Source organism: Nocardia sp. NPDC004168 (assembly GCF_040610355.1).
Classification (GTDB): Bacteria; Actinomycetota; Actinomycetes; order Mycobacteriales; family Mycobacteriaceae; genus Nocardia; species Nocardia sichangensis.
The window spans coordinates 134,587-192,257 of record NZ_JBEXME010000011.1 but is presented as its reverse complement, the minus strand read 5'-3'; the positions used below and the strand labels follow the sequence as shown (position 1 = coordinate 192,257).

Here is a 57,671-nt window from a genome sequence, read left to right as displayed (position 1 = left end):
GATGCGGGCACGGTCCGCCGACGATTACTGCACGGAGCCGTTGACCGGCGTGAGCGGAGAATCGTCGGTGCCCTCGTTGTCGTCGTCCGGAAAGCTCACCGGCTCCCCCTTGACCGCCGCGCGCGAGGGGCGCACGGCCTTGTAGCCGACATTGCGCACCGTGCCGATCAGCGACTCGTATTCGGTGCCGAGCTTGGCGCGCAACCGTCGCACGTGTACGTCCACGGTGCGCGTGCCGCCGAAGAAGTCGTAGCCCCAGACCTCTTGCAGCAGCTGCGCGCGGGTGAACACCCGGCCCGCGTGCTGCGCCAGATACTTCAGCAGCTCGAACTCCTTGTAGGTGAGATCGAGCGGGCGGCCACGCAGACGCGCCGTATAAGTGCCCTCGTCGATCACCAGCTCACCGAGGGTGATCTTGCCGGTGTTCTCCGGGCTGGCCACGCCGCCGTTGCGGCCGACCAGCAGCCGCAGCCTGGCGTCGAGCTCGGCGGGGCCGGTGCCGGGCAGCAGGATGTCGTCGAGTCCCCAGTCCGCGTTCACGGCGACCAGGCCGCCCTCGGTGAGCACCGCGACGACCGGCACCGATGACCCGGTGCTGCCGAGCAAGCGGCACAGACCGCGGGCGGCGGCCAGGTCCGTCCTGGCGTCCACCAGCGCGACATCCGCCGTGCCTGCCTCGAGCAGCGAGGCCACCTCAGTGGGCGCAGGGCGCACGTTGTGCGCGAGCAACGCGAGCGAGGGCAACACCGACTCGGGGTTGGGGTCGGAGGTAAGCAGGAGCAGCTCCACGGGCCCTCCTCCCATCTCGTAGCCACGTGGATGCGGCAGCACCGCCGCGGCCACGTCGCTAATCACAGGTAATCGGATGCAAGATTAGCGCGTAACAAGGCATGACCACGCATTCCGGGGTCGGCGAGCGCACCGGAGGACACTCGGGAGCCCCGCCCGGGCCAACCGATATGGTGCGTACATGGGTTACGTATCGGGCATGCCCGCCGTCGGCGAGGCCCCCGAGGCGGTAGCCGAACGCGCGCCGCGCGGCTCCCGGCCGCCGCGGCCCGAGACCCGGAGAGACGGGGGAGCATGCGCAAGCTGATCATCGGCCTGCTGTGTCTGGCTGGGTTCGCCGTCGTCGTCGACTTCAGTACCGCGGCCTATTCGGAGTATCGCGTGTCCCGAGCGCTGCGCGACGGCGCCGATCTCACCGCCGATCCCGAAGTGACGATCCACGGTTTCCCCTTCCTCGGCCAGGCCTGGGACAGCCGCTACGACCACGTGGAGATCCGGGCCCGCGCGAAGCGACTGGACATCCCGGGGGAGATCGCGCTCGAGGCGACGCTGACCGGGGTGCGGCTGCCGGTCGGCGAACTCGTCGACGGCAGCCTGCGCGGCGTCCCGGTGGAGCGCGTGGACAGCCGGTTGCGCGTGGAGCCGACCGAACTCGGCAGGCTGTTCGCCATTCCCGATCTGCAGGTGCACTCGCGGCCTGCCGACAAGTCCGACGGGACCGGCGGATCGGGCGGTTCCGGCATGACCACCACGGGCGCACTGGTGCTCACCGGAACCATGCCGGAGACGCCCGGCGCGCAGTACGGCGGTGAAAAAGTCAGCGTGCAGGCCGATCTGCTCCTCGACGGCGATCAGGTGAAAATCGTGGCGACCGGGTTCTACCGCGGCCCGCCCGGCACCGAGACCATGCCTGTGGCGGTGATCACCGAGGCCGATCGCCCGGCGGTCCTCGCCCGCTTCACCCGTACCATCGACACCAAGGAGTTGCCGTTCGGTGTCCGGCCTACCAAGGTCTCCGCTCAGGGCGGTCAGATCGTCGTGGAGGGCAAGGGCGTGAACGTCACGATCGACCTCGACCGATTGCAGCGACCATGATCCAAGTCACCATCCTCGCAGTAGTACTGCTCACCGCGCTGGCGGTGGGCGTCCTGCTGCGCCGGCGCGACGGCAAGATCCGCGCGGCCGACGGCATCGACCTGTCCCACACCGCCCGCGCGGAACTGCTGGCGTCCGTCGGCGTGACCGGCGCCGGTCCCGCGGTACTGCATTTCTCCGCCGAGTGGTGCGGACCGTGCTCCGCTGTTCGCCGGGTGGTTGCCAACGTCACAGGCCAGCTCGCGGGCTCACCGCAGCCGCCGCAGGACATCGAGGTGGACATCGACGCCGAGCCTGCGCTCGCCCGGGAGCTGAACGTGCTCTCGCTGCCCACCACGTTCGTCTTCGACATCGCGGGCAGGGAACGGTTCCGCATCTCCGGCGTGCCCAAGGCCACGGATCTGCACTCCGCGCTCGAGCCGCTGACCGCGGCGGCCTGAGCTGCGACGACAAGCCCCCTGGACGGAAGTGATCCACCCCGGGTCCATATTCTCCCGCCGAATTGGGTAAACTGCTGACGTGCTTACCAACCACGAGCTGATGCTCACCCGACGCCGCACAGTGGATCTGTGTCGGCTCGGTGGTTGTTGCTGCCTGTGCCGCTGAGCGGTCGGCTTTTCCGGATTTCCTGACGCCGACCCCTGTCCGCCGCGCGAGCGATCTCACGATCCCCCGGCGAATTGGCAAATTTTCAGTCATCGGACTTATCCAGCGCAGGAGTACGCACAATGTCCACCGAGATCCGTAATAGTTCCGAAGCGATCCCCGTTTCTTCCGACCGGGTCGACGTGCGCGGACCACGATTCGCCGCATGGGTGACCACCGGCGTCCTCGTCGTGGTGCTGCTCGCCGCCGCGTTCTCGCCGGTCGCCGCGGGGGTGTTGATCGCCCTGCAAGCAGTCGTCTTCGCGGTCGGCGCCGCCCTCGGCCCGCGCCGCCACCCCTACGGCCGGATCTACGCGGCCGTCGTCGCGCCGCGTCTCGCGCCGACCACCGAGACCGAGCCGACGGCCCCGCTGCGGTTCGCGCAGTTGCTCGGTTTCGTGTTCGCGGCCGTCAGCCTGCTGGGCTTCGCGCTCGGCTCCACGATCGTCGGCGCGGTGTTCGCCGGCTTCGCCTTGTTCGCGGCGTTCCTGAACGCGGCGTTCGGGCTCTGCCTGGGTTGCCGGATCTATCCGCTGGTAGCCCGCCTCCGCCGGACCCCGTCACCGGCATCGAACTGACCCTGCACGTCATCTCTGAAAGGAAAACAATGGCTCGCTCCGATGTCCTGGTCTCCGTTGACTGGGCCGAAGAGAACCTCAACGCCCCCGGCGTCGTGTTCGTCGAGGTCGACGAGGACACCTCCGCCTACGACGGTGGTCACATCGAGGGTGCCGTCCGGCTCGACTGGAAGAAGGACCTGCAGGATCAGGTTCGTCGCGACTTCGTGAACCAGGAGCAGTTCTCCGACCTGCTCTCGGCGCGCGGCATCTCGAACGACGACGAGGTCATCCTGTACGGCGGCAACAACAACTGGTTCGCCGCGTACGCCTACTGGTACTTCAAGCTGTACGGCCACAACAACGTCAAGCTGCTCGACGGCGGTCGCAAGAAGTGGGAACTCGACGGCCGTCCGCTGTCGACCGAGCCGGTGAACCGGCCCGCCACCCAGTACAAGGCGTCGGCGCCCGACCTGAACATCCGCGCCTTCCGTGACGAGGTCATCGCGGCCATCGGCACCAAGAACCTGGTCGACGTGCGTTCGCCCGACGAGTTCAGCGGCAAGATCCTGGCGCCCGCCCACCTCCCGCAGGAGCAGAGCCAGCGTCCCGGCCACATCCCCGGCGCCATCAACGTGCCGTGGAGCAAGGCCGCGAACGAGGACGGCACCTTCAAGTCCGACGCCGAGCTGACCGAGATCTACCAGGAAGCCGGCCTGGACGGCGAGAAGGAGACCATCGCGTACTGCCGGATCGGCGAGCGTTCCTCGCACACCTGGTTCGTGCTGCAGGAACTGCTGGGCCACCAGAACGTCAAGAACTACGACGGCAGCTGGACCGAGTACGGCTCGCTCGTCGGCGCTCCGATCGAGTTGGGAGAGTAATCCATATGTGTGCAGCACCTACCCAGGGCCAGGCAATCCCGGCCGGTGTCGACGTGGAGAAGGAAACGGTCATCACCGGCCGTGTCCTGAGCACCGACGGCCAGCCGGTGGGCGGGGCGTTCGTGCGCCTGCTCGACGGCAACGGTGATTTCACCGCCGAGGTCGTCGCGTCGGGCACCGGTGACTTCCGGTTCTTCGCGGCTCCCGGCTCGTGGACCGTCCGCGCGCTGTCCTCGGCGGGCAACGGCTCCGCCGAGGTGCGCCCCGAAGGCGCGGGCATCCACGCGGTGGACGTCGCGGTCGCCAAGTAAGACCTCGCAGTCGTCGAACGGCCCCGGTCGCTTTCCGCTCCGCGGAAGCACCGGGGCCGTTTGCGCGCCGCGAAAGCGAGGTCGTTAGACTCGAAACGTGGTCCTCTTCTTCGAGATTCTGCTGGTGGCCGTGGCCGTCCTGATCGGCTGGTTCGGCCTCTACGTCTTCTACCGGCTGTTCACCGAATCATGAGCGAACTCGCGAGCGAAGGTTCCAATCCGGCCGAGCGAGCGAGTGAACAACTGAACGGCAACGCTCCGGCTGATTCCGCCGGTCGCCGCAGCGGCGACCAGGCCGTAGCCGAGGCTGCCGAACGGGCGAAATCGACCGGTGCCCGCAACATCCCGGTCCTACCGGATCTTCCGCTGCCCGAGGACACGGCCAACTTGCGCCTCGGCCCGGACCTCAGCGCCTCGATGCTCGCGCTGCTCCCGCTGGTGGGCGTGTGGCGCGGCGAGGGGGAGGGCAACGATCCCGAGCGCGGGGACTACCACTTCGGCCAGCAGATCGTCGTCTCACACGACGGCGGCGACTATCTCGCCTGGGAATCCCGGTCCTGGGTCATCGAGGCCGACGGCGCCTACGGCGGCCCCGACTTGCGCGAGAGCGGCTTCTGGCGAGTCGGCATCGACGGCAACGACGAGGTCATCGAACTGCTGCTGTCACACAGCGGCGGCATCGTGGAGCTGTTCTACGGGCAAGCGCTGTCCCAGTCGTCCTGGGAACTGGCCACCGACGTGGTGATCCGCAGCCAGTCCGGCATCGTCGTGGGCGGCGCCAAACGCCTCTACGGCATCGTCGAGGGCGGCGACCTGGCCTACGTCGAAGAACGCGTGGTAGCCGACGGCCCCCTCCAACCCCGCCTCTCGGCCCGCCTCCAGCGCTACATCGGCTGAGAATTTCTCCTCGCCCAGCACGGCACCCCGCCGCGCTCGGCGCTGCCCAACGCAATCGCAGGCTAGCCGCAGCGGAACGCAGTACGTGGTCTGCTGCAACCCCTGACCGACTCCACCCCAACGCAACACCTGATCTCGCGAGCACATGGGTAACTCACCGGGAACGCCCAAAACCCACCCACATCCCCAACGCAGGCCCTGTGACCAACCCACACCCCACCCCACTGGTACGGCCTGAATACCCGGAGAGGCGGAACAGAACAGCCCCCGAGCCATACCGGTGCGATTGTGGTCGCACGGGTCCGGTCGGACGGACCGGGGCTCGGGGGCCGGGTGACTGCCTGGAATTCGCTAGCGCTCGCGCGGGCGAAATCCACCTGCAGCGGTGGCGCTAGCGGACAGCCACCTCACGTGTCCTATGAATAATCATTCTTCGAACCACCTCCTTCCTGTGTACGAACGAATCTAGCGATGCGTCAGTAGCTCGGCAACGGATTTTCTCGGTGGGCTGAATCGGCGCTGCCACATGGCGTTCCGTGCCCCGCGAAGTCCGTCGTGACCTGCCCTGAGGCGGATACTCGCAGCACCGCGTCGGCCCGATGGTCTTCCGGGAGCTGATGCGTGACGACGACCACGATCCGATCCGGTTCCACGAGACCGTTGTCGGCGTCCAACAGGTCGCGCAGCAGCTTCGCCCCGGCTTCGGCTTCCAAGTGCTCGGTCGGTTCGTCGAGCAGCAATACTCGCGCCGGTGACACCAGGGCGCGCGCGAGCAGGATCCGGCGACGCTGGCCACCCGACACGGCGGCCGCTCCCCCGACGAGATCGGTGTGCACACCCTGCGGAAGCCCGTCCAGCCAGTTCCCGAGACCGACCGTTCGCAAAGCTTCTTCGGCTTCTTCCGCGGTCAGATCACCGCGGGCGACCCGCAGATTCTCCAGCACGGAGGTGCCGAACAGGTGCGCGTCTTCGGCGAAGAAGGTGACGCCGGGGCGCGGCGTGTCGAACAACCCGGCCCACTTCATGAGCAGAGTCGTCTTGCCCGCGCCGCTGGGGCCGACCACCGCGATCCGCCGTCCGCAGGGCAGTTCCGGCACATGGGCGTCGATGGGAAGAGTCCGAGCGACGTTCGCCGCGTCCTTTGCATGTGGAGGGCGGGTGGTCTGCCGCGCCGACGGGCCGACCGACGCACTCGGGGGCGAATCGGGGTCGAGTCCATCCAGGCGATGCAGGGCCGCGCGGGCCGTGGTCAGCGTCTGCGCCGCCGTGGGCAGCGGGCCGACCGCTTCGAAGGCCGACAAGGGCAAGAGGACCAGGACGACGAGCGCCATGGGCGTCATCGCGCCTGGCGAGCCGCCGTCCGGGCCGTAGAGGGTGATGCCGATCAGCAGCGCGCCGAGGACAGCCGCGCCGATGGACAGGGGCGTGGCAGCGGCCGACCAGGCGCTGCGCGCGGCCGCCCGATCTTCCGCGGCGACCGTACGGCGCGACGCTTGCCCGGCCGCGGCGAGGGCGGCATCCAGGCGACCGGCTACGCGTAGTTCCGCGGCGTGGTCGAGCACGGTGAGGGCCTGAGCGGTGAACTCCGCCCGGTCGGCCCGCACGGCGCGTTCCGCCTCGGACGCCGCCTTGGCCGACAACCACGGTGCGACGATGCCCGACAGGACCAGCGCACCCGCCAGGATCGCGGCGGCGGCGGGCGAGATCGTGGCCAGCAGAGCGACGGCGGCGAGTGAGAGCACGAGGGCGACCGCGACCGGCACGAACGCGCGGACCACCACGGCACCCAAGTCGTCGATGTCGCTGCCGATCCGGACCAGGAGATCTCCGCGGCGCAGCGGCTTGCCCGACCGATCGCCGCCACTCGGCGACACCTCGGGTCGGCACAGCCAGAAATCCGAACGAGCCAGCGTCCGGTACACCGTGGTTCGCGCTGTTGTCATAGCGCGCAGTGCGACGTCGTGCGTGGCGAGACGTTCCAGGTACCGGCACAAGCCACGGGAGATGCCGAACGCGCGCACCGCCACCACGGCGATGCTCAGATCGAGCACCGGCGGCATCTGCCAGGCGCGCGCGATCAGCCAGGCCGCCAACGCGGCGAGCCCGAGCCCGCTGCCGAGCGCCAGCACGCCCCATCCGATCGCCACCGCGACCCGCCAACGGGACAATTCGAGCAGCGCCCACATTCGGCGCAGATCACCGGGCACCGTGGAACCGGTGGCACGCGGAACGGCACGCGTCGCGCGTCCGCCGGTGTTCATCCCGGCACCTCCTCTCGCGAGGTGCGCAGGTCCGCGCGCACCTGCACGACATGGTCGGCGGCGGCCAGCACGGTCGGGCGGTGGCCGACGACGACGACCGTCGCGCCCATACGGACCCTGGCTTGGAGTGCGGCCAGCACGGTGGCTTCGGCGGCGGCGTCGAGGTGCGCGGTCGGCTCGTCCAGCAGCAGGATCGGGCGATCGGTGGCCAGCACCCTGGTCAGCGCGAGGCGCTGGCGTTGACCGAGCGACAGGCCGACGCCGCCGGGGCCGACCACCGTGTTCCAGCGCTCGGGCAGTTCATCGAGCACGGCGTCGAAACCAGTTGCCAGACAAGCGACTTCGAGATCATCGAGGACGCGCGCCGGGCCGTGTGCGGCGTGGTCCACCGTCCGCGCGCCGAGCAATTCGAGGTTGTCGCGCAATGTGCCGGGAACCAGCACCGGCCGCTGCGGCAGCCAAGCCACACGCGCCCACCATTGGTCCTGGTCCAGTTCGCGGACGTCCACCCCGTCGACGGTCACGGCACCTCGGTCGGGTGTGATCAGGCCCAGAATCGCCTGTACCGCGGTAGATTTACCGCTTCCGTTGGGACCGGCGAGCACCGTGAGGGCACCGGGCCGCAAGATCGCCGACAGGCCCGCGGGAGCGAACCCGTCCCGCGCCCGGACCGACAGGTCGCGGAGTTCGACCGTGCCGGGCCACTCGGAGCTGCTGCGGCGAGCCGTCACCCCGGCTTCCTCCGGCAAGGCACAGCGGCCGCATGCACCGGCGCGCGTCGACTCGTCCCGCACCGCATCGACGCGCGCCACCCCCTGCACGCCCCGGCTGGACAGCGACTCGACCGGCTCGTGGTCAGGCGCCGTCGCCGCGCCGGAGTCCTGGGGACTGCCGCGGCGAGCCGTCACCCCGGCTTCCTCCGGCAAGGCACAGCGGCCGCATGCACCGGCGCGCGTCGACTCGTCCCGCACCGCATCGACGCGCGCCAGCCCCTGCACGTCCCGGCTGGGCAGCGACTCGACCGGCTCGTGGTCAGGCGCCGTCGCCGTGCCGGAGTCCTGGGGACTGCCGCGGCGAGCCGTCACCACGGCCTTCTCCGGCTCGGTGCGTCGACAGTCGCATGTACCCGCGTGGGCCGACTCGTCCGGTGCGCCCACACCGGCGTGCGCCGCCGCTCGCCGCGCGCCGTGGCCGGGTAGCCGCTCGGTCGGCTCGGCGGGCGTGGACTCGAGGATCGCGAACGCTCGGTCCGCGGCCGCCATACCGTCCTGGGCGGCGTGGAAACGTTCGCCCACCATGCGCAGCGGCAGATACACCTCCGGGGCGAGCACCAGCACCACCAAGCCCGCGTAAAGACTCATCTCACCGAAGACCAGTCGCAGCCCGATGGAGACCGCGATCAGTGCCACGCTCAGCGTGGCGAGCAACTCCAGCACCATGGAAGACAGAAAGGCGATGCGGAGCGCGCCCATGGTGCGCCGGCGCAGCGCGTCGCCGAGATCGCGAACACGGTGCCGCATGGTGTGCGCGTGTGCGGTCGAACCGCCCGTCCCGGTGTCGTTCCGCTGGCCCCGCGCAGTGGGCTCGGGTTCCGCGTCGCCGGTCTCCCGGCCGAGCGCACGCAATGTCGGCATGCCCGCGAACAGATCGAGCATTTGGTCCGACAGCCGGGTGGTGGCCGCGAGCGTGGCTTCCGCCCGCCCCTGGGTCAGCAGCCCGATGAGGATCATGAAGATCGGGATGAGCGGCAAGGTGATCACCACGATCACACCGGAAGTCGCATCGTGGGCCGCGATCACCGCGAGCACGATCGGCGGAACCAGCACCGCCAGCAGCAGAGCGGGCAGGTAGCCGACAAGATATCCGCGCAGCCCGGACAGGCCCGTGCCGACGACCACGGCCAATTCCGTTCGACGCGCGTCGAGTTCGCGAGGCGACAGCCGTGCGCCCGCATCGAGCACCGCGCCTTCCAGCTCCGCCACCACGCTCGCGCCCGCTCGGTGCGCCAGCCGGGACTGCGCCCACGTGGCGAGCACCCGGGCCGCGATCGCGACCGCGAGCACGACGAGTTCGACCGTCCACGCGCCGAGCGTGCGCGCACTCGGATCGGTGACCACCCCGGCGAGCACCCGCCCGATCAGCACCGCCGCGACCACGATCGCGCCGGTCACGACCAGCGACAGCGCCACGCTCAGCGCGAGATAGCTGCGCGCCGAGCGGGCATAACGCCACAGGCGCGGATCGATCGGCGGGCGGGCCATGGCGTCAATCCTGCGCGACCCGCAGGGGCAGGCCGACCGGGGGCGGGATCTGCTCGACGGTGATGCGCTTGCGGAACACCCAGTACGTCCAGCCCTGGTACACCAGCACGACCGGCGTGACCAGCGCGGCGGCCCAGCTCATCACCTTCAGCGTGTACGGCGTGGAGGACGCGTTGTAAACCGTCAGGTCGAACGCCGCATCGATCGTCGAGGGAAGCACCGCGGGGAACAGCGAACCGAACAGCAGCGCGGTCGCCGCCGCGACGGTCACCGTGGTGCCGGTGAACGCCCACCCGTCGCGCTGCGCGAGATCGGCCGCCGCCGCCACGACCAGACCGAGCACGGCCAGCCCCAATGGGATCCAGGTCCAGTCGTTCCCGTAGGCCAGCTGTGTCCACAATCCGAATCCGCCGACGACGACCACGGTCGGGACGAGCAGCAGCCGAGCGGTGCGTCGTGCGTCGTCGCGGACCTCGCCCGCGGTCTTGAGCACCAGGAACATCGCTCCGTGCAGCGCGAACAGCAGTCCGGTCGCCAGCCCGCCGAGCAGGGCGTAGGGCCCGAACAAGTCGGCGACCGAGCCCGCGAACTGCTTCTTCTCGTTCAGCGGGACACCGTGCACCACATTGGCGAACACCCAGCCCCACGCCAGCGCCGGAACCCAGGAGCCGATGCCGATGCCGATGTCGCAGCGGGCCCGCCAGCGCGGATCATCGATCTTGCCGCGGTACTCGATGGCGCAGATCCGCAGGATCAGCGCGACGAGCACCAGCAGCAACGCCAGGTAGAAGCCGGAGAACAGGCTCGCGTACCACTCCGGGAACGCCGCGAACATCGCGGCGCCCGCGGTGATCAACCAGACTTCGTTGGCGTCCCACACCGGCCCGATCGTGTTGAGCACCGCGCGCCTGCGCCGGTCGGACCCCTTGCCGAGGATCGGCATGAGCATGCCGACGCCGAAATCGAAGCCCTCCAGCACGAAGTAGCCGGTGAACAGCACACCGATCAGGACGAACCAGAACTCTTGCAGACTCATCGCCGGCTCCTAGTAGGCGAACGAAAGTTGTTCGACGGCGGGCTCTTCGGGGCGGCGTTCGCCCGAAGTCGTATCCGTGTCGTGCGGCTCGGCGGCGGGCGCCGCCGGATCCGGTCCGTGGATCACGTACCGGCGCATCAGGAAGAACCACACGAACGCGAGCGCGCCGTACAGCAGCGTGAAGGTGATCAGCGAGAACAGCACGACGCCTGGCGAGTGATCGGAGACGCCCTGCTGAACGGTGAGGCGCAGATTCGGGTCGCCGGTTGGGTTGGGCGCGACCACCCAGGGCTGCCGCCCCATCTCGGTGAACACCCACCCGGCGCTGTTGGCCAAAAACGGGGTGGGGATGGCCAGCAGGCTCAGCCAGGCGAACCAGCGCTGGTCCGGCACTCGTCCGCGGCGGGTCAGCCAGAGCCCGGCCAGCGCGAGCAGCACCGAACCCGCCGACAGCCCGATCATGGCACGGAACGACCAGTAGGTGACGAACAGGTTGGGCCGGTAGTCACCGACACCGAACTTCTCGTTGTAGGTCTTCTGCAGGTCGACGACGCCGTCCAGCGTCACACCGGTGAACTCCCCCTTCGCCAGCCAGGGCAGCACATAGGGCACTTCGAGCACGTGCGTCACGCTGTCGCAGTTGTTGTGCGTGCCGACGGTCAGCACGGAGAAATCGGGGTCGAGGGCGGTGTGGCACAGCGATTCCGCCGAGGCCATCTTCATCGGCTGCTGCTCGAACATCAGCTTGCCCTGCACGTCGCCGGTGTAGACCAGAGCGGCCATCGCCGCGATCACCACGACGATGCCCGCACGCGCGGCGGGCCGCCACATCTCGCGCGCGTCAGCCGACTTCGCCTCGTCGCCACTGCGCGCGTTGCGCACCATCCACCAGCCGGCGATGCCGACGACGAAGGTGCCCGCCGTGAGGAAGGATCCGGCCACCACGTGCGGGAAAGCCGCCAGCAAGGTGTTGTTGGTGAGCACCTTCACGATGCTCTCCAGCTCCGCGCGACCGGTTTCCGGGTTGTAGCGGGCGCCGACCGGATGCTGCATGAACGAGTTGGCCGCGACGATGAAATACGCCGAGGCGTTCACGCCGATCGCGACCATCCAAATCGCGCCGAGGTGCAGCAGTTTCGGCAACCGGGTCCAGCCGAAGATCCACAGTCCGAGGAAGGTCGACTCCATGAAGAAGGCGATCAGCCCTTCCAGCGCGAGCGGGGCGCCGAACACGTCACCGACGAAGCGGGAGTACTCGCTCCAGTTCATGCCGAACTGGAACTCCTGCACGATGCCGGTCGCGACGCCGAGCGCGAAGTTGATCAGGAACAGCTTGCCGAAGAACTTCGTCAGTCGCAGCCAGTGCTGCTTGCCGGTGACGACCCATGCCGTCTGCATGGCAGCGACCAGCGGCGCGAGACCGATGGTCAGCGGCACCAGCAGGAAGTGGTAAACGGTTGTGATGCCGAACTGCCATCGGGAGATGTCCAAGGCGTTCAAGCCGGCCTCCTGCGTGTCTACGACATGTCGTAGTAAAGCCTACGCCGGAGCAGACCTCGAAAAATGAGTCCTAGGCCACGCCACCAGGGCTGATACTGCCTGTTCGGCCTGTTTTCCGTGCTCATCACCGCCCCGTGCCCGCCCGAGTAGGACGGAGATCACGGAGCGGCGCACACTCACCAGTCGCCGATGGCTCCCGCCCGCTCGATACCGCGATCGACCAGCCCGATGATCTCTTCGGCGTTGTCCGGCGCGGACATCCGCAGCCCGTCCAGCGAATTCACCCGCGCCGCAAGCGAAATGCTCGACAGCATCCAGATGCTGTCGCAGGTGAGCAGGTCGGCGGTGAACAGCGAGTCGTAGCGGCATTGCCAGCCGGCCTTCTCGGCTTCGGCGAACAGCGCGCGCTGAGTGACGCCGGGCAGCACACCGTTCTTCGCGGGCGGCGTGATCAGCTGCTTGTCGCGGGCGATCACCACGGTGGATCGCGGCCCCTCCAGCACCCGGTTCTCCGTGCTGGTGAAGATCACGTCCTCCGCGCCCATCCGCGCGGCGAACCGCAGGGCGGCCATATTGGTGGCATAGGACAGCGTCTTGGCACCGAGCAGTTGCCATGGCGCCGCTTGCGCGAGGTCGACCGAGATGCCCCGCGACAGGCTCACCACGGCGACGCCCTCGGCGCGGGCCTTCTCGACGCGCTCGGGCACCGGCACCACGAGCACGAAAGCGGTCGGCACGGGCACGGCGGCGGCGAGGTCACCGGTCTTGACCTTGTCGGGCGTTGCGGCCAACTCGGAGTCGCGCCCGCGGGTGAGCACCAGCCGCATCACGCCTTCGCGCTCGCTGCCCCACTCCTTGGCGGCGGTCTCCACCGCCTCGCGCCATTTGCCCAGTTCCGGCTCGGGCAGATCGAGCGCCTGGGCGGAGCGGCGCAATCTGCCTAGATGAAATTCGATCGCACACGCGACGCCCGCGCGCACGAGCACCGTTTCGAAGACACCATCGCCACGCAATACGCCAATATCGTCCGCAAACAACAACGGCGCATCCGCATCCCGGACCGCGCCATCGAGAGTTACCAGAACTCGATCCACCATGCGACGAGCGTAGGCGGTGTGAGCGGACAATGCCTATGTCACGGCCGCTTTTGCCAGACCTTTTGTGCAGCCGCCCCACGCGGCCCGCTGTAATGCTCGGACAATGCCGATCGGCTATGCCGTTCTCCGGCGCCCTGGCCCGGTTCGCGCACCGCCGGGCGGGCCCGCCTAGAGTGGGAGAGGTGTCCGTGGTCGTTGCGCCCAGCCCCATCCTCAGTGTGTCGGGAGCCGTCGCGGGAGCGGCGGGTTCGCCCGACGCCGCCGTCGCGTGGCATTACGGCGATCCGTTCGGCGAGCAGCGCGCCGCGGTGCAGCGCGCCGCGATCGTCGACCGGTCACACCGATTCGTGCTTCGCATCACCGGCGCGGAGCGGCTCTCCTGGTTGCACACCATCTCCAGTCAGCATGTCGCCACCCTCGGCGACGGGCAGTCCGCCGAGAACCTCGACCTGGATTTGAACGGCCGGGTCCAGCATCACTTCGTGCTCACCGAACTGGACGGCGCCGTCTGGATCGATACCGAAGCCGAGCGCGGACCCGACCTGCTCGCGTTCCTGCAGAAGATGGTCTTCTGGGCCGATGCCAAACCCGAAGCCGCCGACCACGCGGTACTCAGCCTGCTCGGCCCCGGAGTGGCAGACCTGGCCGAAACACTCGGCATCACCGCCCTTCCCGGCGTGTACGAGGCGACGCCGCTGCCCGGCGGCGGATTCTTGCGCCGGATGCCGTGGCCGACGGCCGACTCCTTCGACTTGGTCGTCCCGCGCGATCAGCTGACCGGCCTGTGGGACCGGCTCACCGCGGCAGGCGCCGTTCCCGCCGGAATGTGGGCGTTCGAGGCATTGCGCGTCGCGGCCGTCCGGCCGCGGATCGGATCGGACACCGACGAGCGGACCATCCCGCACGAGGCCCGCTGGATCGGCGGCGTCGCCGAACACGGAGCCGTCCACCTGGACAAGGGCTGCTACCGCGGCCAGGAGACGGTGGCCAGGGTGCACAACCTCGGCAAGCCGCCGCGGCACCTGTTGCTGCTGCACCTGGACGGCTCGGCGGACGAGCGCCCGGTCATCGGCGACGACGTCACCGCCGGCGGCCGCGCGGTCGGCAGGCTCGGCACGGTCGTCGACCACTTCGAACTCGGCCCGATCGCCCTCGCGCTGGTCAAGCGCGCGGTTCCGGCCGACACCGCGCTGGTCGCCGGCCCGGTCGCGGCGTCCATCGATCCCGATTCGATGCCCTCCGACGACGAACCGCAAGCGGGCCGGCTCGCGGTCGACCGGCTGCGTGGGCGCTGACCTGTTGACCGGCCACCGGCAAGCGGGACGTTTTCCTCAGCCGACATCCGCACTCTTGCTCAGCGCCGAGTTCCCCATTCGTGACGAGAGGAGCGCCGTTCATGCGCGTCGGTGATTCCGGAGAGGTGCTCGCGGCGTGCGTGGTGCACGCCGATATCGAGGTACCGGGAAGGGTCGGTCGCAGCGCCATCGACAAGCGCCCGGCGGCGGGACGAGTCGCCGTACGCGCCCTCGGCTTGGACGGCGATCACGTCTGCAACACCAAGCATCACGGCGGCGTGCACCAGGCCGTCTACGCCTACGCCGACGAGGACGCCCGCCGCTGGGGCACGGAGCTCGGCCGGGAACTGCCCGCGGGCTGGTTCGGCGAAAACCTGCGCGTGCGTGGCCTTCCGGTCAGCGACTCGGTGATCGGCGCGCGCTGGACGGTCGGTGACACCGTGCTGGAGGTGAGCGCTCCGCGCGTGCCATGCGCCACGTTCCAGCACTGGAGCGGCGAGCAGCAGTGGGTCAAACGGTTCACCCTGCGCAGCGATACCGGCGCCTATCTGCGGGTGCTCACCGAGGGCACGATCGCGGCGGGCGACCGGATCTCGGTGGTACACGTCCCCGAGCACGGCATCACGGTCCGCGATCTGTTCACCGGCGCCGATCCGGATCTGCTGGCGATCCTGCTCGCCGACGAGCCGACCATCTCCGACGACGTGCGCATGCAAGTGGAACGGCACGCGCGCAGGCATGGCAACGCCGTGCGCGCCACCGCGCACCGGCACGCGACGACGAGCACCGACGACATCGGCACGGGAGCGAAATCGTGAGTGTGGAACTGGTCGAAGTGGTCCGCTCGGGCTTCCGTGAATGCGTGCACCGCGGCTCGGTGGTGGTGCTCGACGCCGCGGGCGAGCCCACCCTCGAACTCGGCGAAGTGCACCTGCCGATCTTCCCGCGCTCGACGAACAAGCCGATGCAGGCGATCACCCTGCTGCGCAACGGTTTCCAGCCGGTCGATGACGCCGAACTGGCGATCGCCACCGCCTCGCACTACGGCGAACCCGACCATGTCGCGCTGGTGCGCAGGCTGCTGGACCGGTTCGGCCTGCCCGAATCCGCCCTGGCCTGCCCGGCCGATCTGCCGTACGACGAGGGCGCCCGCACCGCGCTGCTGTCCGGCGGAGGACAACCCCGCCCCATCTACATGAACTGCTCGGGCAAACACGCGGCGATGCTCGCGACCTGCGCGATCAACGGCTGGCCGACCGAGGGCTACCAGGACCGGGCGCATCCGCTGCAGCGCGCGGTGATCGCGACCGTGGCCGACCTGACCGGCGAGCCGGAAGCCGATCTGGGCATCGACGGCTGCGGATTGCCGATCATCCCGGTCTCACTCGTCAACCTCGCGCGGGTTTTCTCGACCATCGCGACGGCCGAGCCGGGGAGCCCGGAACGCCGGGTCGCCGACGCGGTGCGCGCGCATCCGCGAGTGATTTCCGGCACGAACGCGCCCGATCTGCTGACCATGCTGGCCACTCCCGGGCTGGTGTGCAAGATCGGCGCGGATGGTGTGCACGCGGGCGCGCTGCCGGACGGATCGGCTTTCGCGTACAAGATCGAAGACGGCCACGATCGCGCGCGAATGCCGCTGACGCTGGCGATTCTGCACCGAATGGGAATCGAGTGGACCGATGCGCACGCGGAGCTGGCGGCCCCCGCGGTGCTGGGCGGGGGTATCCGAGTCGGTGTGATTCGTGCTATACCCGGGGTCGTCTAGCTATTCCACGGCAGGGCGACAAGCGGGCAAACGGCACTGGTTCCGGAGTTCTTCACCCACTCCTGGAAGCGAGACCGCCGGACACACGCTAAAGTGTCTGTCAGGAAGAGTATTAATTCGAACGGGGCCGCCACCAAACCCCAGGCCGCCCCGCTGTGACGCGAGGGGGTCAGCCATGGGCCGTGGCCGGGCTAAGGCAAAGCAGACCAAGGTCGCACGCGAGCTGAAGTACAGCTCGCCCACGACCGACTTCGCGAGCCTTCAGCGCGAGCTTTCGGGAAGCCCCAACTCCCAGCGGAGTGGTGGTGTGCTGTCCGATGAGCACGACGCGGACGACTCCTTGTCCCGCTGGGACGAGGACGACGACTACGACGACTGGCGCCGCTGACTCGGATTTACGTCTGAAGGGGGAGGCCGACGGGCCTCCCCCTTCGATCGTTGTCGCGGGTTGACGTCTCTGGCGCCGAAAAGGCTTGCAACACACCGGAGTCCCGCATCGTACATAGATGCGGGACTCTCACGTGTCTTCACCGCGAATCAGAACCGCGGATGCTCACCGACCAGCACGGCGCGCGCGGCGTCGGCGTCCTTGGCCTTCTTGACCGTGCCCAGCGTCCAGCACTCGATGTGCCGTGCGGTCAGCACCGCCAGCGCCCGGTCCACATCCTCGGGAGCGACGACGGCGACCATGCCGACGCCCATGTTGAACGTCTTCTCCATCTCGGGCCGCTCGACCCGGCCGCGCTGGGCGATCATCTTGAACACCGGCGCCGGGTTCCAGGTGCCTCGATCCAGCTCGGCCACAATGCCCGCGGGCAGCACCCGGGCGAGATTGGCCGCCAAGCCACCGCCGGTGACGTGGGCGAACGTGCGCACATCGGTTTCGGCGATCAGCGCGAGGCAGTCCTTGGCGTAGATCCTGGTCGGCTCGAGCAGTTCCTCGCCCAGGGTGCGGCCGAACTCCTCGACGTGGCCGGTGAGCGACATGCGATCGATCTCGAGCAGCACCTTGCGGGCCAGACTGTAGCCGTTGGAGTGCAGTCCGGAGGACCCCATGGCGATCACCACGTCGCCGGGACGGACCCGGTCGGGTCCGAGCACCGCGTCGGCTTCGACCACGCCGATGCCGGTGGCGGACAGGTCGTAGTCGTCCGGATCCATCAGCCCGGGATGCTCGGCGGTCTCGCCGCCGAGCAGCGCGCACCCGGCGCGCACACAGCCCTCGGCGATGCCGGAGACGAGTTCGGCGACCTTCTCCGGGACGACCTTGCCGATGGCGATGTAGTCCTGGAGGAACAGCGGCTCCGCGCCGCAGACCACGAGATCGTCCACCACCATGGCCACCAGGTCGAGGCCGACGGTGTCGTGTTTGTCCATCGCCTGCGCCACCGCGATCTTGGTGCCGACGCCGTCGGTGGAGGCCGCCAGCAACGGTTCCCGGTAGCCGCCCTTCAGCGCGAACAGCCCGGCGAAGCCGCCGAGGCCGCCTTGGACCTCGGGCCGGGTCGCCTTCTTCGCCAATGGCCCGAACAACTCGACTGCGCGATCACCTGCCTCGATGTCCACGCCTGCCGCGGCGTACGAAGCACCACCACTGGGGGTCTGTTCAGTCATTTTCGGGGAAAGCTCCAAACCGAATCGGCGGATAGATGCCTGCTCACGCTACCGGAGCCGGATAACGACCCCGCACCGGTGTTGGCTCGCCCTCTTGACAATAGGGCAGAGCCAACCGTAAAGCGGACGATCAGTCCGTCTCGTCGCCATCGAACCCCGCGGCCTGTGCCCGGCGGTGGCGTTGCCGCACCGGATCCGGTACCGGCACCGCGGCGACCAAGCGGCGGGTGTACTCCTCCCGTGGGGCGCGCAGGATGCGATTCCGATCGCCCGCTTCCACCACCGCACCGTCGCGCAGCACCACGATCCGGTCGGCGAGCTGGTCGACCACGGCCAAGTCGTGGCTGATGAACAGGCAGGCCCAGCCGCACTCGCGCTGTAGCTGACCGAACAGCTCCAGCACCGCGGCCTGCACCGAGACGTCCAGCGCGCTGGTCGGCTCGTCGGCGACCAGCAGGTCCGGGTCGAGCACCAGCGCGCGGGCGAGGCTGGCACGCTGACGCTGCCCGCCGGACAACTCGTGCGGGTACCGGCGTTCGACGCCCGCGGGCAACCGCACGTCGTCGAGTAGCAGGCGCACCCTGGCGCGAATCTCCGCCGAGCTGCCCGCCTTGTGCACGAGCAGCGGTTCGGACACGCACTCGCCCACGGTGAGCCGGGGATTCAGCGAACTGGCCGGGTCCTGGAAGACGAATCCGAAGCGCCGCCGAATCGGTCGCAGCTCGCGCTGTGACAACCCCACGATGTCCTGCCCGCGCACTCGCACCGTTCCGGAGGTGGGCCGTTGCAGTGCCGCGACGCAGCGGCCGATGGTCGACTTGCCCGAGCCGGACTCACCGACCAGGCCGAGCGTCTCGCCGGGACCGATGCGCAGACTCACGCCGTCGACAGCGCGGAAACGCGGCCTGCCGAACGGGCCGGGAAATTCGACCACCAGATCACGGACCTCGAGTACCGGATCGCCCTCGGTCTCGGCACTGTCGGGCGGGCCGTGCTCGATCTGCTCGGTACCCAGGTGCGGGACCGCGGCAAGCAGGGCGCGGGTGTAGTCCGCCCTGGGACGCGCGAACAGTTCATCCACCGGCGCCTGCTCGACCACCGCTCCGTCGCGCATCACCACCACGCGGTCGGCGATGTCGGCGACCACGCCCATGTTGTGGGTGATCAGCACGATCGCGCTGCCGATCCGGTCGCGCAGGCCCCGCAGCAGGGCGAGGATCTCGGCCTGCACCGTGACGTCCAGCGCCGTGGTCGGCTCGTCGGCGATGATCACCTTCGGCTCGCAGGCGATGGCGATGGCGATCACCACGCGTTGTTTCTGCCCGCCGGAGAGCTGATGCGGGTAGTAGTCCACCCGGTGCTCCGGATCGGGCAACCCGACCAGGCGCAGGAGTTCCACCGCCCGCGCCTTGGCCGCCTTCTTGGTCAGGTCGGTGTGGGCGCGCAGCGCCTCGCCGATCTGGAAGCCGACGGTGAACAGCGGGTCCAGGGCCAGGCCTGGTTCCTGGAACACCATCGAGATCGCGCCGCCGCGCAAAGCGCTGAGCTGCCTCTCGTTCATCGTGGTGACCTGCTCGGTCCCCAGGGTGACCAGGCCGCGCACCGTGGCCGTCTCCGGCAGCAAGCCCATCGCGGTGCGTGAGCTCACGGACTTGCCCGAACCGGACTCCCCGACGATGGCCAGCACTTCGCCGGGGTAGACCTCGTAGGAGACGTCGGTGACCGCGTGCACCGGCCCCGCGTCGGTGGCGAAGGTGACCGACAACGATTCGATGGACAGGGCAGGGCGGCCCCGCTCCGTCGCGGAGGACTCAGGCATCGGTCGCGTCCTTTCCGCCGCCGTCCGGTCCGGCCACCGCCGCGGCGCGGCGGGTGCGCAGGACGGGGTTCAGCACTTCGTTGAGGCTTTCCCCTACCAAGGTCATGCCGAGCACGACGAGCACGATGGCGACACCGGGAAAGATGCCCGTCCACCAGATGCCGTTGGACACGTCCGGCAGCGCTTTGTTCAGATCGAAACCCCATTCCGCGGCCTGGGTCGGTTCGATGCCGAAACCGAGGAAGCCGAGGCCGGCCAGGGTGAGGATGGCTTCCGACCCGTTGAGCGTGATGATCACCGGCAGCGATTGAGTGACATTGGCCAGGATGTGCCGGAACAGGATTCGTGTGGTCGACGCGCCGGTTACCCGCGCCGCGTCGACGTACGGCTCCTGCTTCACGGCCACGGTCGCGTTGCGCACCACCCGGAAGTACTGCGGGACGAAGACCGCCGTGATGGCCACCGCCGCGGACAGCGCACCGCCCAGGCTGGTCGAGCGACCGCCCGCGACCACGATGGACACCACGATCGCCAGCAACAGTGTCGGGAACGCGTACATCGCGTCCATGAACAGCACGAGCAACCGGTCCGGCCACCGGCCGACGTAGCCGGACAGCAGTCCGAGCGGTACCCCGATCAGCAGCGAGAGCAGCAGGGAGATCGTGATCACCCACAAGGCTGTCCGCGCGCCATAGATCACCCGGGAGAACACGTCTTCTCCGCGCACCGAGGTGCCGAACCAATGCTCGGCCGACGGTGCTTGCTGGCGAACGAAATCGACGCCGTCGGCGGCACTCTGGGCGAATCCGTACGGTGCGGTCAGCGGAGCGAAGAGCGCGGCGACCACGAAGACACCGACCAGAGCCAGGCCGAGGACCAGCGTCGCACGCTGCAAACCGGAGGTCATCGAGAACAACCGGAGGCCGGGTACACCCCGCCGCGCCGCGGGTGGCGCGACCAGGGTTTCGTTCAGCAGTTCCGGAGCCGTCATCAGAACCTCACCCTCGGATCGATCAGCGCCACCAGGACGTCGACCAGGAAGCTCATCACCGCCACGATGAGCGCGATGAATGCGACGATGCCCTGCACGGCGATGAAGTCGCGCGCCGAGAGGTATTGCGCGAATTGATAGCCGAGGCCTTTCCACTCGAACGTGGTCTCGGTGAGCACCGAGGCGCCGAGCATCATGGCGATCTGCATGCCCATCACCGTGACGATCGGGATCAGCGCGTTGCGGAAGGCATGCCGCCCGGTCACCACGCGGCGGGACAAGCCACGGGCCCGTGCCGCGTCCACGTAGTCGGCGCGGAGGGTCTGGATCAGGTTGATCCGCACCAGCCGCAAGAAGATGCCCGCGGTGAGCAAGCCGAGCGCGATGGCGGGCAGCACGGCGTGTTTCAGCACGTCGAGCAGGTATCCGGCGTCGCCGTAGAGGATCGCGTCGATCACCATGATGTTGGTCTTCGGCGAGACGTGTTGCAGCCGCAGTTCCACGTTGGTGCTCGCCCGGCCCGCCACCGGCAGCCAGCCGAGTCGCACCGCGAACACCAGCTTCAGCAGCAGGCCGACGAAGAACACCGGCGCGGCGTAGAACAAGATGGCCAGCAACCGCAACGTGGTGTCGGCGGCCGAATCCCGCCGGGTGGCGGCGTACCTGCCCAGCGGGACGCCGATCGCGAACGCGACCACGAGTGCCCAGCACACCAGTTCCAGCGAGGCGGCGCCGTAGGTGACCACCACCTCGCTGATCTCCCGGTTGTCCTGGGAGCGACCGAGATCCCCGTGCAGAAGCCCGGACAGATAGTCCCAGTACTGGGTCAGGATCGGCCGGTTCAGCCCGGCCGCCTCCTTGCGCGCCTCGATCTGTTCCTGGGTCATGCGTCCGCCCATCGCCGCGCTGATCGGGTCGCCGACCACGCGCATCAGGAAGAACACGACCGTGACCAGGATCCACGCGGTCACCGGAATCAGCAGCAGGCGGACGCCGAGGTAGCGCAGCAACGCGCCGTGGCGAGAATCGTCGCCGCCCTTGCCGGTTCGCCGCAGGGCGAAGGGCCGGGCCCGGACGGGTGTCGGCGCGATGTCCGCCGATGTGGTCGCCCCGGGCCCGGCCGGACCGCCGGAACTCACTTGCTCAGCACCGTATAGCGGAACTTGAACGATGCGTCGAGCGTCTGTTCCACACCCCGCACCCCGGTGGCGGAGACCGCGATCTGCTTGCCGGACAGCAGCGGAACGATCGGCAGGAAGTTCTGCGCGAGATCACGCTGCACCTGCTGGATCTGCGCGAGCCGCTTGTCCTTGTCGGGCTGGGTCGCCTGGGCGATCAGCTGGGCGGAGATGCCGGGGTCTTCGAAATGCGACTGCAGGAAGTTGTTCGGCCCGAAGAACGGGGAAAGGTAGTTGTCCGGGTCCGGGAAGTCCGGGAACCAGCCGAATTGGAAGAGCGGGTAGGCATCACGGGCGCGTTCTCGCTGGTAGGTCACCCATTCGGTGGATTGGAGATCGACCTTGAACAAACCCGTTGCCTCCAGTTGCGACTTGATCGCCGCGTACTCCTCGGAGCTGCTGGAGCCGTAGTGGTCGGGGTTGTACTGGAGATTCAGCTCGACCGGCGTCGCGACCCCCGCGTCGGCGAGGAACTTCGCCGCCTGGTCCTTGTTCGGCCGGGAGCCGTAGATTTCCTTGAACGGCTCGGCCGCGCCCGGCATGCCCTGCGGCACGGACGAATACGCGGGCAGGTAGGTCTTCTTGTAGACGCCGTCGGCGAGCGCGGCACGGTCGACGGTGGCCGCGACGGCCTTGCGCACGGCCAGTTTCTGCGCGGGCGTGCCACCCGGCATGGTGTTCAGATTGAACACGATGTACCGCAGTTCCCCGCCGGGGCCCTCGTGCACGGCGACCTTGCCGTCGTTGCGCAGCGACTCGATGTCGGTGGGCGTGAACGACCGATATCCGACGTCGAGCGAACCGTTCTGCAGGTCGAGCTTCATGTTGTCGGTGGTGGCGTAGTACTTGGTGGACACCGTCTCGGTCTTCGGCTTGCCGAGGATGCCGTTGTAATCGGCGAACGCCTGGTACTCGACGAGTTTGTTCTTGTCGTAACTGGCGATGACGTACGGGCCGGAGTAGCCCTTGGCCTTCACCACATCCTCGTCCGGCATCACCTTGTCCGGCGCGTATACCTTCTCGTCGACGATCGGCCCGGCCTGGGTGGGCAGGATCGCGGGGAAGGTCTGGTCGTCGGCCACCTTCAACGTGAACGCGACGGTGCGCGGGTCCACTACGTCGGTCTTCTCCAGGTTGCCGAGCAGCGAGGCGGGACCGTTCGGGTCGTTGATCCGCAGCATCCGGTCGAAGGAGAACTTCACGCTGGTCGCGGTCAGCGGGTTGCCGTTGGCGAACTTCAGGCCGTCTTTCAACGTGCAGGTATACACCGTGGGCGTGGTGAACTCGCACTTCTGGGCCGCGTCCGGCTTCGGCGTCGCGTCACCGGGTGCGAAGTTGAGCAGGTACTGATAGATCTGCGTCTCGGCGACCAGCGACCCGTTGTCGTAGGCGGCCGCGGGATCGAGCGAGAAGATCTTGTCGGTGGTGCCCGCCACCAAGCCGCCGCTGTCACCGCCCTCCCCGGTTCGCCCGGAACCGCATCCCGCCAGCACCGAACCCGCCAATGCCAGCAAGCCGACGGCCGCGATGGTTCGCGTCCCGATCTGTCGCCCCAACCTCGAATTCCTCATCACGGCCCCACTTCTCGAGCGCCGCACGCGTTGCCCTGGATCGCAGGCCCGGTGCGGACACGGGTGAACTTCCGATATGATCGGCACCGTACCTACGAAGCATTTTCGGCACGTTACGTTTTCGAAGAAAATCCGCGGCGCTCTCAGCAGGTGTTATGCGCGGCGACTACGACCGGCCCGAAAAACCGGTCGTACGTCCAGAATCGCCGGACGGTGCACGGCGTGATGTCTCGAGCAGGCCACATCACCGCGCGAGACAGCGAACAGCATCAGCAGCGCATCGCGTTCGCGCCCAGCAGCGCGACTGGCCCGAACCTCAGCGGTGGTTCGTGATCGTCAACGACGTGCGGGGTCACGGCACACTGACTCCCAACTGCCCTATTGGCGCCACCATCGCACGTGTCCTCGGACACGACCACACCGCCACCCCGCCGCTCACGCCCGCCGCCAGCGGATGAGTGTTCGGATGTCTCGGGCACACCGGCCACACCGGTGACTCGCCCGCCGTCCACAACGCCTCTACCGCCCACTCGTGCGCCTTGTCGGCGAGATACGCCACCTGCTCCGCGTAGTCGTCGCCGACCAGCGGTCCGATCCCGGCGCCGCTACCGTCCGGCTCGTAGAACATCACCCAGTCCATGCCCTGATGCGTCTCCTCGACCACGATGGGCTGGACAGCGCAGGTAGCGGCCAGATCCCGACGCACGGGCTCCAGCGCGGCGGCGTACTTCGCATCCATGCGCTCATTGTGCGGCACGCGGTGAGCGAGTTCGGCTACGCGGATCCCGAGCGACGTCCCGCGTCACGGACGGCTCAGCGCGCTCGCATTCGCGTTGTCGCCCAGCAGCTCGGCCTCGGTCTGACCGGTGAGCATGCCCTCGAGCACGTTCTTCCCGATCGCGGCCTCGGTGGGCAGCGGGATCGGATAGTTGCCGTCGAAGCACGCGGCGCACAGCCGCGAGCGCGGCTGTTCGGTGGCGGCGATCATGCCGTCGAGCGAGATGTAGCCGAGGGTATCGGCGCCGATCGACCGGCGCACGCCCTCGACCATGTCCGCGACGTCGCCCTCGGTGCCCGCTCCGTTGGCGATCAGTTCCGCCCGCGAGGCGAAATCGATGCCGTAGAAACAGGGCCACTTCACCGGCGGCGAGGCGATCCGCACGTGGATCTCCAACGCGCCCGCCTCGCGCAACATCCGGATCAGCGCGCGCTGGGTGTTGCCACGCACGATCGAGTCGTCCACGACGATCAGGCGCTTGCCGCGGATGACCTCGCGCAGCGGATTGAGCTTGAGCCGGATGCCGAGCTGACGGATGGTCTGGCTGGGCTGGATGAACGTGCGGCCGACGTAGGCGTTCTTCATCAGGCCCTGGCCGTAGGGCACGCCCGACCCCTGCGCGTAACCGACGGCGGCCGGTGTGCCGGATTCGGGAACCGGGATCACCAGATCGGCGTCGACCGGGTGCTCCTTCGCCAGGCGACGGCCGATCTCCACCCGGGTGGCGTGCACCGACCGGCCCGCGATGGTGCTGTCCGGCCGCGCCAGGTACACGTATTCGAAGACGCAGCCCTTGGGCTCGGGGTTGGCGAAGCGCATCGAGCGCACGCCGTCGGCATCGATCGCCAGCAATTCGCCGGGTTCGATCTCGCGGACGAAGGCGGCCCCGACGATGTCCAGCGCGGCGGTCTCACTGGCAACGACCCAGCCACGCTCCAGCCTGCCCAGGCACAGCGGGCGCACGCCGTGCGGGTCGCGCGCGGCGTAGAGGGTGTGCTCGTCCATGAAGGTCAGGCAGAACGCGCCCTTCAGGGTGGGCAGCAGTTCCATCGCGGCCCGCTCGATGCTGGAGTCGGCGGCGGCGTGCGCGAGCAGCGCGGTGACCACGTCGGAGTCGGAGGTCGCCGCGGCGGGCTGCGGGCGCCCGCCCCGGACGGAGGCGAGCAGGCCGAGTTCCCGTGCACGGCCGGCCAATTCGGCGGTGTTGACCAGATTGCCGTTGTGCCCCAGGGCAAGTCCGGAGCCCACCGCGGTGGTGCGGAAGATGGGCTGAGCGTTCTCCCAGGTCACCCCGCCCGTTGTGGAGTAGCGACAGTGACCGACGGCGATGTGACCCGGCATGGCCGCCAGCGTCTGCTCGTCGAACACCTGGCTGACCAGTCCGAGATCCTTGAACACGAGGATCTGCGAGCCGTCCGACACCGCGATGCCCGCCGCCTCCTGGCCACGGTGTTGCAGAGCATAAAGCCCGTAATACGTGAGTTTCGCCACTTCTTCGCTCGGCGCCCAGACTCCGAAGACTCCGCACTCCTCGCGCGGCTCGTTCTCGTCGACGTCCGGGGTGGGACACGAGGCGGCGGAAATGCTCTGGACCGGCAGTTCGGCGTTGGTCACCGTTTGCTCCCTGTTCGGGCGGGCTGGGGGCAGATTTCATTCTACGGATGCCGCGGCGATGCCCGCGCACCGCCGCCGCATCCGAGCAGCAATTCCAGGTGACCGAAGCGGGGTCGCCGCGACGCCTTCGGCTGTTACGGTGCGGACCGTGACGACTACGGACGACGCGGGCACGACGGGGCCGGTGCGCAGGCCATGGCCTCGGATGGTGCTGTTTCCCATCGCGGTGTTGAGCCTGCTCACCGCGCTGCTGGGCATCATGTACCTCGACTATGTCGTCGATCCGGAGAAGAACCTGCACGACTTCCCGATCGCCCTGGTGAACCAGGATGTCGGCGACACCATCGGCAGCGGGAGCGCCGAGCAGAAGGTCAATTTCGGCGATCAGATCACCAAGGCGCTGGCCGCCGGAGTGCCGTCGGACAAGGTCGACCTGCGCGTGCTCAGCATCAACGAGTCCGAGCGGCAGATGCAGTCCGGACAGGTCTACGGCGCGATCGTCATCCCGAGCGATTTCAGCAAGCAGCTCGGCAATCTGGGTGTGGGCAGTGTCATACCCGGTGACATCCCGCGCCCGATCATCACGGTGCAGACCAACCCGCGCGCGGGCGCGTTCGGCACGCAGATCGTGCTGCGGGTCGGCAATGAGGCGCTGACCGAGGTGAACAAGCAGGTCGGCAAGCAGTTGCTCGACCAGGTGAACGCGCAGCTGGCCCCGCGTCCTGGCGGTCCGCCCGCACCCGAACTGACCGGCGCGACCAGGGTGGCTCTTGCGTCGCCGATCGAGGTGGTGCAGCAGCAGTACCACCCGCTGCCGCACGGTAGCGGCCAGGGCCTGACCGCGTTCTTCTACGCCCTGTTGCTGCTGCTGGCCGGCGTGGTCGGCGCGATGGTCATCCACACCATGATCGATGCGCAGCTCGGTTTCGTGCCCACCGAGTACGGCCCGTGGTACGTGCACTACCCGCCCACGCCGATCTCGCGGTTCAAGACGCTGCTGATCAAGTGGGGCGTGTTCGTGCTGGCGGCGAACATCGTCGCCGGAGTGTTCCTCGTCGTGGGCGAACTGCTGGACATGCCGATCGGCAATCCGCTGGCCCTGTACCTCTACAGCGCGCTCGCCATGATCGCCGTCGGCGTGACCGGGCTGTCCATGCTGGCGGCGATCGGCTCGGCGGGCCTGCTGGTGAACCTCATCCTGTTCGTCATCCTCGGCCTGCCGTCCTCGGGCGGCACCGTGCCGATCGAGGCGACGCCGCGATATTTCGGCTGGCTCGCCTCCTTCGAACCCATGCACCAGGTGTTCCTGGGTGTGCGGTCGATCCTGTACTTCGACGCCGATTTCGAGGCGGGGCTCACGCGTGGCGTGTGGATGGCGGTCCTCGGGCTCGCGATCGGGCTGATCTTCGGCGCGTCGGTCACCCGCTTCTACGACCGCAAGGGGCTGGAGCGCCGCAACATCGTCCGGGCGTGAACTGTCCGCGCCGCAACGATCGGCTCGGTCTCAGTCGACTCGGACGATCGGCAACCAGTGCGTGATCTCGGCCGCGCGGGTGCCGGACGCGCTCACCGCGCCGGAGTCGAGCGCGTCGTCGAACTCGAGCAGTCCGGTGGCCAGTAGCAGCCAGGTACGCGGGTCGGTCTCCACGACGTTCGGCGGTGTACCCCGGGTGTGCCGCGGGCCCTCGACGCACTGCACCGCGACGAACGGCGGCACCCGGACCTCGACCGAGTGGCCGGGCGCGGAGGCCGCCAGCGAGCGCGCCGTGGTACGCACAGCCGCCGCGAGTTCGGCGCGCGCGGGCGCGTCGACCGACTCGTCACGCAACCATTCGCTCACCACCGCCACCGCTGCCCGCGTCTGCGCGGGGTCTACCGTGCCTCGTCCTGCCACCTGCCCGACCCTACTTCGCGCTCCGTACGCCTCGCGCCCGTGATCGACCTCAGCCGTGCTTCGGCGAGGGCGGTCGACACGACGGTGTCGGCGCGGCTTCGGGACGGCGGCGGCGCGGTGCCCGGCGTCGGCCGCCCCGTCAACGGGCTCGCGGTATATCCGAAGCCGGAGTTGCGAATTCATCCACAGTCGTCCCGAGGTCCGAACGTGCCACCCGCATCGCACGCGCGGAACCCGGGAAGTGGCGGGCCAGGCGCGGAGCGATCGCTCCACCCGCGTTCATGGCGAGATGCAGCAGCGCGGGGGCGGCGGTGCCCGCGGTGCGGCGGCGCAGCAAACCGAACACGAGTCCGCCCGCCGTAGTCACCGCCACAGTGGCGGGAACACTGTCGCCCACGGCCCGCGCGGGAGTGATGTGCCAGAGTCCGAAGGTCGTCGCGCCGACCAATGCACCGGCTCGCGGACCGAAAAGGCGGTCCAGCATGGGATCCAGCGTGCCGCGGAAGACGAGTTCCTCGCTGTAGACAGTCCCGAGAGGAATGTGCACAGCCACCCACTCCTGCGTCGACACAGCGGGCCCCCGTTCAGCGAGTTCGGCCAGTTGCCATCGCAGCGACGGAACGGCAAGGGCCGCTGCGTAACCGGCCACGACGACCGACGCGGCGAGCAGTCCGCAGCGCACGCCGCTCTTCGACCACCGGCCAGGTTCGGCGCGCAGCGCGACCGCGTAGGCGGTGGCGAAACCGGCATTGGCGGCGGTTCGTCCGCGGATGCCGAGACGGAGGCGGGGCAGGACCGCGTTGCTCCAGAACAACGGAACGGCAACGGCCGCAATGGTTCGCACGGCCCGTTCCTGGCTCACTTGATCTTCCGCTCGAATTCCTCCGCGGCCTCGACTTCGACCCGGATCCGCTCGGAACGCTCGGCGGTCCAGTCCGGTGGCGCGGCGATGGCGGCCCAGCCGTCCAGGACCAGGCTGCCGTAGCGGTGTCCGTGCCCGTCGGTGACGCCCTGCGCATTGGTCAGATCGGCGGCCACCTGCCAGAAGGTGACGAACGGCCACCAGCGCATCTGGGAGGAGACGTCCGAACCGCGCGGCTCCGACAGCCAATCCGGCCGCGAGAAGATCAGATCCGGCGACCACCAGACGATGGGATCGGACGCGTGCTGCAAATACGCGATGCGCGGCGGCCGCCATTCCGACGACGGGCGCGCCAGGTCACCGCTGTCGGAGGCGAACCGGACCACCAGCCCGTCGGCGTACAGCGGCTCCACCTCACGGGAGCCCGGATCGCGGCGGGCGACGAACTGCTGCCACAGCCGGTTGGAATTGGGCGGGCCGACCCACAGCGCGCCGTCGACCTTGGCGCGCAGATCGGCCAGGCCGTCGAACGCCGCCTCGGAACCCTGCGAACCGAGGCTCTCCCCGTACACCAGCAATTTGGGTCGTGCCTGCGGCGGCCGCGCGGTCCAATGCTGGTACACCGCGTCGAACAGATCCCTGCCGGCCGCGGCGGCCTTGCTCCGGTCGGCCAGGAAGGACAGCACGCTGGGCAGATACGAGTACTGGGTGGCGACGATCGCGGTGTCGCCGTCGTACATGTACTCGAGCGCGGACGCGGCCAGCGAGTTCACCCATCCGGTCCCCGTGGTGGTGACCACCACGAGCGCCTTCCGGTCGAACGCACCGGTTCGCTCGAGCTCGGACACCGCCAGCTCGGCCGGTTCCTGGTTCCCATCCACCGACTCCAGACCGACGTAGGCCCGGACGGGCTCCTTGGCCGGGCGGCCGGTGAGCGAGGTGATGTGGCTCGCGGTGGGTCCGTGCGAGACGAACCAGCGCCCCTCGAATCCGAGGGTCTCCCATTTGGCCAGCGAGGCGGGGCTGCCGGAGCGCTCCGGTTGCTGCGGCTGCACCGCGTTCACCGAGGTGTGGTCGTTGCGCACGCTGAACGCGGAGTTGGCCACCGCGAAGAACGCTTGCGTGGCGACACCGTTGAAGATCGTCACCGCCAGCACCACCAGCACCAGGAATCCGGCGGCCGGAGCGAGTTCGCGGGGCACCTTCACCCACCGGTTGAGCAGGCGGGCCAGGAACAGGATGAACTCGCGCACGGTCCGGTAGACCGCGACCGCCGCGGCGCCGACCGCCATGCTCAGCAGGCCGGTGCGCAGATAGGCGGGCGTGGTGGTGCCCGCCATGCCCATCAACGCCGTGATCTCCCGCTGCCAGCGCGCCGACTGCACCAGCATCAGCGCGGCGCTCAGCGCGGCGGTGAGCAGCACGGCGGACTTGACGGCGTAACGCGCCCACGTCGGCGGCGGCGCGATCTTCAGCCGCGGCCGCACCCACAGCCGGAACAGCCACTCCAGCAAACAGCCGGCGCCGTATCCGATGGCGGCATTGATCCCGCTGATCAGCCCCTGGAACAGCCAGTCGCGCGGCAGCAGCGACGGCGTCACCGACAGCGCGAAGAACACCGTCGCCACCACCAAGCCGACGTAATTGAGGTCGATGACGTCCTCGACGCGCCGGATCACCGCGACCGCGCGCGTGCGCAGTTTCCGCATGGTCCCGGCGGTCTCCAGCATTCGATCAGTATGGCGGTCGCCACCGACGGCCCGGCGCGTCGCCCACCGTGACGCGGGCGCGCACGACGCGGATCACACCCTGCGCGACCCCGTGATCGGACGCCTTCGCGCGGATGGCAACTACCCATTTCGCTCGAGTAGTTGTACACGGGTGCGCGGGTCGCGCCATCCGGAAACTTTGGTCCATGAGCACAACGACCGCGGCGCAGAAAGCCAGCGCCGCTTACGTCGCACAGGCCGCGATCGCCTTCGGCATCAGTTTCGTCGGCATCGGCATCGGGATCTACGCGCTGCCGCTGGACGTCTGGCAGCGCGGATTCCTCGGTATGTCCGTGTTCTTCCTGGTGACCAGCACCTTCACGCTGGCGAAAGTGGTGCGCGACCAGCACGAGGCGGCGACCGTTCACGGTCGCATCGATCAGGCGCGGATGGAGAAGCTGCTCTCCGAGCACGATCCGTTCAATTCCGTCGCCTGAGTACGCGCACCTGGGCGGGCCCGGTAACGAGGGGTTCAGGCCCGCCCAGGTGGGCGTCTCGTCAGACGGTTCCGGCGCCGAACAGCTTCGGCAGCGTGCCCTCGTGCGCGGTCCGCAACTCGTCCATGGTGATCGAGAACTGGCCCTGCACCTCGACCGAATCCGAGCCCTGATCGACCACGCCGATGCGCACCCACGGCAGTTCGCGCGCGGTGCACATGCGGGTGAACCTGGTCTCCTCCGAGCGGGGAACCGCGACCAGCACACGGCCCGCCGACTCGGAGAACAGCGTGACGAACGGATCCGCGTCCTCGGGAAGCAGGATGCGGCAACCGGTCTCACCGGCGAGCGCCGCTTCGACGACAGCTTGAGCGAGACCGCCCTCGGACAGGTCGTGCGCGGCGCTGATCATGCCGTCGCGCGAACCGGCGGTCAGCACCTCGGCGAGCAGTTGTTCGCGGGCGAAGTCGACCTTCGGCGGGACGCCGCCGAGATGGTCGTGCGCAACCTGCGACCAGATCGACCCGCCGAACTCGTCGCGGGTCTCGCCGAGCAGGATCAGCGTCTCGCCCGGCTCCAGGCCGATCCCGGTCGGGATGCGCCGGTGCACGTCGTCGATCACGCCGAGCACGCCGACCACCGGGGTCGGCAGGATCGCCGTCTGGCCGGTCTGGTTGTAGAAGCTGACGTTGCCGCCGGTGACCGGGATGCCGAGCGCCACGCAACCGTCGGCCAGGCCGCGCACCGCCTGCTGGAACTGCCACATCACCCCGGGATCCTCGGGCGAACCGAAGTTCAGGCAGTTGGTGACCGCCTTCGGCGTGGCACCGGTGCTGGCCACGTTGCGGTAGGCCTCGGCCAGCGCGAGCTGCGCACCGGCATAGGGGTCCAGCTTGGTGTAGCGGCCGGACGCGTCGGTGGCCAGCGCGATGCCTCGGCCGGTCTCCTCATCGATCCGGATGACGCCCGCGTCGGCCTGATCGGCCAGCACGGTGTTGCCGCGCACGTAGCGGTCGTACTGCTCGGTGATCCACTTGCGGCTGCACAGCTGCGGGCTGGAGATCATCCGCAGCAGCGTCGCGCGCAGTTCGTCGGCGGTTTTCGGACGGGCGAGCCGGTCCGGGGCGTCGGCGATCAGCGCGTCCTGCTCGTCGGGGCGCGAGACCGGGCGCTCGTACACCGGACCCTCGTGCGCGACGGTGCGCGGCGGCACGTCGACCACCGTCTCGCCGTGCCAGGTGACCACCAGCCGGTCACCGTCGGTGACCTCGCCGATCACCGTGGCCAGCACGTCCCACTTGCGGCACACGGCCATGAAAGCGTCCACGTTCTCGGGAGTGACGACCGCGCACATGCGCTCCTGCGATTCGCTGGAGAGCACTTCGGCGGGCGTCATACCGGTCGCGCGCAGCGGCACCTTGTCCAGCTCGATGTGCATGCCGCCGTCACCGGCCGCCGCGAGTTCGGATGTGGCACAAGACAATCCGGCGCCGCCGAGGTCCTGGATGCCCACCACCAGCTTCGCCGCGTACAGCTCGAGACAGCACTCGATGAGCACCTTCTCGGTGAACGGGTCGCCCACCTGCACCGACGGCAGCTTCTTGCGGCCGGAGCCGGATTCGTCGCCGGAGAAGGTGTCCGAGGCCAGCACCGAGACGCCGCCGATGCCGTCCAGGCCGGTGCGCGCGCCGAACAGCACGATCTTGTTGCCGGTGCCGGAGGCGAAGGCCAAGTGCAGGTCCTCGACTCGCATCACGCCGGCGCACAGCGCGTTCACCAGCGGGTTGCCCTGATAGGAGGCGTCGAACACGGTCTCGCCGCCGACGTTCGGCAGGCCGAGCGAGTTGCCGTAGCCGCCGACGCCACGCACCACGCCGTCCACTACGCGACGGGTGTCGGCCGCGTCCGCCGCGCCGAAGCGCAGCTGGTCCATCACCGCGATCGGGCGCGCGCCCATCGCCATGATGTCGCGCACGATGCCGCCGACGCCGGTGGCCGCGCCCTGGTACGGCTCCACGTAGGAGGGGTGATTGTGGCTCTCCACCTTGAAGGTGACCGCCCAGCCGTCACCCACGTCGACGACGCCCGCGTTCTCGCCGATGCCCGCGAGCATGGATTCGCGCATCTCGTCGGTGGTGGTCTGGCCGAAGTAGCGCAGGTGCACCTTGGAGGACTTGTAGGAGCAGTGTTCGCTCCACATCACCGAGTACATCGCCAGCTCGGCGTCGGTCGGCCTGCGACCGAGGATCTCCTTGATGCGGGCGTACTCGTCGTCTTTGAGGCCGAGTTCTTTGTAGGGTTGCGCCACGTCGGGGTTTGCTGCGGCTGAGCTGACGGTGTCGACCTGCGGAGTCACGGAGTACCAGGGTCCTTTCGGCCGGGCATGGGGGTCGGCAAGCCGGCGGAGCCGGCGGGGTGGGCGAGCTCAGCGAAGCGACGAGCGTTGTCACTGGGCGGCGGCGAGATGCCTACGTGTAAGTCTAGAGGCACTGGGTACCGACCATGCGCACCGGCTACTCTGGGCCCGTGAACGAAGGATCGGGGGTCGCGAATCCGGGTGAGAGATCGGTCACCTCGGATGCCGCGCCGACCGGCAGCGGCGGATCGGGGACCACATCCGGTCACGCGTCGCCGAACCCACTGACCCCGCAAGTACGCTGGCTGATTGCTGCGATCGCGTTGTTCGCGGTGTCGGCGATCGTCTCGCTGCTCGCGCACTGGTGGCACGGCTACATCGACCTCCAGGTGTATCGCAACGGCGCCCGGGTCTGGCTGGACAACGGCGACCTGTACGGCCCGATGCCGCCGGTCGAGGGAATCGGACTGCCGTTCACCTATCCACCCTTGGCCGCGTTGTTCTTCGCGCCGCTGGCCCTGATGCCGCTGGTCGCCGCCGAGGTGCTGGTGGTCGTCACCAATGTAGTCAGCCTTGGCATCTCGCTGTGGCTGGTGCTGACCCGCCTGCGGCCCGAGCTGTCGCGCCCGATCCTGCTCACGCTGGTCATCGGCGCGGTCGCGGTGGCGCAGTTCTTCGAACCCATCCGCCAGACCTTCGGCTTCGGCCAGATCAACCTGGTGCTGATGGCCGCGATCACACTGGACTGCCTGGCGCGCAAGCCTTTCTGGCCGCGCGGCATGCTGATCGGCATCGCGGTGTCGGTGAAGCTGATCCCCGCCGGTTATCTGCTGTACTTCGTGCTGCGCAAGGACTGGAAAGCCGCGGGCACACTGGTGGTCTCCGCGATCGCGGCGGTGGGTCTCGGATTCCTGCTGTTTCCCGGCGATTCCGTGGACTATTGGTTCCACACCCTCGCCGACACCGGCCGGATCGGACCTCCTTACTTCGCGGGCAACCAGTCCATCAAAGGCATGGCCTTCCGCCTCGGCATCGGCGACACGGCGGCCACACTGGTGTGGATCACCTTGTCCGTACTTGCGGTCGCGCTGGCCGCGGTGTGGATGCGCAGGCTGATCGAGGCGGGCGCCACCGTGGCGGCGCTGCTGGTGAACGCCGCGGCGGTGCTGCTGGTCTCGCCGGTGTCGTGGTCGCATCACTGGGTGTGGATCGCGCCCGCACTGGTCGTCGCCGCCGACCTCATGGTGCGCGGTGCGCGCAGCCCGCGGGCGATCGGCGTGGTCACGGTCGCCGCCGCGCTGTTCCTGGTCGGCCCGCACTGGCTGCTGCCGCACTCGCGCGACCGCGAGCTGGACTGGGCCTGGTGGCAGCAGATCATCGGAAGCAATTACGTGCTCGCCACTTTCGCCGTGTTCGTCGTCGCGGTGTTCACCTATCGCCCGGTGGTCTCGGGCGTGAGGAAGGCGGCCAGCGCGGCGGCGTAGGCCGGAACGTCGAACGCGCCCATCAGCTCGCGCGCCGAATGCATCGCCAGCTGCGGCGCACCGACGTCGACGGTCGACATGCCGGTACGCGCCGCGGTCATCGGCCCGATGGTGGAGCCACAGGGCAGGTCGGCGCGATGGACGTAACGCTGCAACGGGACCGCGGCCTGCGCGCAGGCCAGCGCGAACGCGCCCGCGCCGGTGGAGTCCGTGGCATAGCGCAGATTCTGGTTGACCTTCAGCACCGGCCCGCCGTTCACCTCGATCCGGTGCGCGGGCTCGTGCCGCTCCGGATAGTTCGGGTGCGTCGCGTGCGCCATGTCGCCGGACGCGCACACCGAACCGGCCAGTGCGGCGAGATATTCGGCGCGGCCGCCGCCGCGCGCGAGCACGATCCGCTCCAGCACCGCGGGCAGCAGATCGGACTGCGCGCCGCGGTCGGACTGACTGCCGACCTCCTCGTGGTCGAACATGGCCAGCACCGGGACGGCCGCGCCCGGCTCCTCGATCGCGGCCAGGAACGCCTGCAAGCCCGCGAAGCAGGTGCCCTGGTTGTCCAGTCGCGGCGCGCTGACCAAGTCCTGGTCCCGCCCGATCAGCCTGCTCGGCGTCAGGTCGTGGGTCATCAGCTCCCAGCCGAGCACGTCGCCCGGATCGACCTCGGCCCAGTCGGCCACGAAATCGATGAAGGCGGCCGTCTCGTACCCCGCGCCCCACACCGCGTTGACGTGCCGCTGCGGATCCAGCGTCACACCCCTGCGGTCCTCGGACAGATGGATGGCCAGCTGCGGCACCCGCAGGATCGGCTCATCGATGCGAACCAGGCGCTCGCGCATCGTGTTTCCGTCCCGCACGCTCAGCCGACCGGAAACACCCAGCTCCCGGTCGAGCCACGAGTTCAGCCACGCACCACCGTAGGGCTCCAGCCCGACCAGCTGCCAGCCCGCCGAGGTCAGGTCGGGATGCTGCTTGACGCGCAGGTTGGGACTGTCGGTGTGCGCTCCGGCCACGCGGAACCCCGTCGCGGCCGCGGTGTCCCCCGCCGCCCAGGCGACCAGCGACCCACCGCGAATCACGTAATGCCTGCCCGGGCTCTCCGCAGACCAGGTCTGCGACTCGGCGAGCCGGGTGAACCCGCGCGCGTCCAATTCCGCGGCGACCGTGCGGCAGACGTGGAACGGCGACGGGGACGCATCGATGAACGCGCACAGCCCGGCGGCCGTGGCTGCGGTGGTGGAGACGGGCATGCCTGCGATCCTAGGCAAGCGGGGCGCGACCGGCGTGTCCCGGTCGCTGGGCACGCGTGGCGAATACCGTCCGAAACGGTGCGGACTATGCCGTTATAGCCGCACCGAGATCAGCTCGAGGCGCCCGTCGATTCATCCCACAACATAAGGGCAAGAATGGTCCGGCGACCGATCACGAATCGGACGTACGCGGCATTCATCGGACGAATGTCCGGTACGCCGGAGTATTTACTCCGAGGCGATGGAAACCAGGTCGAGCAATCGCATGAGTTCGGTATATCGGCGTGCGCCGATTCGCCCGCGCAACTCCTGCTCGGCGCGCGCCTCCTCCGCGCGCACCTCGCCGACCAAGTCGGCGCCGAGCCTGCTCAGGCCGATCAGGATGCGGCGCCGATCGTCCTGCGCGGCGAGCCGGAAGATCAGGCCGCGCTCGGCCAGATAGTCGGCATGCCTGGTGGCAGAGGACGGCGCGAGCTGCGATTTGGCCGCCAGCTCGGTCATCGTGATACCCGCGTCGCCGCACAGATTCGACAGCATCGACCACTGATCCGGCGAGAGCTGCCTGGCGCACAGCGCCGCGTCCAAATGCCGTACCCAACCGCGCTCCGCGGCACGCAGCGCGCCATGCAGCGTCGAATTTCCGCTTACAATGGACGTCATTATTTCCCGCCTGCCGTGAATTCCGTTCGAACGAGAAGAAGAGTACCGAATGTCGACGCCGATCGAGAGCCCCGACGGCACGATCGAGGTCCTGAACATAGTGCCACGGCAGGGACCTGGCGGTATCGTCGCGCCGTCCTGCGATGCGGCGATATCGCTCGCGGTCGACGAAATCAACCGAGGCGCGGGAATTCTAGGGCGGGAAATTCGTACTACGAATATCGACGGGGGACGGTCGCCGCACGAGGTGGCCGCCGAGGTCTCCGCCCTGCTGGCCACCGGCATGGTGCACGCCATCACCGGCTGGCACACCTCCGCGGTGCGGCGGGCCGTGGCGCGCGCCGGTGCGGGCCGGGTGCCGTACCTGTACGCCACCAGCCACGAGGGACTGACCGACGAGCTACCCGGCGTGCTGATGCTCGGCGAGCACCCGGCCGGACAGACCGTGGCCGCCGTGCACTGGCTCGAACGCGAGTACGGCGTGCGGCGCTGGGCCGTCATCGGCAACGACTACATCTGGCCGCGCCGGTCCGCCAAGGCGATTCGGGAAAGCCTGTCCGACCCGGCCGCGATCGTGCTGGAAAGGTATGTGCCACTGGGATACGCGGATTTCGCGGACTTCCTCGCCCATCCGGCGCTGGACTTGGCCGACGCCGTGGTGATCCTGATGGTCGGCGCCGACGTCGCCCGCTTCAACCGGCAGTACGCGGCCAGTGGCCGCGCCGCGACGCAATTGCGGGTGAGTCCGGCCGCCGACGAGAACGTGCTGTTGGCAGCGGGTGCGGAGGCGAACCACGACTTCTTCGTGGCGTCCAGCTTCTTCCTCGACGACCGTATGTCCGACGGACGCGACCGGATGACCCGCTATCGCGCGCGGCACGGCGCGTTCGCTCCCGCGCTGACCAGCTTCAGCAACGCCACCTACGAAGCCGTCCACACGCTGGGCGCGCTCGCGCGGACGGTCGGATCACTGGAGGTGCCGGAGATCCTCGACGCCCTCGACCACGGCCTGCACCTCGAAACCCCTTCCGGAATCAGGGGTTTCCGAGGCAATCAGGCGATTCAGCACGGCTACATCGCCCGCGCGAACGGCGTCGACTTCGAGATCGTCGACCGGATCAGCTGACCCGACGCCGCGGGACGATCACACCCCGACCAGCGTGTCCAGCACCGAGAGGAACAGGCCGAGCCCGTCGTCGCTGGGGCCGGTCAGCGGCTCGGTGGCATGTTCGGGATGCGGCATCAGGCCGACGACGCGACCGTTGGCCGAGGCGATACCCGCGATACCACGCTGCGAGCCGTTCGGGTTGTCGCTCGCGTAGCGGAAGACCACGCGGCCCTCGCCTTCGAGCTGGTCCAGCACGGCCTCCGACGCCTGATAGCGCCCCTCCCCGGACTTGAGCGGGACGAGGATCTGCGCGCCCGTCTCGAAGCGGGAGGTCCACGCGGTCGACACCGACTCCACGGTGAGCCACTCGTCGCGGCAGATGAAGTGCAGCCCCTCGTTGCGGGTCAGCGCGCCGGGCAGCAGGCCGGCCTCGCACAGCACCTGGAAGCCGTTGCAGATGCCGAGCACCGGCAGCCCGGAGCCCGCCGCTCGCACGACCTCGCCCATCACCGGGGCGAAACGGGCGATGGCGCCCGCACGCAGGTAGTCGCCGTAGGAGAAGCCGCCGGGCACGATCACCGCGTCGACGCCCTTCAGGTCGGCGTCGGCATGCCACAGGTCGACCGCCTCGGCGCCGGCCAGACGCACCGCCCTGGCCGCGTCGATGTCGTCGAGCGTGCCGGGGAACGTGATGACCCCGATGCGCGCGGTCATGAGACGCGAACCACCTTCCACTCCTCGATCACCGTGTTGCACAACAGCGATTCGGCGATCTGCTCGAGCGCCGCGTCGTCGACGCTGTCGTCGACGTCGAGTTCGAATCGCTTGCCCTGCCGCACGTCCGAGATGCCCTCGAATCCCAGACGCGGGAGTGCGCCGACGATGGCCTGCCCCTGCGGATCCAGGATCTCGGCCTTCGGCATCACCTCGACCACGACTCGTGCCACGCGTTGCTCCTCATGTGGTTGGGGGGTTACCTCAGCAGCGTAGTTGTGCTGGTCGCGTGCGTCATCCGCGGGGTCGGCCGAGACCGTGGCACTGTCGTGGAGAACACACCCGGCGTGGTTAGCATGGCGGCATGCGCATAGCCCACTTCGGTCATTCCTGCCTCCTCGTCGAGCTGCACGGCAAGAAGATCCTGTTCGATCCGGGCACCTTCTCGCACGGCTTCGAGGGCCTCACCGGCCTGGACGCGATCGCGGTCACCCATCAGCATCCCGACCACATCGACCCGAACCGGATCGAGGCGCTGATCGACGCGAACCCCGGCGCACGGTTGCTGTCGGACCCGCAGACCGCCGAGCAGCGCGGCGAACGGTGGGAGGCGGTGCACGCGGGCAACGTGCTGGCCCTCGGCGATCTCCGGATCACCGGCGGCGGGGGCAGGCACGCGGTCATCCATCCGGAGATCCCCGTGATCGACAACACCGTCTTCCAGCTGGGCACCGCCGACGACCCGGCCCAGCTCGTCCACCCCGGCGACTCGCTGTGGGTGCCCCCGGTCCCGGTCGGCGTGCTCGCCGCACCGGCCGCCGCGCCCTGGATGCGGATCAGCGAAGCCGTCGATTACCTCCGCGCGGTCGCTCCGCGTGTCGCGCTGCCCATCCACTACGGCATCATCCGGGAGGAGGCGCAGGGCATCTATTTCGGCAGGCTGTCGGAGATGGCCCCGGCCGGAACCGAATTCCGGGTGCTCGAGGCGGAGAAAGACACCGATCTGTAGCGCTACCCGGCGTAGGTGGCGAGGAATATCGCCTCGGCCAGCGCCATGTGTTCGATCTCCTTCGGATCCACGCTCTCGTTGGGCGCGTGGATCAAGGACTTCGGCTCCTCGACACCCATCAGCATGATCTCCGCGTCCGGATAGGTGGTGGCGAAGACGTTGCACAGCGGAATCGAGCCGCCCTGCCCCTGGGTGGTCGCCGGGCGGCCGTAGGACGCGGCCAGCGCCGCTTCCATCGCGGCGCGCGCGGGTCCGCCGGTCGAGGAACGGAACGGCGCTGCGGTGCCTTCCAGCTCGACGGTCAGCCTGGCGCGCCACGGCGTGTTGGCCTCGAGATGCGCGAGCAGCGCCTGGTACGCGTCTTCCGGGTCGGTGCCAGGCGGAATACGCAGGTTGAGGCGGGCCCGCGCGGTCGCGGGGATCGCGGCGGCCGATCCGACCACCGGCGGCGCGTCGATGCCGAGCACGGTCAGCGCCGGTCGCGCCCAGAGCATGTCGGCGACAGTGCCGTCACCGATGAGTTCGACGTCGCGCAGGACGCGCGCGTCGGCGTGGAACTGCTCGCTCGGGTACTGGACCCCCGGCCAGACCTGATCGTTCGACAACCCGTCGACGGTGGTGTTGCCCCGCTCGTCGCGCAGCGAGGCCAGCAAGCGGATCAGCGCGGCCAGCGCGTCCGGGGCGGGGCCGCCGAACATGCCGGAATGCAAAGGGCTGGCGAGCGTTTCGATGGTGACCACCACGTTCACGCCGCCGCGCAACGTCTGGGTCAGGGTCGGCACACCGGCGGCGAAGTTGCCGCAGTCGCCGACCACGATCGCGTCCGCGCGCAGCAGTTCCGGATTGGCCTCGACGAAGCGCTCCAGTCCTCCGGTGCTCTGCTCCTCGGAACCTTCGGCGACGACGGTCACCCCCAACGGCAGATCCGGGCCGAGCGCGCGCAACGCCGTCAGGTGCATGACGATGTTGCCCTTGCAGTCGGCGCTGCCGCGTCCGTACCAGCGCCCGTCGCGCTCGGTCAGTTCCCACGGCGGGGTGCGCCACGCCGCCTCGTCCATCGGGGGCTGAACGTCGTAGTGACAGTAGAGCAACACCGTGGGCGCGCCGTCGGGGGCGGGCCGGGACGCGACGACCGCCTTGGTGCCGTCCGGCGTTTCGTGTAAGCCGACCGTGGTCAGCCCGGCGGCGACGAACGCGTCGGCCACCCACTGGGCCGCCATGTCGCACTCCTCGATCGGATACTGCCGTGGATCGGCCACCGATTGGAACGAAACAAGCTGCGCCAGATCGGTTTTCGCCTGGTCCATCAATCCGGCCACGGCACCGCGCAATTCCGCCACCCGCACATCCTCCGCCATTCCCCCACCCTATCCCCCGTTCCTCGGGCGGAGTTCGCGCCGCCGACCGGGTGTTCGGACGGTCCGCGCGCGGAAGCGGGAAGTGCGCCCGATGGTGGAAAGGGTGTGCCAAGCTGAGCGTCGAGGGCGTTGGCTAACTGTCGGCATCCTCGGCGGGCACACCCGCACACCGTCGAATCGGGAGGCCGTTCTCATGTCCGAAGCAGCCGATGACCTGTTCGCCCTGCCGGGGCTCAGCCGGTCCGCGCCCCGGTCCGGATTCCCCGCGCACGAGATGTTCCCTCAGGTCGCCTACGAGATCGTGCACGACGAACTGATGCTCGACGGCGTCTCCAGGATGAACCTGGCCACGTTCTGCACCACCTGGGTGGACGACCAGGCGCGCAGGCTGATGTCCGAATGCCTGGACAAGAACATCGTCGACAAGGACGAGTATCCGCAGACCGCCGAACTGGAGCGCCGAGCCGTCCGGATGGTCGCCGATCTGTGGCACGCGCCGGATCCGGCCGTCACGCACGGCACCTCGACCACCGGATCCAGCGAGGCGGCCATGCTCGGCGGCTTGGCGGCGAAATTCCGCTGGCGCAAGCGCGGCGGCACGGGGACGCCCAACTTCGTCTCTGGACCGGTCCAGGTGTGCTGGGAGAAATTCGCGCGCTATTTCGATGTCGAGATCCGCCAGATTCCGCTACGTGGCGAGCGGCTCACCATGCACCCCGACGACCTCGCCCGGTACTGCGACGCGAACACCATGATGGTCGTGCCCACCTTCGGGCAGACCTACACCGGCCTGTTCGAGGATGTGGCCGGGATCAGCGCGGCGCTCGATGCCTTGCAGCGCGAGAAGGGCCTGGACATCCCCATTCACGTCGACGCGGCCAGTGGCGGCTTCCTGGCCCCGTTCGCCGCACCGGATCTGGTCTGGGATTTCCGGCTGCCCAGGGTCAAGTCGATCAACGCCTCCGGCCACAAGACCGGGTTGGCCCCACTCGGCGCGGGCTGGGCGATCTGGCGCGAAGCCGACGACCTGCCGCAGGAGTTGATCTTCGACGTCGACTACCTCGGCGGCAGCATGGCCACCTTCAACCTGAACTTCTCCCGGCCCGGCGGGCAGGCGATCACGCAGTACTACCAGTTCATCCGGCTGGGGCGCACCGGCTACGCGCGGGTGCAGTCCGCGATCTACCGCGCGGCGCAGCACTTGGCCGCGGGAGTGCGCGGGCTCGGGGTCTTCGAACTGATCCACGACGGCGACCCGCAACGCGGCATCACGGCGGTGTGCTGGCGCCTGACCGGCGATCCCGGCTTCAACCTCTACGACCTGTCCGACCGGCTGCGTTCCCGAGGCTGGCTGATCGCCGCCTATCCGCTGCCCGCCGACCGGAACGACGAGACGGTGATGCGGGCGGTGCTGCGCCACGGCTTCACCATCGACATGGCCGACCTGCTGCTCGCGGACCTCGACCGCTGCATGCGGCAGCTGCGGCAGCGGCCGTTCTCGACCTCGCTCACGCGCGCCGAGGCGGGCGGCTTCACACACGACGCGGCGCCCGCCGTAGCGAAGCCGTCGATCGCCGCGTCCTGACAGCGCCGCCGCCCGGCTACGCCATTCGCGGGCGGCGGCGCCGATCGGTCGCGCGAAGGCGGTCCCGACCGGCCGCGGGCGATGGAGCCGACCCACCGTCGCCCGCGGCGTCAGTCATGCGGCCCGAGCCGCCGCGAAGGGCTCCCACCGGTAGGTGGCGCCCACCGCACCGTGGAACAGCGCGAGGTCGACGGCGTCGAGCACGGCTTGGCGCGGACCGGACCGCCCCAGCTGTGCGGCGGACACGGCCAGCCGCAGCACCCCGCCGCGACGGGCGGTGCGCGCGGCGCCCATGATCAGGGCGCGGCACCACCACGGTTCCGCGCGGAAACCCTCGCCGATGCCGTACACCCTGGCCTTCTGCGCCGTGTTGCGCTCCAGGTCGACGATCGACGTGAGGCCGAGCGCCAGCCGGAAACCGGCTCCTGGCAGCGCCTCGAGCGCCCCCGTCGAGGCATCCCAGCGGGGAGCGGCGAACAGCCGGGTGCGCAGGTCGACCTGCTCCAGCACCCGGTCCGCGGCGGTCAGCCGCAGCCGCGCCTCGTGTCCGGGCAGCGTGGCGAACTCGGCGCGCCGCCGCTTGGTGGCCGCCTGGTCGTAGCCGTGCAGCACGATCGCGTCGCCGCGAGTCCGCCTGCCGCGCAGCCAGGCCTGCGTCGCGGGATCCTCCAGCAGCCGGTATTTGCCCTTCAGCCGCGGCGCGACCAGCAGCGAGAGCGGCACGCCGCGCCGATCCATCTCTTCGGCGAATTCGATCGCCGTGTCCCGGGTGGTGTCCCTGATCCCGGAAATCGACACGATCAACTCAGCGTTCATGACCCCACGGTGCCAGCCGCACGTGTCCGTGATGTGCAGAGTGTATGACCACGTGGCGAACACTCCGCCACGCCTGTGCCGAGTGGTCGCCCCGCGGTCGGCGCGCCGATGCCACCCGATGGCGGGCGTCGGCGCGCCGGTGCGCTACGCGCCTGCGAGACCGAGCGTGTCCAGAATCCAAGCGTGCTCGAAGGCCACTTCCCGCCATTTCTCGTAGCGCCCGCTGACCCCGCCGTGGCCCGCGCTCATCTCCGTCTTCAGCAACAGCGGCGCATCACCGGTCGCGGTGGCGCGCAGCTTGGCGATCCACTTCGCGGGCTCGACGTAGAGCACGCGGGTGTCGTTCAGGCTGGTGATGGCCAGGATCGCCGGATAGTCCTTGGCTTCGACGTTCTCGTACGGCGAGTAGGACTTCATGTACGCGTAGACGTCCTCGTCGGCGAGCGGATTCCCCCATTCGTCCCACTCGATCACGGTGAGCGGGAGCGACGGATCGAGGATGGAGGTGAGCGGATCGACGAACGGGACGTTCGCCAGAATGCCCGTGAACAGTTCGGGGGCCAGGTTCGCCACCGCGCCGACCAGCAAGCCGCCCGCACTGCCGCCGTCGGCGATCAACCGGTCCGGGGCCGTGACCCCGGTGTCGACGAGATGCCGTGCGGCGGAGACGAAGTCGGTGAAGGTGTTCTTCTTGGTGAGCGTCTTGCCGTGCTCGTACCAGAGCCTGCCCATCTCGCCGCCGCCGCGCACGTGCGCGACCGCGAAGACCATGCCGCGATCCAGCAGCGACAATCGGGCAACCGAGAAGGACGGGTCGATGCTCGCCTCGTAGGAGCCGTAGCCGTACAGCAGCAGCGGCTTCGGCCCCTCGGCCGTCGTCTTCTTCCGCACGAGCGAGATCGGAATCCGGGTGCCGTCCTCGGCCACGGCCCAATCCCGGTGCTGCTCGTACTCGTTCGCGTCGTAGCCGCCGAGCACGGGCTGTTCCTTGCGCAGCAGCAGCTCACCGGTGACCGGGACGTAGTCGAACACCTGCATCGGCGTGATGAACGAGGTCACACCGATGCGCAGGGTCGGCTGCGCCCACTCCGGGTTGGAGCCGACGCCGACCGCGAAGAGTTCCAGATCGAAGTCGAGTTCCCGGCGCTCGCCGTAACCGGAGTCGGTCAGCGGCCACACCGCGATCCGGGTGAGCGCCTCGCGCCGGTAGCTGAGCACCAGGTGGTCGCGGAACGCGTCGATGTCCTCGAGCCGCACGTCCTCGCGATGGCCGATCAGCTGGGTGAGGTTCGACGGGTCGTCCACCGGGGCCTCGGCGAGCACGAAGTTCTCCGCCTTGACGCCGTCGACCACGTCGTTGTGCAGGATCAGGAAGCGGTGCTCGCCGCCGATCACCGCGTGCTCGGCGGAGTACTCGACGCCCTCGCGGCGCGGCAGCAGCACACGGAACTCGCCCTCGGGATCATCGGACTCGAGGACCCAGCCCTCGCTGGTGATCTTGGAGCCGACCCAGATCATCAGGTATTTCTCCGAGCGGCTCGCGCCGATGCTGACCCAATAGCGCTCGTCGGGTTCGTGGAACACTTTGACGTCGGGATCGGTGGCGCCGAGCCGGTGCCGCCACACCGTATCGGGCCGCCACGACTCGTCGACGGTCTGATAGAAGACGTGGCTACCGTCCAGCGACCAGGTCGCGCCCGGAGCGGTGCCCGCGATCTCGTCGCCGAGCAGTTCGCCGGTGCGCAGGTCCTTGAAGCGCAGCACGTACCGCTCGTCACCGACGTTGTCCACCGAGTAGGCGAGCAGCGTGCCGTCATGGCTGATCGAGAACGCGCCGAGCGAGAAGAAATCGTGTCCTTCGGCCAGTTCGTTGCTGTCGAGCAGCACCTCTTCGCCCTGCACCTCGGTCTCGGCGTTCAGCTGCGGCGGAGTCCACGCGTCGATGCCTTCGGCGCCCGCCGCGATCGGGCACCGGCAGTGCACGCCGTACTGCTTGCCCTCGAAGCTGCGCGAGTAGTACCAGTAGTCGCCCAGCCGGGTTGGCACCGACAGATCGGTCTCCTGCGTGCGCGCTTTGATCTCGTCGAAGATCGTCTCGCGCAGCGTGCTCAGGTGCTCGGTCTGCGCCTCGGTGTAAGCGTTCTCCGCCTCCAGGTAGGCGATGACGTCGGGGTTGTCCTTGTCCCGCAGCCACTCGTACTCGTCGACGAACACGTCGCCGTGGTGCACCCGCTCGGTGGGCACCGTCTTGGCGACCGGCGGCGCCACCGCGCCGCTACCGGGTTCGGAGATCGTTCCGCTGTCGAGAGCCATGGCGTCCACCCTACTGTTCGGATGCCTCGCCGCCCGCCGCCTGGATGATGCCGTCGAGCACGTCACCGGTCCGGCGCAGATCGCGCATCGCCTGATCGATCCTGGCGCGCTCCTCGGTGAGCTTTTCCACCAGGAACGGCGTCGCCCTGGCGTTGGGCGTGCCGTCGACGTCGTGGATGCACGGCAGCAGTTCGCCGATCGTGTCGCTGTGCAGGCCGGCGGCGAACATCTGCTGGATGCGCCGGACGCGGTCGACCGCCGCCTCCGCGTACTCTCGCTGCCCGCCGGAGGTCCGCTCCGAGGCCAGCAGTCCCTTGGTCTCGTAGTACCGCAGCGACCGGACGCTCACGCCGGTCCGCTCGGCGAGTTCACCGATCCGCACCATCACTCCTTGACCTAACATCAATGTCAGGTTTTACGGTACAGCCATGCTGCTGTTGACCGAATACCGCAACCACCCGCTCGACCTCCCCAACCGGATCGTCATGGCGCCGATGACCCGGCTGCGCTCGCTGCCCGACGGCTCGCCGACCGGCGACGTCGCCGCCTACTACGCCCAGCGCGCCACGGCGGGACTCATCGTCACCGAGGGCATCTGGCCGCATTCGACCGGCCAGAGCGAAGCGTGGGTGCCCGGCTTGCAGACGCCCGCGCACGTCGCGGCGTGGCGCCAGGTCACCGAGGCGGTGCACACGCGCGGCGGACGGATCTTCGCGCAGCTCATGCACGGCGGGCGCAAGGGTCATCCGCTCGCCCGGATCGATGGATCCTGGCCCGCCGGACCGTCGGCGGTGCTGGACGACGACAGAGTGCACCTGATCGACGGCGGCAAGGCCGATCCGATCACTCCCGCCGCACTCGATCGCGCGGATATCGAGGCCACGATCGAGCACTACGCCGCCGCCGCGCGCAATGCCGTGGCAGCGGGCTTCGACGGCGTCGAGATCCACGGCGCGAACAGCTATCTGCTGCACCAATTCCTCGCCGACAACACCAACCTGCGCGACGACGAATACGGCGGTTCCATCGCCAACCGCATGCGGCTGCCCCTCGCGGTGGTGGACGCGGTGAGCGAGGCCATCGGCGCGCACCGCACCGCCATCCGGCTCTCGCCGGGCAATCCCCAGTTCAACATGTACGAGGCCGACCCGGCCCCGCTCTACCGCGCACTCGTCAGCGAGCTCGATCGCCGCGAGTTGGCCTACCTGCACCTGACCGACAACGACCGCTACCCGGCGCTGGCCGACCTGCGGCCGCGCTGGCACGGCACGCTCATCGCGAACATCGGCGAGAATCGCGAGCCGACCACGGCGGCGGGCGCGGAACAGGTGCTGCGCGCCGGTCACGCCGACCTGGTTTCCTTCGGCAGGCAGTTCATCTCGAATCCCGATCTCGTGCACCGCATTCGGCATGACCTGCCGCTGGCTCCCATCCGCGAGGAATACCTGTACGGCCGCACCGCCGAGGGCTACAGCGACTATCCGAACTGGACCGCGGCCGAACTGGTGCGCGACTGACTCGTCGCTACGGGAAACGCGGGCGCGGCCGATTCCTCGCGTCCCGCGAAAACCCGAGAGGCCGGGGCATCACCGCGCCGATCGATGACGCCTCGGCGATGATCGCCGACCATGAGCCGAGCGGCGGGCGAGCTCAGTCCAGCGCGCCGCGGATCGAGGAGGCCAGGTAGTCCAGATCCTCCCGCCGCGGACTGGTCGGGCGGCCGCGCAAGCCGAACCCGTCGCCCGGAGTACGCGGGATCACGTGCAAGTGGACGTGGAATACCTCTTGCCCGGCGGTAACTCCATCCGCCAGAAAAAAATTCACCCCGTCGCACCCCACCTCACTGGCCCGCAACGCCGCCGCAAGCCGCTGCCCCACCTGGAACAACTTCCCCCCGACGACCGGATCGAGCTCCGCCAGACTGCGCGCCGCCACCTTCGGCACCACCAGCAGATGCCCCGGCGTCATGGGCCGAATGTCCATGAACGCCAGAACATCGTCATCCTCGTAGACCTTGCTCGACGGCGCTCGCCCGGCAACGATATCGGCGAAAATCGTGTAGGGATTCACGACTCGCAGCCTATGCGGTCGTCTGTGTCTTCGTGCTACGCAATCCCTTCCGGTTCCCGCCCGCGCGACGAAGGATTTCGCCGCGAAAGGCGCAGTCCGCTAGAGGATCGGTGACGGCGAGTATCGGGCCGCGTCCGGGTACCGGTCGACGAGTTTCTGCACCTGGCCGATCACCTCGGCGACCTGGGCTTCGGCGGCGCCGACGAAGACGGACTTGTCGGACAGCGCCGCGTCGAGGGCGGGGCGGTCGAGCGGGAGGCGCGGGTCGGCGGCGAGGCGGTCCAGGAGGTCGGGTTCGCGACCCTGCTCGCGCATGGCCAAGGCGACCGCGACGGCGTGCTCCTTGATCACCTCGTGCGCGGTCTCGCGGCCGACACCGGTCCGGACGGCTGCCATGAGGATGCGGGTGGTGGCGAGGAACGGCAGGTACCGGTCCAGTTCGCGGGCGATCACCGCCGGGTAGGCGCCGAACTCGGCCAGCACGGTGAGGAAGGTCTCCATCATCCCGTCGATGGCGAAGAACGCGTCCGGCAGCGCGACGCGGCGGACCACCGAGCAGAACACGTCGCCCTCGTTCCACTGCGCACCGGCCAGCTCGGCCGCCATCGAGGCGTAACCGCGCAGCACCACTTGCAGACCGTTGACCCGTTCGCAGGAGCGGGTGTTCATCTTGTGCGGCATCGCCGAGCTGCCCACCTGCCCGGGCTGGAAACCCTCGGTGACCAGCTCGTGCCCGGCCATGAGCCGGATGGTGTGCGCGAACGAGGACGGGCCCGCGCCCACTTGCACCAGCGTGGACAGCACATCGTGATCCAGCGAGCGCGGGTAGACCTGGCCGACGCTGGTGAGCACGGTCGCGAAACCCAGGTGCCGGGCGACCTGCTGCTCCAGCCGGGCGAGTTTGGCCGGGTCGCCGCCGAGCAGGTCGAGCATGTCCTGCGCGGTGCCCATCGGGCCCTTGATCCCGCGCAGCGGGTAGCGGTCGATCAGCTCGCGCAGCCTGGTGAGCGCGATCAGCAATTCGTCGGCCGCGGAGGCGAACCGCTTGCCGAGGGTGGTGGCCTGCGCCGCGACGTTGTGCGAGCGGCCCGCCATCACCAACGCCTGGTATTCCGCGGCGCGCTCGGCCAGTCGCGCGGCGATCGCGACGCCGTGCGCGTGCACGTGCTCGAGCGAGAGCCGGATCTGCAGCTGCTCCACGTTCTCGGTGAGGTCGCGGCTGGTCATGCCCTTGTGCACGTGCTCGTGCCCGGCCAGCGCGTTGAACTCCTCGATGCGCGCCTTCACGTCGTGTCGGGTGACCCGCTCGCGTTCGGCGATGGAGGACAGATCCACCTCGTCGAGCGCCCGCTCGTAGTCGGCGATCACCCCGTCGGGCACGTCGACGCCCAGCTCGGCCTGTGCCCGCAGCACCTCCAGCCACAACCGCCGCTCGAGTACGACTTTGTGCTCCGGCGACCACAGATGCACCAGCCCGGGACTGGCGTAGCGGGTGGCGAGGACATTGGGGACGATGCTCACGTCCGGTCAGTCTAGTGCTCGGTAACGATCCACTTGCTGGGGCGTGGCACGCACGGGGCTGTCCGCGGCCGCGTAGGCCGCCGCCTCCGGAGGCGCCGACCGCGCCGGGGGCGCGACGATGTCGATCACTTCCAGCAGCGCGCCGCGAGCCATCCGCCGGGGCTCCGGGTCCATCTCGGTGAGCGCGGCGACCACGGCTCCGTCCACCACCGCGACGAGTCGGCGCAACTGTTCCGGCCGCACCATCCGGTCGGATCGGCGCAGCACGTCGGCCAGCAGCTCGTCCAGCTGGGCCCGCAGCCGTAGCTGGACTTCGCGTAGCTCCGGGTGCCGCGCCGACGCGACCGATCGCTCGTAGCGGGCGATGAGCTGCCCGCGCGCGCCCTCGTCGGCCCCGTCGCTGCCCACCAGCAGGTCGAGCACAAGGTCGACGGTGGCCTCCGCGCCGCGGCGGCGGTGGCTCACCTCGCCGACGCGCCTGCGCATCGCGTCCAACTCGGCGTTGCCGCTGAACTCGACCGCTCGCGCGATGAGGTCGTCCAGCGATTCGAAGTAGTAGGTGGTCGACGCCAGAGGCAGATCAGCGCGCGTCGCAACCGAACGATGCCGCACCGCCTCGAATCCGCCTTCGAGCAACAGCTCGGCAGCGGCGGCTATCAAAGCCTGGCGACGCCGTTCGCCTTTCGGGGTCGTCGCGGTGATCACCGTGCCATCGTGCCAGTCGTCATCAGTTCTTCCAGGGGAAATCAGCGAGGAAAAGCAACCATCGTTGTTTTACCGCATCCGCGCGGCCGGGGTGCCGAACTGCGAAAAGTTCTTGCCGGGCAAAGCTTTCAAACGCGTAGATAGTGCCCTAGACGCAGCAGCGCCGCCTCGATGTCGGCGGTGGCTCCGGCAAACGAGAAACGTACCGTTCGGTGTCCGTTGACGGTGTCGAAATCCACTCCCGGTGCGAGCGCGACGCCGGTGTGGTTCAGCACGTCGGCGCACCAGGCGCGGGAGTCGTCGGTGAGGTGGCCGATGTCGGCGTAGGCATAGAAGGCGCCGTCGGCCGGGGCCAGGTCGGTGATGCCCAGTTTCGGCAGTCCGTCCAGCAGCAACCTGCGGTTCACCGCGTACCGGCGGACGTGCCCGTCGAGTTCCGCCTTGGCCTCCGCGCCGAACGCGTGCAGCGCCGCGTACTGCGAGATCGCGGGCGGGCACACCGTCAGGTTCGAGGCCAGGCGCTGCAACGCGGGGCGCAACCCGCTCGGCACCAGCATCCAGCCCAGCCGCCAACCCGTCATGGAGAAGTACTTGGAGACCGAGCCGATCACCACCGCTTCCCGCGATGTTTCCCACGCCGACGAGGTCGCGCTGTCGGCCCCCGTGTCATAGGTGATGCCGTGGTAGATCTCGTCGGAAATCAGCAGCGTGCCGTGCTCCTCGCACCAGCGGGCCAGCGCCGCGAGCTCCGCCGGGGCGATCATGGTGCCGGTGGGGTTGGCAGGGCTGGCCACCACCAGACCGGCGGGCGGCTCCGGAAGCGCTTCGAGCATGGCGACGGTGGGCTGGAACCTGGTCTGCGCGCCGCAGTCCAGCTCCAGCACGCGGCAGCCGAGCGCGGCGAGCGTGTTGCGGTAGGCCGGATAGCCCGGACGCGCGACCACGACGGTGTCGCCGGGGTCGAACGCGGCGAGGAAGATCAGCGAGAAGGCGCCGGACGAGCCGGTCGTCACGACGACGTCGTCCGGATCGACCTGATAACCGTAGGTCTCCCGATGATGTTCGGCGATCGCTTCCCGAATCGCCAGGATGCCGAAAGTCTCGGTATAGCCCAGCAATTCGGACTGAATGGCCAGTTGGGTCGCGCGCAGCACCGGCGCGGGCGCAGGCGTCGACGGCTGCCCCGCCGCGAGTACGAGCACATCACCGTGCGTCCGGGCGCGTTCCGCGGCGGCTTTCCACACATCCATCACGTAGAAAGGTGGAATGGTCGACCGGCGAGATTCTCTGGACACTCGACAGACGGTAGAGCACGCTTCACCGCGCAGTCGCGGTTATGGTCTACCCGATGCTCGATAAGTCTCGACGAGACGGACTCGACCGAGTGCGCGGAGTAGCCGGCATAGGCGTCATTCCGCGCGACTGGCGTGCGCGCCTACCGCGACGTTCCCGACCTCGACTTTTCGGGAGACTCGATCCGCGCGTGCTGTGGGCGCGCCGCCGCCACCTGCGGGCCTGGTGGCGGCGCAGGCCGGATCCCCGTGACCTGTGGCGCCGCAAACCCACCGGCGAGGAGTTGCTCGGCCTGGCGCGCAAGCACAAGGTGCTGCTCGGCGGGCTCGCGGCGACCGCGGTGTTCGCCGCGAGCGACATGTCGTTCGCCGGGACGGTCACCGATCGCACACCCGCGCCGGACCGCGCCCAGCTCGTCGCCGTCGCGTATCCACCGCAGATGCAGAACACTCCGCCCTCGGTGACCAGGTTGCTGAACGCCATCGCCAACGGTGAGCGGCTGCGCGAACAGGCGGTGGTCGCGGCCGCCGCACGCGCGACCCTCGAACGCGCGAAGGCCGAGGCCGCCGCCGCCGTCGCCGGTGAGCAGCAGCCGTGGATGACCGGAACCGCACCGGTGCAGCCCGGGGCGATGCTGCCGGGCGGCCGGGGCTTCGTTCTACCCGCCCACGGCGTCTTCACCTCCGGCTTCGGCTCGCGCTGGGGCACGTTCCACAACGGCATCGACATCGCGGGCCCGATCGGCACCCCGATCTACGCGGTCGCCGACGGCACCGTCATCGACGCGGGACCGGCGCAGGGCTTCGGCCTGTGGGTGCGAATCCGCCACGATGACGGCAGCATCACCGTCTACGGGCACATGTACGACTTCTTCGTCTCGGTCGGCGAGCGGGTGCCCGCGGGGATGCAGATCGCCCGCATGGGCAACCGAGGCGACTCGACGGGGCCGCACCTGCACTTCGAGGTGATCGTCGGCGGACAGCACGTGGACCCGCAGCAGTGGCTGGCGGTGCGCGGACTCACGTTCGGCTGAACCGCGACGCACCCGGTGGCTCGAGCGGCATCGGGGCACGCGCAACCGTCGGCACAGGAGCGGTTCCCACGCACCTGCGGCGAGGACCGGCGCTGCGCTGGTGTGGACGACGGTCGGCCACGTAGCGGCATAGGAGATCGACGCCGCGGACCAGGCCCCGACCAGTAGCAGGCTCAGCAGTTCGAGCCCCATACTGCCGTCTGCTGGGCGGCTATCAGGGCCTGCACCGACCGAGCCGGTTCGACCCCGATCCACTGCCTCTGCTGTACGGCGACCAGGGCGGCTGCACCGACCGAGCCGGTTCGACCCCGATCCACTGCCTCTGCTGTACGGCGACCAGGGCGGCTGCACCGACCGGACCGGTTCGACCCCGATCCACTGCCTCTGCTGCGCGGCGACCAGGGCGGCTGCACCGACCGGACCGGTTCGACCCCGATCCACTGCCTCTGCTGCGCGGCGACCAGGGCGGCTGCACCGACCGAGCCGGTTCGACCCCGATCCGCCGGCTCTGCTGCGCGGCCACCAAGGCCTGCACCGACCGAGCCGACCGCTCAGACCTCGATGCGGTTCTCGACGGCGGCCAAGCCGATATCCGTGCGGTAGTGGCTGCCCGGCAGTTTGATCGCGGCGATGCGGTCGTAGGCGCGAGCGCGGGCCTCGGAAAGGTCGGCGCCGACGCCGACCACGTTCAGCACCCGTCCGCCCGCGGAGAGCAGGGCGCCGTCTTCGCGCTGCGTGGTGCCCGCGTGCAGCACCGTCGCGTTCTCGTCGGACGCGCCCTCGCCCGCGCCGGAGATCGCGTCGCCGAGACGCGGACGCCCCGGGTAATTCTCCGCGGCGAGCACCACGGTGATCGCGGAGCCGTCGCGCCAGCGCGGCGGGGCGACCTGCGCCAGCGTGCCGGTGGCGGTGGCGTGCAGCAGCTCGCCGAGCGGGCTTTCCAGCAACGCGAGCACCGCCTGCGTCTCGGGATCGCCGAAGCGGCAATTGAATTCGACCACGGCGGGTCCGGCCGCGCCGATCGCCAGCCCCGCGTAGAGCAGGCCGGAGAAGCCGCTGCCGCGCCGCACCAACTCGGCGGCAACGGGTTTCACCACGTCGTCGACGATCGCGGTGACGGTCTGCGCGGGCAGCCAGGGCAGCGGCGTATACGCGCCCATGCCGCCGGTATTGGGGCCGGTGTCGCCGTCACCGACGCGTTTGTGGTCCTGCGCGGGCAGTAGCGGAACCACCGTCTCGCCGTCGACCAGGCAGAACAGCGAAACTTCCGGTCCGTCCAAGAACGATTCCAGCAGCACGGGGTGGCCTTGTTCGAGCAGTTCGGCCCCGTGCTCGCGCGCGGCGGAGCGGTCGGCGGTCACCACCACGCCCTTCCCCGCCGCGAGTCCGTCGTCCTTCACCACCCAGGTAGGACCGAAACGGTCCAGCGCGTCGTCCAGCTCGGCCGGGTTGTCCACCACCTCGCTGTGCGCGGTGCGCACGCCCGCGGCGGCCATCACATCCTTGGCGAACGCCTTGGAGCCTTCGATCCGGGCGGCCGCGGCCGACGGGCCGAAGCACGGGATGCCCGCCACCCGCACCGCGTCGGCGACGCCGAGCACCAGCGGGACCTCGGGGCCGATCACCACCAGGTCGGTGTCCACCTCGGTGGCCAGCGCGACCACGTCCTCGGCGGCGCACGGGTCGACCGGGCGGACCTGCGCGTGCTGGGCGATCCCGGCGTTACCGGGGGCGGCGAAGAGCGCGGTCACCGCGGGGTCCCGGCGCAGCGCCAGGACGAGGGCATGTTCACGGGCTCCGGAACCGATGACGAGTACACGCACGGCAGACAGCCTAAACGAGCCGTTCGGCGTCTTCGCCGCTGCCGGTGCGCGCGGAGGGGATGATGAAAGGGGACAACGGATGTGGGGCGTGACACGGCCCACACCGACCACTGTCGTCCTTTCCGGCACGAGCGGGGGCCTGACCACTCGTGCCGCCGGAGCATCCGAAGGAAGTGCTGAGATGGGTCTGATCGACGGACTGATGGGCAACGCCGGCCGGATCGATCCGGGACAGGCGCAACAGGAGTACGCCAAGCTCCTCGGCAACGGCGAACAGGTCTACGCCGCGTACCTGCTGGTCCGCGACGCGATGCTGTTCACGAACCGCCGCCTGATCCTCATCGACAAGCAGGGCGTCACCGGCCGCAAGGTGAGCTACCACAGCGTTCCCTATCGCGCGATCACCCACTTCTCGGTGGAGACCGCAGGCACCTTCGATCTGGACGCGGAGCTGGCCATCTGGATCTCGGGCAGCGACGAGCCGCTGCTGAAGCGGTTCAACCGGCAGGTGGACATCTACGAGGTGCAGGGCATCCTGTCGCATTTCGTCGCGGTGTAGCGCGGGGCGGTCCGGCGCTTTGGGCACACGGGCCGGTCTACGCTGCGGGACATGGCTTCTGTCTTCAGCGCGATCATCGCCGGTCAGCTCCCGGGCCGTTTCGTCTGGGAGGACGACGAGTTCGTCGGTTTCCTCACCATCGCCCCGGTCACTCCCGGTCACACCCTCGTGGTGCCCCGCAAGGAGATCGACCACTGGCAGGACATCGACGCCGACACCCTCGCCCGGCTGACCGCCGTCGCACAGAAGATCGGCCAGGCCGTGCGCGCGGCCTGGGACGCGCCGCGCGCCGGTCTGCTGATCGCCGGCCTGGAAGTGCCGCATTTGCACGTCCACGTGTTCCCGGCCTTCTCGCTGGGTGACTTCGACATCTCCGGCGCCGACCCGAACCCGAGTCCGGAGTCCCTGGACGAGGCCCAGGCCAAGATCAAGCAGTCGCTGCGCGACCTCGGCCACGGCGACAACGTCCCAGGCTGATCCGCCTCTCCGGGTATTCAGGCCGTACTGGTCGGGTGGTGCGTAATTTGCGTTCAGGTCCTGCGTTGCGTGCCACGTAGGTTTTGGGCGTACCCGGTGAGTTACCCATGTTCGTACGAGATCAGTCGTCGCCTCGGCTTTGGTAAGGGCCGGCCGCTCCCCGCGGTCGACCCTTACCTTTCTCTATCTATCGTCAGCTCGCGACGTCGTGCAAGGGTGTATCGACTCCGCCGATCGCGACCGTGGCCAGGGTTTGGCTCGGGGTCCAGTAGATCCGGCCGTGCTCGAAGTCCTGGTAGGTACCCGTGTCCCAGGGGATCTCGTCGGTCGTCGGCCAGCCCAGCGGGCCGGTCTGGTAGCCCGAGCGGTTCCAGCGGTCGCGGATCGCGCCGTGCACCCAGCACACGCTGTCGCTCGATTGGCGCCGGTAGAGCGCTCCGCCTTGGAAGCCTTGCACCTCACCCGTCGTCTGGCCATCCGCCCCGTGCACGACGGTGCGGTCGGTGATCGGGTAGCCGAGCGGGCCTGCCTCCCAACCCAATGCTTCGAACTTTCCCCACAGCGTCTCCGGGATGGCGTGCGCGCCGGTGTCCGGATGCCAATAGATGTACCCGTGCTCGAACTGGGCGAAGCGCCCCGCGCCGTCGGGTGTCGCGATCTCCCCTGCGGTGATCCGTGTACCGAGCCACGGATTCGCCGCCGCGCAATCGTTGATCGCGTTCGGCTCCGACCCGCTCGGCTCGCCGGTGGCGAAGCCGCGCACGTCGTCGGCGAACACGTCCCACGGGAAATTCGGTCCCACATCGGTGTGCGTTCCGATGCCGAGACACTCGGTGACGTACTTGTGGTCGGAAATGCCCTGGCGCCGCTGGTAGGGCGGCTTGATGACATACGTGTCGAAGCCGTATTTGCGCGCGTCCTGCACCGCGAGCCAGGCCGCGATGCGGATATCGTCGCGGATGCGCAGCCAGTCGTTCCGGCTCCATGCGACGCGGCTGCCCGCGAAGCAGAGGTTGATGGTGAACGAGTTCGCGTCCAGCACCGACCAGCTGGCCAGGTCGGTGTCGACCACGTCGACCACCACGCCATCGCGGACGGTGTAGTGGTAGCTCACGCCGTTCGCCGGATTGTTCAGATAGTTGGCCAGGCTCTCGGCGGTTCCGTTGCCTTCCTGGGTATGCAGCAGGAAGTTCTCGACGCGCGCACCGTGGCGGCTGGACGCGGAGTCACCCATCCGGTCCAATTCGACGTAATCGGGCTTCTGCATTGTTCCCCCTGAGTTCGGATTCGCCTTCGACCATTGGCCGTAGTCGGCGGCGAGGACTTTGTCGACATCCACGACGACGCCGCCGACCCGGTCGGCGTCGATGCGGATCTGATGGAGGTGCGCGGCGGGATGGTCGCCGTTGATCGAGGAATCACCGGACCAGTTGTGTTGCCAGAACCACGTGGCGACGCCGTCCTCGAGCGCCCAGTCGATGCACCGGGCGTTGCCGTACATGCCGGTCCATTCCAGACCGACGACCGATGCCCAGCCCCGGAGAAACGGCGCGATCAGCGAATTCCACTCGTCCAGCGACGGATTCGCGTCAACGGGGGCATACAGCGGGCGGGAATCCGGCCCGCCGGCCGCGCGGTGGTAACCGAGCGCGATCCGCGCGTGGCGCACGCCCGCGTCGTAACCGCCTTTCCAGTCCGACGTCTCCCCCTTGCCGTACTGGTAATTGGTGACTATCTCGAGCCCGATGGCGCGTAATCGGTCGCAGTATTCCCGCCGCAGCGGCTTCGCACCGAAATTCGTGCCAGGACGGGAATCGCTGAAGTAGCCTATGACGCCCGTGTATCCAGCGTCTTTGATCGCTTGCGGCTCGATGAGCGCGGCGGAGAAGTCGATCAGCTCAGTCATCGCGCGCCCCCTTGGTCGTACGAGCCCGCGCAACGGTCGGCGGCAACGCGTTGTATTCGTACATCTGAAGCAACTTTCGGCAGATGGAGAACCCGACAGAGCTAGAGTCACCCGAATGTGCGCGAAGTATGCCGAGATGTCCCGTTTGTGGCCCATCCGGTGTTTGCGCGTGACCTGAACACGCTCGTCACGAGAAATATTTGCGCACACCAGACTACAAACAGACTCGTAGCGGGAAACATGCTCGGCAGTCGGTAATCAGATTTGCCAACTGTTTGCTATCACTCTCGAACTGGTCAGCCGTTTGCGCTGAGCACTCGGGAGCAGGCCAGGATGACGAATTCTTCACCGCAGCCACCGAATTCGAATCGGCGCGTTCGGCGGCAGGTCTTCCGCGGCCACCGCGATCGTTCCCTCTGGCCGCGCCACAGCCCGCAGATCGTCCAACTGGCAGCGCAAGCGGTGCGCCCGGTCCGCCTCGGCTCTCGCCTGCCGCGACCGTGACGCCCTCTCGGAGACTCCCGAAAGCGCCCGGCCCGACCGAATCACGCAGCCGACCTCGAGCCGGAGACGACCGCGACAGCGACGAGCGGTGTCGGGGCCGCCGATCGAATCGAGCGGCATCCTGCCCGGCAGAGACCTCACGGGCTGCAACCACAGAGGTGCCGAATGGTGTCCCGGTCAGGATTGAACTGACGACCGCTCGCTTAC

52 protein-coding genes are annotated in these 57,671 nt (G+C 68.9%); 21 read left to right on the top strand and 31 right to left on the bottom strand.

Annotated features, from left to right (window positions below; translation table 11 throughout):
• Positions 1–24: 24 nt before the first annotated feature.
• Complete coding sequence (locus ABZW96_RS21340) at positions 25–789, bottom strand: response regulator transcription factor (protein WP_355076986.1); 765 nt, start codon at positions 787–789, stop codon at positions 25–27.
• 294 nt (positions 790–1,083) lie between these two features.
• Between ABZW96_RS21340 and ABZW96_RS21335 the strand changes: the two genes are divergently transcribed.
• From ABZW96_RS21335 to ABZW96_RS21310, 6 genes are all read left to right on the top strand, one after another.
• Complete coding sequence (locus ABZW96_RS21335; RefSeq protein ID WP_355076984.1) at positions 1,084–1,884, top strand: LmeA family phospholipid-binding protein; 801 nt, start codon at positions 1,084–1,086, stop codon at positions 1,882–1,884.
• Positions 1,881–2,324: a thioredoxin family protein gene (locus ABZW96_RS21330; protein WP_355076982.1), complete on the top strand. Its 444-nt coding sequence runs from the start codon at positions 1,881–1,883 to the stop codon at positions 2,322–2,324. The genes ABZW96_RS21335 and ABZW96_RS21330 overlap by 4 nt, the downstream gene beginning before the upstream one ends.
• Before the next feature lie 288 nt (positions 2,325–2,612).
• Complete coding sequence (locus ABZW96_RS21325) at positions 2,613–3,107, top strand: DUF4395 domain-containing protein (RefSeq protein WP_355076981.1); 495 nt, start codon at positions 2,613–2,615, stop codon at positions 3,105–3,107.
• A 29-nt stretch (positions 3,108–3,136) separates the two neighbouring features.
• The gene (locus ABZW96_RS21320; RefSeq protein WP_355076979.1) at positions 3,137–3,970 is read left to right on the top strand and encodes a sulfurtransferase; all 834 of its coding nucleotides are present in this window, start codon (positions 3,137–3,139) and stop codon (positions 3,968–3,970) included.
• Between the two features lie 5 nt (positions 3,971–3,975).
• Positions 3,976–4,281 carry a DUF1416 domain-containing protein gene (locus ABZW96_RS21315; protein WP_063023277.1) on the top strand — a complete coding sequence of 102 codons (306 nt, stop codon included), beginning with the start codon at positions 3,976–3,978 and terminating at the stop codon, positions 4,279–4,281.
• 189 nt (positions 4,282–4,470) lie between these two features.
• Entirely contained in the window at positions 4,471–5,178 is a 708-nt protein-coding gene (locus ABZW96_RS21310) for an FABP family protein (RefSeq protein ID WP_355076977.1), read from the top strand.
• Positions 5,179–5,654: 476 nt separating this feature from the next.
• On the opposite strand, the gene cydC is transcribed toward ABZW96_RS21310, so the two are convergent.
• The 5 genes from cydC to ABZW96_RS21285 all read right to left on the bottom strand — a co-directional run bounded on the left by cydC (position 5,655) and on the right by ABZW96_RS21285 (position 13,273).
• A complete protein-coding gene (gene cydC / locus ABZW96_RS21305; protein WP_355077067.1) occupies positions 5,655–7,364 on the bottom strand; it encodes a thiol reductant ABC exporter subunit CydC in 1,710 nt (569 codons plus the stop codon).
• 71 nt (positions 7,365–7,435) lie between these two features.
• The gene (locus ABZW96_RS21300; RefSeq protein WP_355076976.1) at positions 7,436–9,700 is read right to left on the bottom strand and encodes an ATP-binding cassette domain-containing protein; all 2,265 of its coding nucleotides are present in this window, start codon (positions 9,698–9,700) and stop codon (positions 7,436–7,438) included.
• 4 nt (positions 9,701–9,704) lie between these two features.
• Positions 9,705–10,736 carry a cytochrome d ubiquinol oxidase subunit II gene (cydB, locus tag ABZW96_RS21295; protein WP_355076974.1) on the bottom strand — a complete coding sequence of 344 codons (1,032 nt, stop codon included), beginning with the start codon at positions 10,734–10,736 and terminating at the stop codon, positions 9,705–9,707.
• Between the two features lie 9 nt (positions 10,737–10,745).
• On the bottom strand, positions 10,746–12,236 hold the full coding sequence (locus ABZW96_RS21290; RefSeq protein WP_355076973.1) for a cytochrome ubiquinol oxidase subunit I: 1,491 nt from the start codon (positions 12,234–12,236) through the stop codon (positions 10,746–10,748).
• A gap of 176 nt (positions 12,237–12,412) precedes the next feature.
• Positions 12,413–13,273, bottom strand: a complete 861-nt coding sequence (locus ABZW96_RS21285; RefSeq protein WP_355077065.1) for an aminodeoxychorismate lyase — start codon at positions 13,271–13,273, stop codon at positions 12,413–12,415.
• Here ABZW96_RS21285 and ABZW96_RS21280 point away from each other — a divergent pair.
• From ABZW96_RS21280 to ABZW96_RS21260, 5 genes are all read left to right on the top strand, one after another.
• Positions 13,181–13,426: a hypothetical protein gene (locus tag ABZW96_RS21280; protein ID WP_355077071.1), complete on the top strand. Its 246-nt coding sequence runs from the start codon at positions 13,181–13,183 to the stop codon at positions 13,424–13,426. The two genes, ABZW96_RS21285 and ABZW96_RS21280, sit on opposite strands and share 93 nt — an antisense overlap.
• A gap of 89 nt (positions 13,427–13,515) precedes the next feature.
• Positions 13,516–14,628: a folate-binding protein gene (locus tag ABZW96_RS21275; protein WP_355076971.1), complete on the top strand. Its 1,113-nt coding sequence runs from the start codon at positions 13,516–13,518 to the stop codon at positions 14,626–14,628.
• Positions 14,629–14,729: 101 nt separating this feature from the next.
• Entirely contained in the window at positions 14,730–15,446 is a 717-nt protein-coding gene (locus ABZW96_RS21270; RefSeq protein WP_355076969.1) for an MOSC domain-containing protein, read from the top strand.
• The gene (locus ABZW96_RS21265; RefSeq protein ID WP_355076967.1) at positions 15,443–16,396 is read left to right on the top strand and encodes an asparaginase; all 954 of its coding nucleotides are present in this window, start codon (positions 15,443–15,445) and stop codon (positions 16,394–16,396) included. Before ABZW96_RS21270 ends, ABZW96_RS21265 begins: the two co-directional genes overlap by 4 nt.
• Positions 16,397–16,571: 175 nt before the next feature.
• Positions 16,572–16,784: a DUF3073 domain-containing protein gene (locus ABZW96_RS21260; RefSeq protein ID WP_039794982.1), complete on the top strand. Its 213-nt coding sequence runs from the start codon at positions 16,572–16,574 to the stop codon at positions 16,782–16,784.
• 149 nt (positions 16,785–16,933) lie between these two features.
• Here ABZW96_RS21260 and purM read toward each other — a convergent pair whose 3' ends face one another.
• From purM to purF, 7 genes are all read right to left on the bottom strand, one after another.
• Positions 16,934–18,010 (bottom strand): phosphoribosylformylglycinamidine cyclo-ligase, encoded by a 1,077-nt coding sequence (purM, locus tag ABZW96_RS21255; RefSeq protein ID WP_355076965.1) that lies wholly within the window; start codon positions 18,008–18,010, stop codon positions 16,934–16,936.
• A gap of 130 nt (positions 18,011–18,140) precedes the next feature.
• Positions 18,141–19,829: an ABC transporter ATP-binding protein gene (locus ABZW96_RS21250; RefSeq protein ID WP_355076963.1), complete on the bottom strand. Its 1,689-nt coding sequence runs from the start codon at positions 19,827–19,829 to the stop codon at positions 18,141–18,143.
• Positions 19,822–20,736 carry an ABC transporter permease gene (locus ABZW96_RS21245; RefSeq protein WP_355077063.1) on the bottom strand — a complete coding sequence of 305 codons (915 nt, stop codon included), beginning with the start codon at positions 20,734–20,736 and terminating at the stop codon, positions 19,822–19,824. The genes ABZW96_RS21250 and ABZW96_RS21245 overlap by 8 nt, the downstream gene beginning before the upstream one ends.
• A gap of 83 nt (positions 20,737–20,819) precedes the next feature.
• Entirely contained in the window at positions 20,820–21,830 is a 1,011-nt protein-coding gene (locus ABZW96_RS21240; protein ID WP_355077061.1) for an ABC transporter permease, read from the bottom strand.
• A 125-nt stretch (positions 21,831–21,955) separates the two neighbouring features.
• Positions 21,956–23,488, bottom strand: coding sequence for an ABC transporter substrate-binding protein (locus tag ABZW96_RS21235; RefSeq protein WP_355077059.1), 1,533 nt, complete (start codon positions 23,486–23,488; stop codon positions 21,956–21,958).
• A gap of 433 nt (positions 23,489–23,921) precedes the next feature.
• The gene (locus ABZW96_RS21230; RefSeq protein WP_355076962.1) at positions 23,922–24,308 is read right to left on the bottom strand and encodes a hypothetical protein; all 387 of its coding nucleotides are present in this window, start codon (positions 24,306–24,308) and stop codon (positions 23,922–23,924) included.
• Between the two features lie 63 nt (positions 24,309–24,371).
• Positions 24,372–25,961 carry an amidophosphoribosyltransferase gene (gene purF, locus ABZW96_RS21225; RefSeq protein WP_355076960.1) on the bottom strand — a complete coding sequence of 530 codons (1,590 nt, stop codon included), beginning with the start codon at positions 25,959–25,961 and terminating at the stop codon, positions 24,372–24,374.
• A 205-nt stretch (positions 25,962–26,166) separates the two neighbouring features.
• Here purF and ABZW96_RS21220 point away from each other — a divergent pair, with 205 nt between their 5' ends.
• The gene (locus tag ABZW96_RS21220; protein ID WP_355077058.1) at positions 26,167–27,435 is read left to right on the top strand and encodes an ABC transporter permease; all 1,269 of its coding nucleotides are present in this window, start codon (positions 26,167–26,169) and stop codon (positions 27,433–27,435) included.
• Between the two features lie 30 nt (positions 27,436–27,465).
• Here ABZW96_RS21220 and ABZW96_RS21215 read toward each other — a convergent pair whose 3' ends face one another.
• From ABZW96_RS21215 to ABZW96_RS21205, 3 genes are all read right to left on the bottom strand, one after another.
• A complete protein-coding gene (locus ABZW96_RS21215; RefSeq protein ID WP_355076959.1) occupies positions 27,466–27,855 on the bottom strand; it encodes a sterol carrier family protein in 390 nt (129 codons plus the stop codon).
• A gap of 139 nt (positions 27,856–27,994) precedes the next feature.
• Complete coding sequence (locus ABZW96_RS21210) at positions 27,995–28,699, bottom strand: lysostaphin resistance A-like protein (protein WP_355076957.1); 705 nt, start codon at positions 28,697–28,699, stop codon at positions 27,995–27,997.
• A gap of 14 nt (positions 28,700–28,713) precedes the next feature.
• The gene (locus ABZW96_RS21205) at positions 28,714–30,447 is read right to left on the bottom strand and encodes an alpha/beta hydrolase (RefSeq protein WP_355076955.1); all 1,734 of its coding nucleotides are present in this window, start codon (positions 30,445–30,447) and stop codon (positions 28,714–28,716) included.
• A 185-nt stretch (positions 30,448–30,632) separates the two neighbouring features.
• Between ABZW96_RS21205 and ABZW96_RS21200 the strand changes: the two genes are divergently transcribed.
• Positions 30,633–30,923, top strand: coding sequence for a YiaA/YiaB family inner membrane protein (locus ABZW96_RS21200; RefSeq protein ID WP_355076953.1), 291 nt, complete (start codon positions 30,633–30,635; stop codon positions 30,921–30,923).
• Between the two features lie 61 nt (positions 30,924–30,984).
• On the opposite strand, the gene purL is transcribed toward ABZW96_RS21200, so the two are convergent.
• Complete coding sequence (purL, locus tag ABZW96_RS21195; protein ID WP_355076952.1) at positions 30,985–33,279, bottom strand: phosphoribosylformylglycinamidine synthase subunit PurL; 2,295 nt, start codon at positions 33,277–33,279, stop codon at positions 30,985–30,987.
• A gap of 170 nt (positions 33,280–33,449) precedes the next feature.
• On the opposite strand from purL, the gene ABZW96_RS21190 reads away from it, so the two are divergent.
• Positions 33,450–34,763 carry a glycosyltransferase 87 family protein gene (locus tag ABZW96_RS21190; protein ID WP_355076950.1) on the top strand — a complete coding sequence of 438 codons (1,314 nt, stop codon included), beginning with the start codon at positions 33,450–33,452 and terminating at the stop codon, positions 34,761–34,763.
• Here ABZW96_RS21190 and ABZW96_RS21185 read toward each other — a convergent pair.
• Positions 34,712–36,010: a M18 family aminopeptidase gene (locus ABZW96_RS21185; RefSeq protein ID WP_355076948.1), complete on the bottom strand. Its 1,299-nt coding sequence runs from the start codon at positions 36,008–36,010 to the stop codon at positions 34,712–34,714. The genes ABZW96_RS21190 and ABZW96_RS21185 overlap by 52 nt on opposite strands.
• 228 nt (positions 36,011–36,238) lie before the next feature.
• A complete protein-coding gene (locus tag ABZW96_RS21180; RefSeq protein ID WP_355076947.1) occupies positions 36,239–36,670 on the bottom strand; it encodes a MarR family transcriptional regulator in 432 nt (143 codons plus the stop codon).
• Positions 36,671–36,719: 49 nt separating this feature from the next.
• On the opposite strand from ABZW96_RS21180, the gene ABZW96_RS21175 reads away from it, so the two are divergent.
• Positions 36,720–37,796: a substrate-binding domain-containing protein gene (locus tag ABZW96_RS21175; protein WP_355076945.1), complete on the top strand. Its 1,077-nt coding sequence runs from the start codon at positions 36,720–36,722 to the stop codon at positions 37,794–37,796.
• 18 nt (positions 37,797–37,814) lie between these two features.
• Here ABZW96_RS21175 and purQ read toward each other — a convergent pair whose 3' ends face one another.
• Positions 37,815–38,492: a phosphoribosylformylglycinamidine synthase subunit PurQ gene (gene purQ / locus ABZW96_RS21170; protein WP_355076943.1), complete on the bottom strand. Its 678-nt coding sequence runs from the start codon at positions 38,490–38,492 to the stop codon at positions 37,815–37,817.
• Complete coding sequence (purS, locus tag ABZW96_RS21165; protein ID WP_195078153.1) at positions 38,489–38,725, bottom strand: phosphoribosylformylglycinamidine synthase subunit PurS; 237 nt, start codon at positions 38,723–38,725, stop codon at positions 38,489–38,491. The genes purQ and purS overlap by 4 nt, the downstream gene beginning before the upstream one ends.
• Positions 38,726–38,856: 131 nt before the next feature.
• On the opposite strand from purS, the gene ABZW96_RS21160 reads away from it, so the two are divergent.
• Positions 38,857–39,501, top strand: a complete 645-nt coding sequence (locus ABZW96_RS21160) for an MBL fold metallo-hydrolase (RefSeq protein ID WP_355076941.1) — start codon at positions 38,857–38,859, stop codon at positions 39,499–39,501.
• Between the two features lie 2 nt (positions 39,502–39,503).
• On the opposite strand, the gene ABZW96_RS21155 is transcribed toward ABZW96_RS21160, so the two are convergent.
• Positions 39,504–40,859 carry a dipeptidase gene (locus ABZW96_RS21155; RefSeq protein ID WP_355076939.1) on the bottom strand — a complete coding sequence of 452 codons (1,356 nt, stop codon included), beginning with the start codon at positions 40,857–40,859 and terminating at the stop codon, positions 39,504–39,506.
• Positions 40,860–41,052: 193 nt separating this feature from the next.
• On the opposite strand from ABZW96_RS21155, the gene ABZW96_RS21150 reads away from it, so the two are divergent.
• Positions 41,053–42,444 (top strand): glutamate decarboxylase, encoded by a 1,392-nt coding sequence (locus ABZW96_RS21150; RefSeq protein ID WP_355076937.1) that lies wholly within the window; start codon positions 41,053–41,055, stop codon positions 42,442–42,444.
• Between the two features lie 114 nt (positions 42,445–42,558).
• Here ABZW96_RS21150 and ABZW96_RS21145 read toward each other — a convergent pair whose 3' ends face one another.
• From ABZW96_RS21145 to ABZW96_RS21135, 3 genes are all read right to left on the bottom strand, one after another.
• Positions 42,559–43,260: a DUF2334 domain-containing protein gene (locus ABZW96_RS21145; RefSeq protein WP_355076936.1), complete on the bottom strand. Its 702-nt coding sequence runs from the start codon at positions 43,258–43,260 to the stop codon at positions 42,559–42,561.
• A 144-nt stretch (positions 43,261–43,404) separates the two neighbouring features.
• Complete coding sequence (locus tag ABZW96_RS21140) at positions 43,405–45,573, bottom strand: S9 family peptidase (protein WP_355076934.1); 2,169 nt, start codon at positions 45,571–45,573, stop codon at positions 43,405–43,407.
• 10 nt (positions 45,574–45,583) lie between these two features.
• Positions 45,584–45,955 carry a MerR family transcriptional regulator gene (locus tag ABZW96_RS21135; RefSeq protein WP_355077056.1) on the bottom strand — a complete coding sequence of 124 codons (372 nt, stop codon included), beginning with the start codon at positions 45,953–45,955 and terminating at the stop codon, positions 45,584–45,586.
• A gap of 46 nt (positions 45,956–46,001) precedes the next feature.
• Here ABZW96_RS21135 and ABZW96_RS21130 point away from each other — a divergent pair, with 46 nt between their 5' ends.
• Positions 46,002–47,090, top strand: a complete 1,089-nt coding sequence (locus ABZW96_RS21130) for an alkene reductase (RefSeq protein ID WP_355076932.1) — start codon at positions 46,002–46,004, stop codon at positions 47,088–47,090.
• Between the two features lie 133 nt (positions 47,091–47,223).
• Here ABZW96_RS21130 and ABZW96_RS21125 read toward each other — a convergent pair whose 3' ends face one another.
• From ABZW96_RS21125 to ABZW96_RS21110, 4 genes are all read right to left on the bottom strand, one after another.
• Positions 47,224–47,643: an HIT domain-containing protein gene (locus ABZW96_RS21125; RefSeq protein WP_355076930.1), complete on the bottom strand. Its 420-nt coding sequence runs from the start codon at positions 47,641–47,643 to the stop codon at positions 47,224–47,226.
• A gap of 99 nt (positions 47,644–47,742) precedes the next feature.
• A complete protein-coding gene (gene purB / locus ABZW96_RS21120) occupies positions 47,743–49,164 on the bottom strand; it encodes an adenylosuccinate lyase (RefSeq protein ID WP_355076928.1) in 1,422 nt (473 codons plus the stop codon).
• Between the two features lie 6 nt (positions 49,165–49,170).
• Entirely contained in the window at positions 49,171–49,869 is a 699-nt protein-coding gene (locus tag ABZW96_RS21115; RefSeq protein ID WP_355076926.1) for a TetR family transcriptional regulator, read from the bottom strand.
• A gap of 128 nt (positions 49,870–49,997) precedes the next feature.
• On the bottom strand, positions 49,998–51,164 hold the full coding sequence (locus ABZW96_RS21110; RefSeq protein ID WP_355076924.1) for a pyridoxal phosphate-dependent aminotransferase: 1,167 nt from the start codon (positions 51,162–51,164) through the stop codon (positions 49,998–50,000).
• 53 nt (positions 51,165–51,217) lie between these two features.
• Between ABZW96_RS21110 and ABZW96_RS21105 the strand changes: the two genes are divergently transcribed.
• Positions 51,218–52,195, top strand: coding sequence for a M23 family metallopeptidase (locus tag ABZW96_RS21105; RefSeq protein ID WP_355076923.1), 978 nt, complete (start codon positions 51,218–51,220; stop codon positions 52,193–52,195).
• 551 nt (positions 52,196–52,746) lie between these two features.
• Here the strand turns inward: ABZW96_RS21105 and purD are convergent.
• A complete protein-coding gene (gene purD, locus ABZW96_RS21100) occupies positions 52,747–54,018 on the bottom strand; it encodes a phosphoribosylamine--glycine ligase (protein WP_355076921.1) in 1,272 nt (423 codons plus the stop codon).
• A gap of 181 nt (positions 54,019–54,199) precedes the next feature.
• Here purD and ABZW96_RS21095 point away from each other — a divergent pair, with 181 nt between their 5' ends.
• Both ABZW96_RS21095 and ABZW96_RS21090 read left to right on the top strand, forming a co-directional pair.
• On the top strand, positions 54,200–54,577 hold the full coding sequence (locus tag ABZW96_RS21095) for a PH domain-containing protein (RefSeq protein WP_067795076.1): 378 nt from the start codon (positions 54,200–54,202) through the stop codon (positions 54,575–54,577).
• Positions 54,578–54,628: 51 nt separating this feature from the next.
• Positions 54,629–55,054: an HIT family protein gene (locus ABZW96_RS21090; RefSeq protein ID WP_355076919.1), complete on the top strand. Its 426-nt coding sequence runs from the start codon at positions 54,629–54,631 to the stop codon at positions 55,052–55,054.
• A 193-nt stretch (positions 55,055–55,247) separates the two neighbouring features.
• Here ABZW96_RS21090 and ABZW96_RS21085 read toward each other — a convergent pair whose 3' ends face one another.
• Positions 55,248–56,960, bottom strand: a complete 1,713-nt coding sequence (locus tag ABZW96_RS21085) for a glycoside hydrolase domain-containing protein (RefSeq protein ID WP_355076917.1) — start codon at positions 56,958–56,960, stop codon at positions 55,248–55,250.
• Positions 56,961–57,671 lie beyond the last annotated feature (711 nt).

Coding starts and splice junctions, on each gene's coding strand:
- ABZW96_RS21205 (WP_355076955.1), bottom strand. CDS start 30,447: ATGCTGGAGACCGCCGGGACCATGCGGAAACTGCGCACGCGCGCGGTC.
- ABZW96_RS21175 (WP_355076945.1), top strand. CDS start 36,720: ATGTCGACGCCGATCGAGAGCCCCGACGGCACGATCGAGGTCCTGAAC.
- ABZW96_RS21320 (WP_355076979.1), top strand. CDS start 3,137: ATGGCTCGCTCCGATGTCCTGGTCTCCGTTGACTGGGCCGAAGAGAAC.
- ABZW96_RS21140 (WP_355076934.1), bottom strand. CDS start 45,573: ATGGCTCTCGACAGCGGAACGATCTCCGAACCCGGTAGCGGCGCGGTG.
- ABZW96_RS21155 (WP_355076939.1), bottom strand. CDS start 40,859: ATGGCGGAGGATGTGCGGGTGGCGGAATTGCGCGGTGCCGTGGCCGGA.
- ABZW96_RS21200 (WP_355076953.1), top strand. CDS start 30,633: ATGAGCACAACGACCGCGGCGCAGAAAGCCAGCGCCGCTTACGTCGCA.
- cydC (WP_355077067.1), bottom strand. CDS start 7,364: ATGTGGGCGCTGCTCGAATTGTCCCGTTGGCGGGTCGCGGTGGCGATC.
- ABZW96_RS21315 (WP_063023277.1), top strand. CDS start 3,976: ATGTGTGCAGCACCTACCCAGGGCCAGGCAATCCCGGCCGGTGTCGAC.
- purM (WP_355076965.1), bottom strand. CDS start 18,010: ATGACTGAACAGACCCCCAGTGGTGGTGCTTCGTACGCCGCGGCAGGC.
- ABZW96_RS21090 (WP_355076919.1), top strand. CDS start 54,629: ATGGCTTCTGTCTTCAGCGCGATCATCGCCGGTCAGCTCCCGGGCCGT.
- ABZW96_RS21300 (WP_355076976.1), bottom strand. CDS start 9,700: ATGGCCCGCCCGCCGATCGATCCGCGCCTGTGGCGTTATGCCCGCTCG.
- ABZW96_RS21330 (WP_355076982.1), top strand. CDS start 1,881: ATGATCCAAGTCACCATCCTCGCAGTAGTACTGCTCACCGCGCTGGCG.
- ABZW96_RS21270 (WP_355076969.1), top strand. CDS start 14,730: ATGCGCGTCGGTGATTCCGGAGAGGTGCTCGCGGCGTGCGTGGTGCAC.
- ABZW96_RS21310 (WP_355076977.1), top strand. CDS start 4,471: ATGAGCGAACTCGCGAGCGAAGGTTCCAATCCGGCCGAGCGAGCGAGT.
- ABZW96_RS21220 (WP_355077058.1), top strand. CDS start 26,167: ATGGTGCTGTTTCCCATCGCGGTGTTGAGCCTGCTCACCGCGCTGCTG.
- ABZW96_RS21085 (WP_355076917.1), bottom strand. CDS start 56,960: ATGACTGAGCTGATCGACTTCTCCGCCGCGCTCATCGAGCCGCAAGCG.
- ABZW96_RS21230 (WP_355076962.1), bottom strand. CDS start 24,308: ATGGATGCGAAGTACGCCGCCGCGCTGGAGCCCGTGCGTCGGGATCTG.
- cydB (WP_355076974.1), bottom strand. CDS start 10,736: ATGAGTCTGCAAGAGTTCTGGTTCGTCCTGATCGGTGTGCTGTTCACC.
- ABZW96_RS21260 (WP_039794982.1), top strand. CDS start 16,572: ATGGGCCGTGGCCGGGCTAAGGCAAAGCAGACCAAGGTCGCACGCGAG.
- ABZW96_RS21145 (WP_355076936.1), bottom strand. CDS start 43,260: ATGAACGCTGAGTTGATCGTGTCGATTTCCGGGATCAGGGACACCACC.
- ABZW96_RS21180 (WP_355076947.1), bottom strand. CDS start 36,670: ATGACGTCCATTGTAAGCGGAAATTCGACGCTGCATGGCGCGCTGCGT.
- ABZW96_RS21105 (WP_355076923.1), top strand. CDS start 51,218: ATGCTCGATAAGTCTCGACGAGACGGACTCGACCGAGTGCGCGGAGTA.
- ABZW96_RS21160 (WP_355076941.1), top strand. CDS start 38,857: ATGCGCATAGCCCACTTCGGTCATTCCTGCCTCCTCGTCGAGCTGCAC.
- ABZW96_RS21335 (WP_355076984.1), top strand. CDS start 1,084: ATGCGCAAGCTGATCATCGGCCTGCTGTGTCTGGCTGGGTTCGCCGTC.
- ABZW96_RS21185 (WP_355076948.1), bottom strand. CDS start 36,010: ATGCCCGTCTCCACCACCGCAGCCACGGCCGCCGGGCTGTGCGCGTTC.
- ABZW96_RS21130 (WP_355076932.1), top strand. CDS start 46,002: ATGCTGCTGTTGACCGAATACCGCAACCACCCGCTCGACCTCCCCAAC.
- ABZW96_RS21325 (WP_355076981.1), top strand. CDS start 2,613: ATGTCCACCGAGATCCGTAATAGTTCCGAAGCGATCCCCGTTTCTTCC.
- ABZW96_RS21245 (WP_355077063.1), bottom strand. CDS start 20,736: ATGACCTCCGGTTTGCAGCGTGCGACGCTGGTCCTCGGCCTGGCTCTG.
- ABZW96_RS21280 (WP_355077071.1), top strand. CDS start 13,181: ATGAAATTCGATCGCACACGCGACGCCCGCGCGCACGAGCACCGTTTC.
- ABZW96_RS21150 (WP_355076937.1), top strand. CDS start 41,053: ATGTCCGAAGCAGCCGATGACCTGTTCGCCCTGCCGGGGCTCAGCCGG.
- purQ (WP_355076943.1), bottom strand. CDS start 38,492: ATGACCGCGCGCATCGGGGTCATCACGTTCCCCGGCACGCTCGACGAC.
- ABZW96_RS21095 (WP_067795076.1), top strand. CDS start 54,200: ATGGGTCTGATCGACGGACTGATGGGCAACGCCGGCCGGATCGATCCG.
- ABZW96_RS21250 (WP_355076963.1), bottom strand. CDS start 19,829: ATGCCTGAGTCCTCCGCGACGGAGCGGGGCCGCCCTGCCCTGTCCATC.